This window comes from Breoghania sp. L-A4 (genome assembly GCF_003432385.1).
GTDB lineage: Bacteria > Pseudomonadota > Alphaproteobacteria > Rhizobiales > Stappiaceae > Breoghania.
In genome coordinates this window covers 4,638,913-4,695,890 of sequence record NZ_CP031841.1, presented here as the reverse complement: position 1 = coordinate 4,695,890, position 56,978 = coordinate 4,638,913, and the positions used below count along the sequence as shown (strand labels likewise).

The 56,978-nt window shown below is 65.3% G+C and carries 51 protein-coding genes and 3 pseudogenes (1 of these 54 running past the window's edge); 15 read left to right on the top strand and 39 right to left on the bottom strand.

Features of this window, described 5'->3' with window-relative positions:
- The first annotated feature begins 8 nt into the window (after positions 1-8).
- Positions 9-332 (top strand): cytochrome c, encoded by a 324-nt coding sequence (locus tag D1F64_RS21450; protein WP_248304542.1) that lies wholly within the window; start codon positions 9-11, stop codon positions 330-332.
- A 27-nt stretch (positions 333-359) separates the two neighbouring features.
- Here D1F64_RS21450 and D1F64_RS21445 read toward each other — a convergent pair whose 3' ends face one another.
- Positions 360-1,166 (bottom strand): DUF72 domain-containing protein, encoded by an 807-nt coding sequence (locus D1F64_RS21445; protein ID WP_117414081.1) that lies wholly within the window; start codon positions 1,164-1,166, stop codon positions 360-362.
- Complete coding sequence (locus D1F64_RS21440; protein WP_117414080.1) at positions 1,163-1,675, bottom strand: helix-turn-helix domain-containing protein; 513 nt, start codon at positions 1,673-1,675, stop codon at positions 1,163-1,165. Before D1F64_RS21440 ends, D1F64_RS21445 begins: the two co-directional genes overlap by 4 nt.
- A gap of 90 nt (positions 1,676-1,765) precedes the next feature.
- Between D1F64_RS21440 and D1F64_RS21435 the strand changes: the two genes are divergently transcribed.
- Positions 1,766-2,425 (top strand): glutathione S-transferase family protein, encoded by a 660-nt coding sequence (locus D1F64_RS21435; RefSeq protein ID WP_117414079.1) that lies wholly within the window; start codon positions 1,766-1,768, stop codon positions 2,423-2,425.
- Positions 2,426-2,456: 31 nt separating this feature from the next.
- On the opposite strand, the gene D1F64_RS21430 is transcribed toward D1F64_RS21435, so the two are convergent.
- Positions 2,457-3,125, bottom strand: coding sequence for a hemolysin III family protein (locus tag D1F64_RS21430; protein ID WP_117414774.1), 669 nt, complete (start codon positions 3,123-3,125; stop codon positions 2,457-2,459).
- A 226-nt stretch (positions 3,126-3,351) separates the two neighbouring features.
- Here D1F64_RS21430 and D1F64_RS21425 point away from each other — a divergent pair, with 226 nt between their 5' ends.
- A complete protein-coding gene (locus D1F64_RS21425) occupies positions 3,352-6,309 on the top strand; it encodes a tetratricopeptide repeat protein (protein WP_162901699.1) in 2,958 nt (985 codons plus the stop codon).
- A complete protein-coding gene (locus D1F64_RS21420; RefSeq protein ID WP_205470572.1) occupies positions 6,293-6,709 on the top strand; it encodes a hypothetical protein in 417 nt (138 codons plus the stop codon). The genes D1F64_RS21425 and D1F64_RS21420 overlap by 17 nt, the downstream gene beginning before the upstream one ends.
- Positions 6,710-6,755: 46 nt before the next feature.
- On the opposite strand, the gene htpG is transcribed toward D1F64_RS21420, so the two are convergent.
- Positions 6,756-8,717 (bottom strand): molecular chaperone HtpG, encoded by a 1,962-nt coding sequence (gene htpG, locus D1F64_RS21415; RefSeq protein WP_117414772.1) that lies wholly within the window; start codon positions 8,715-8,717, stop codon positions 6,756-6,758.
- Positions 8,718-9,296: 579 nt separating this feature from the next.
- Between htpG and D1F64_RS21410 the strand changes: the two genes are divergently transcribed.
- Complete coding sequence (locus tag D1F64_RS21410; protein ID WP_117414077.1) at positions 9,297-9,734, top strand: DUF2794 domain-containing protein; 438 nt, start codon at positions 9,297-9,299, stop codon at positions 9,732-9,734.
- A gap of 21 nt (positions 9,735-9,755) precedes the next feature.
- On the opposite strand, the gene D1F64_RS21405 is transcribed toward D1F64_RS21410, so the two are convergent.
- From D1F64_RS21405 to D1F64_RS21390, 4 genes are all read right to left on the bottom strand, one after another.
- Entirely contained in the window at positions 9,756-10,283 is a 528-nt protein-coding gene (locus D1F64_RS21405; RefSeq protein ID WP_117414076.1) for a GNAT family N-acetyltransferase, read from the bottom strand.
- 156 nt (positions 10,284-10,439) lie between these two features.
- Positions 10,440-11,219 (bottom strand): Bax inhibitor-1/YccA family protein, encoded by a 780-nt coding sequence (locus tag D1F64_RS21400; protein ID WP_117414075.1) that lies wholly within the window; start codon positions 11,217-11,219, stop codon positions 10,440-10,442.
- 149 nt (positions 11,220-11,368) lie between these two features.
- Entirely contained in the window at positions 11,369-13,969 is a 2,601-nt protein-coding gene (locus D1F64_RS21395; protein ID WP_117414074.1) for an ABC transporter permease, read from the bottom strand.
- Positions 13,966-14,715 carry an ABC transporter ATP-binding protein gene (locus D1F64_RS21390; RefSeq protein WP_248304541.1) on the bottom strand — a complete coding sequence of 250 codons (750 nt, stop codon included), beginning with the start codon at positions 14,713-14,715 and terminating at the stop codon, positions 13,966-13,968. The genes D1F64_RS21395 and D1F64_RS21390 overlap by 4 nt, the downstream gene beginning before the upstream one ends.
- A gap of 229 nt (positions 14,716-14,944) precedes the next feature.
- Here D1F64_RS21390 and D1F64_RS21385 point away from each other — a divergent pair, with 229 nt between their 5' ends.
- The 3 genes from D1F64_RS21385 (at position 14,945) to thpR (ending at position 17,460) form a co-directional block, all read left to right on the top strand.
- Positions 14,945-15,547 carry an arylesterase gene (locus tag D1F64_RS21385; protein WP_346432275.1) on the top strand — a complete coding sequence of 201 codons (603 nt, stop codon included), beginning with the start codon at positions 14,945-14,947 and terminating at the stop codon, positions 15,545-15,547.
- A 121-nt stretch (positions 15,548-15,668) separates the two neighbouring features.
- Positions 15,669-16,727 (top strand): aldo/keto reductase, encoded by a 1,059-nt coding sequence (locus tag D1F64_RS21380; protein ID WP_205470571.1) that lies wholly within the window; start codon positions 15,669-15,671, stop codon positions 16,725-16,727.
- 196 nt (positions 16,728-16,923) lie between these two features.
- Positions 16,924-17,460, top strand: coding sequence for an RNA 2',3'-cyclic phosphodiesterase (gene thpR, locus D1F64_RS21375; protein ID WP_117414071.1), 537 nt, complete (start codon positions 16,924-16,926; stop codon positions 17,458-17,460).
- A 195-nt stretch (positions 17,461-17,655) separates the two neighbouring features.
- Here thpR and recQ read toward each other — a convergent pair whose 3' ends face one another.
- Positions 17,656-19,491, bottom strand: a complete 1,836-nt coding sequence (gene recQ, locus D1F64_RS21370; protein WP_305764469.1) for a DNA helicase RecQ — start codon at positions 19,489-19,491, stop codon at positions 17,656-17,658.
- A gap of 525 nt (positions 19,492-20,016) precedes the next feature.
- Here recQ and D1F64_RS21365 point away from each other — a divergent pair.
- Complete coding sequence (locus tag D1F64_RS21365; RefSeq protein ID WP_117414070.1) at positions 20,017-20,988, top strand: IS110 family transposase; 972 nt, start codon at positions 20,017-20,019, stop codon at positions 20,986-20,988.
- 90 nt (positions 20,989-21,078) lie between these two features.
- On the opposite strand, the gene D1F64_RS21360 is transcribed toward D1F64_RS21365, so the two are convergent.
- Entirely contained in the window at positions 21,079-21,408 is a 330-nt protein-coding gene (locus D1F64_RS21360; protein ID WP_117414069.1) for an endonuclease domain-containing protein, read from the bottom strand.
- Between the two features lie 687 nt (positions 21,409-22,095).
- Here D1F64_RS21360 and D1F64_RS21355 point away from each other — a divergent pair.
- Positions 22,096-22,515: a hypothetical protein gene (locus D1F64_RS21355; RefSeq protein ID WP_117414068.1), complete on the top strand. Its 420-nt coding sequence runs from the start codon at positions 22,096-22,098 to the stop codon at positions 22,513-22,515.
- Positions 22,516-23,294: 779 nt separating this feature from the next.
- Here D1F64_RS21355 and uvrB read toward each other — a convergent pair.
- The 20 genes and pseudogenes from uvrB to D1F64_RS21265 form a co-directional block, all read right to left on the bottom strand.
- A complete protein-coding gene (gene uvrB, locus D1F64_RS21350; RefSeq protein ID WP_117414067.1) occupies positions 23,295-26,027 on the bottom strand; it encodes an excinuclease ABC subunit UvrB in 2,733 nt (910 codons plus the stop codon).
- A 108-nt stretch (positions 26,028-26,135) separates the two neighbouring features.
- Positions 26,136-27,653: a diguanylate cyclase gene (locus tag D1F64_RS21345; protein ID WP_117414066.1), complete on the bottom strand. Its 1,518-nt coding sequence runs from the start codon at positions 27,651-27,653 to the stop codon at positions 26,136-26,138.
- A gap of 209 nt (positions 27,654-27,862) precedes the next feature.
- The gene (locus tag D1F64_RS21340) at positions 27,863-28,120 is read right to left on the bottom strand and encodes a DUF1344 domain-containing protein (protein WP_162901698.1); all 258 of its coding nucleotides are present in this window, start codon (positions 28,118-28,120) and stop codon (positions 27,863-27,865) included.
- Between the two features lie 191 nt (positions 28,121-28,311).
- Positions 28,312-29,235, bottom strand: coding sequence for a DMT family transporter (locus tag D1F64_RS21335; RefSeq protein WP_117414064.1), 924 nt, complete (start codon positions 29,233-29,235; stop codon positions 28,312-28,314).
- Positions 29,236-29,392: 157 nt separating this feature from the next.
- Positions 29,393-29,677, bottom strand: a complete 285-nt coding sequence (locus D1F64_RS21330; protein WP_117414063.1) for a SelT/SelW/SelH family protein — start codon at positions 29,675-29,677, stop codon at positions 29,393-29,395.
- Positions 29,678-29,727: 50 nt separating this feature from the next.
- Positions 29,728-30,609: a transglutaminase-like domain-containing protein gene (locus tag D1F64_RS21325; protein ID WP_117414062.1), complete on the bottom strand. Its 882-nt coding sequence runs from the start codon at positions 30,607-30,609 to the stop codon at positions 29,728-29,730.
- Between the two features lie 11 nt (positions 30,610-30,620).
- The gene (locus D1F64_RS21320; RefSeq protein WP_117414061.1) at positions 30,621-31,706 is read right to left on the bottom strand and encodes a permease; all 1,086 of its coding nucleotides are present in this window, start codon (positions 31,704-31,706) and stop codon (positions 30,621-30,623) included.
- A complete protein-coding gene (locus D1F64_RS21315) occupies positions 31,703-32,053 on the bottom strand; it encodes a metalloregulator ArsR/SmtB family transcription factor (RefSeq protein WP_117414060.1) in 351 nt (116 codons plus the stop codon). Before D1F64_RS21315 ends, D1F64_RS21320 begins: the two co-directional genes overlap by 4 nt.
- A gap of 168 nt (positions 32,054-32,221) precedes the next feature.
- On the bottom strand, positions 32,222-32,521 hold the full coding sequence (locus tag D1F64_RS21310; protein ID WP_117414059.1) for a HigA family addiction module antitoxin: 300 nt from the start codon (positions 32,519-32,521) through the stop codon (positions 32,222-32,224).
- A gap of 9 nt (positions 32,522-32,530) precedes the next feature.
- The gene (locus D1F64_RS21305; protein WP_117414058.1) at positions 32,531-32,812 is read right to left on the bottom strand and encodes a type II toxin-antitoxin system RelE/ParE family toxin; all 282 of its coding nucleotides are present in this window, start codon (positions 32,810-32,812) and stop codon (positions 32,531-32,533) included.
- A gap of 93 nt (positions 32,813-32,905) precedes the next feature.
- On the bottom strand, positions 32,906-33,295 hold the full coding sequence (locus D1F64_RS21300) for a DoxX family protein (protein WP_117414057.1): 390 nt from the start codon (positions 33,293-33,295) through the stop codon (positions 32,906-32,908).
- Positions 33,296-33,419: 124 nt separating this feature from the next.
- Entirely contained in the window at positions 33,420-34,253 is an 834-nt protein-coding gene (locus D1F64_RS21295; RefSeq protein ID WP_117414056.1) for a DUF930 domain-containing protein, read from the bottom strand.
- Complete coding sequence (locus D1F64_RS21290) at positions 34,247-34,708, bottom strand: hypothetical protein (RefSeq protein ID WP_117414055.1); 462 nt, start codon at positions 34,706-34,708, stop codon at positions 34,247-34,249. The genes D1F64_RS21295 and D1F64_RS21290 overlap by 7 nt, the downstream gene beginning before the upstream one ends.
- Before the next feature lie 139 nt (positions 34,709-34,847).
- Positions 34,848-35,033: pseudogene (locus tag D1F64_RS21285) on the bottom strand (sigma factor-like helix-turn-helix DNA-binding protein); the annotation flags it as partial.
- Positions 35,034-35,044: 11 nt separating this feature from the next.
- Positions 35,045-35,209, bottom strand: coding sequence for a hypothetical protein (locus tag D1F64_RS23650; protein WP_162901697.1), 165 nt, complete (start codon positions 35,207-35,209; stop codon positions 35,045-35,047).
- Positions 35,209-37,047, bottom strand: a complete 1,839-nt coding sequence (locus tag D1F64_RS24950) for a DnaA N-terminal domain-containing protein (RefSeq protein WP_248304540.1) — start codon at positions 37,045-37,047, stop codon at positions 35,209-35,211. The genes D1F64_RS23650 and D1F64_RS24950 overlap by 1 nt, the downstream gene beginning before the upstream one ends.
- A gap of 139 nt (positions 37,048-37,186) precedes the next feature.
- Positions 37,187-39,244 (bottom strand): RNA polymerase sigma factor RpoD, encoded by a 2,058-nt coding sequence (rpoD, locus tag D1F64_RS21275; protein WP_117414054.1) that lies wholly within the window; start codon positions 39,242-39,244, stop codon positions 37,187-37,189.
- A gap of 581 nt (positions 39,245-39,825) precedes the next feature.
- A complete protein-coding gene (dnaG, locus tag D1F64_RS21270; RefSeq protein WP_346432274.1) occupies positions 39,826-41,589 on the bottom strand; it encodes a DNA primase in 1,764 nt (587 codons plus the stop codon).
- Between the two features lie 77 nt (positions 41,590-41,666).
- A pseudogene (locus tag D1F64_RS25570) lies at positions 41,667-41,852 on the bottom strand (CHC2 zinc finger domain-containing protein); the annotation flags it as partial.
- A 168-nt stretch (positions 41,853-42,020) separates the two neighbouring features.
- Complete coding sequence (locus tag D1F64_RS21265; RefSeq protein WP_117414053.1) at positions 42,021-42,485, bottom strand: GatB/YqeY domain-containing protein; 465 nt, start codon at positions 42,483-42,485, stop codon at positions 42,021-42,023.
- A gap of 250 nt (positions 42,486-42,735) precedes the next feature.
- Here D1F64_RS21265 and carA point away from each other — a divergent pair.
- Positions 42,736-43,937, top strand: a pseudogene (gene carA, locus D1F64_RS21260) (glutamine-hydrolyzing carbamoyl-phosphate synthase small subunit).
- Between the two features lie 118 nt (positions 43,938-44,055).
- Here the strand turns inward: carA and D1F64_RS21255 are convergent.
- The 3 genes from D1F64_RS21255 to D1F64_RS21250 all read right to left on the bottom strand — a co-directional run bounded on the left by D1F64_RS21255 (position 44,056) and on the right by D1F64_RS21250 (position 46,060).
- Entirely contained in the window at positions 44,056-44,481 is a 426-nt protein-coding gene (locus tag D1F64_RS21255) for a MerR family transcriptional regulator (RefSeq protein WP_205470569.1), read from the bottom strand.
- Between the two features lie 84 nt (positions 44,482-44,565).
- Positions 44,566-44,790 carry a hypothetical protein gene (locus D1F64_RS23645; protein ID WP_162901696.1) on the bottom strand — a complete coding sequence of 75 codons (225 nt, stop codon included), beginning with the start codon at positions 44,788-44,790 and terminating at the stop codon, positions 44,566-44,568.
- Positions 44,791-44,851: 61 nt separating this feature from the next.
- Positions 44,852-46,060 carry an AraC family transcriptional regulator gene (locus tag D1F64_RS21250; protein WP_162901695.1) on the bottom strand — a complete coding sequence of 403 codons (1,209 nt, stop codon included), beginning with the start codon at positions 46,058-46,060 and terminating at the stop codon, positions 44,852-44,854.
- A 1,046-nt stretch (positions 46,061-47,106) separates the two neighbouring features.
- On the opposite strand from D1F64_RS21250, the gene carB reads away from it, so the two are divergent.
- Both carB and greA read left to right on the top strand, forming a co-directional pair.
- Positions 47,107-50,379 (top strand): carbamoyl-phosphate synthase large subunit, encoded by a 3,273-nt coding sequence (gene carB / locus D1F64_RS21245; RefSeq protein WP_117414768.1) that lies wholly within the window; start codon positions 47,107-47,109, stop codon positions 50,377-50,379.
- A 199-nt stretch (positions 50,380-50,578) separates the two neighbouring features.
- Entirely contained in the window at positions 50,579-51,052 is a 474-nt protein-coding gene (greA, locus tag D1F64_RS21240) for a transcription elongation factor GreA (RefSeq protein WP_117414050.1), read from the top strand.
- A gap of 492 nt (positions 51,053-51,544) precedes the next feature.
- Here the strand turns inward: greA and D1F64_RS21235 are convergent, their stop codons facing one another.
- Positions 51,545-52,834 carry a flavin-dependent oxidoreductase gene (locus tag D1F64_RS21235; protein ID WP_117414049.1) on the bottom strand — a complete coding sequence of 430 codons (1,290 nt, stop codon included), beginning with the start codon at positions 52,832-52,834 and terminating at the stop codon, positions 51,545-51,547.
- A gap of 141 nt (positions 52,835-52,975) precedes the next feature.
- On the opposite strand from D1F64_RS21235, the gene D1F64_RS21230 reads away from it, so the two are divergent.
- Complete coding sequence (locus D1F64_RS21230; protein WP_117414048.1) at positions 52,976-53,305, top strand: DUF6665 family protein; 330 nt, start codon at positions 52,976-52,978, stop codon at positions 53,303-53,305.
- Between the two features lie 2 nt (positions 53,306-53,307).
- Here D1F64_RS21230 and D1F64_RS21225 read toward each other — a convergent pair whose 3' ends face one another.
- The 4 genes from D1F64_RS21225 to D1F64_RS21210 form a co-directional block, all read right to left on the bottom strand.
- Positions 53,308-54,216, bottom strand: coding sequence for a DMT family transporter (locus D1F64_RS21225; protein WP_117414047.1), 909 nt, complete (start codon positions 54,214-54,216; stop codon positions 53,308-53,310).
- 128 nt (positions 54,217-54,344) lie between these two features.
- Positions 54,345-54,755 carry a DUF3775 domain-containing protein gene (locus D1F64_RS21220; RefSeq protein WP_117414046.1) on the bottom strand — a complete coding sequence of 137 codons (411 nt, stop codon included), beginning with the start codon at positions 54,753-54,755 and terminating at the stop codon, positions 54,345-54,347.
- Positions 54,756-54,860: 105 nt separating this feature from the next.
- The gene (locus tag D1F64_RS21215) at positions 54,861-55,190 is read right to left on the bottom strand and encodes a hypothetical protein (RefSeq protein WP_117414045.1); all 330 of its coding nucleotides are present in this window, start codon (positions 55,188-55,190) and stop codon (positions 54,861-54,863) included.
- Positions 55,191-55,356: 166 nt separating this feature from the next.
- Entirely contained in the window at positions 55,357-55,968 is a 612-nt protein-coding gene (locus D1F64_RS21210) for a glutathione S-transferase family protein (RefSeq protein ID WP_117414044.1), read from the bottom strand.
- A 270-nt stretch (positions 55,969-56,238) separates the two neighbouring features.
- On the opposite strand from D1F64_RS21210, the gene D1F64_RS21205 reads away from it, so the two are divergent.
- A complete protein-coding gene (locus D1F64_RS21205; RefSeq protein ID WP_117414043.1) occupies positions 56,239-56,439 on the top strand; it encodes a DUF2892 domain-containing protein in 201 nt (66 codons plus the stop codon).
- A gap of 73 nt (positions 56,440-56,512) precedes the next feature.
- Here D1F64_RS21205 and D1F64_RS21200 read toward each other — a convergent pair whose 3' ends face one another.
- Positions 56,513-56,978, bottom strand: partial view of a Gfo/Idh/MocA family oxidoreductase gene (locus D1F64_RS21200; RefSeq protein ID WP_117414042.1) — the 3' end only. Its footprint extends 839 nt past the window's final position; the window shows 466 of its 1,305 coding nt (coding positions 840-1,305); its start codon lies beyond the right edge, outside the window; the stop codon is at positions 56,513-56,515.

The window sequence follows — 56,978 nt, the reverse complement described above, 5'->3', positions numbered from 1 at the left end:
CGAGTCAGGTGGCCGTCACGCTGCCGGATCTGACGCCGATGGCCGCGAAAGGAAAAAAGGAATTCGACGCGGTCTGCGCGGCCTGCCACGGCGTCAACGCGACCGGTACGGACAAGGGGCCGCCGTTCCTCCACGACATCTACAATCCCGGCCATCATTCCGACGAGGCATTCTTCGTTGCCGCCCAACTGGGGGTGCGTCAACACCACTGGCCCTACGGCAGCATGCCGCCGCAGCCGAATGTCTCCGTGGAACAGATCGCGGCGATTGTGAAATACGTCCGTGAACTGCAAGCGGCAAACGGCATCACCGCGCGCCCGCACACAATGTAGGCGGCGGTTGGCAAGCGGTGCCGGTCCTCAGCCGAGGCGCTCGATCAGGGCCATGGCGGCGGCCGGATTGGCCACCTTGTGGCCGCTGATGACGTAGGCGAAGACGTCGCGCCGTTCCGCTTTCGTCGGCGAGGCGCCGCAGGTCTTCAGATCCTCAGGGATGCCGCCCGCGGCCCAGGTGCGCGCGCGGGCCGCCCAGGCGTCGAGCTCCTTCGCCGGATAGCCCAGATCCTCGCCTTCGCGCGTGCCCATGAGGCGGGCGTAGACGAAGGGCGCGGTGATATCGGCGATCTGCGGGAAGGCGGTATCCCCCGCCACCACCACCGCCGCGCCGTGATCACGGGCGAGGGCCACGAAGTCCGGCGTGCAAAAGCTCTCGTGGCGCACCTCGAGTGCGTGGCGCAAGGTCCGCCCCTCGTGGCTCTTGGGCAGCAGCCTCAGGAACCGTTCGAAATCGTCCGCGTCGAATTTCTTGGTCGCCATGAACTGCCAGTTGACCGGCCCGAGCTTGTGCCTGAGTTCCATCACGCCGCTTGCGAAGAACCGCTCGATGCTCTCGCCGGCCTCGGCCAGCACACGCCGGTTGGTGGCGAACCGCGGCGCTTTCAGCGCAAAGACAAAATCGTCCGGCGTCTCGTCGCGCCACTTGGCGAAGGTTTCCGGCTTCTGCGAGCCGTAGTAGGTGCCGTTGATCTCGATCGAGGTCAGCGCGCGGCTGGCGTATTCCAGCTCGCGTTTCTGGGTCACATCGCCGGGATAGAATGGTCCGCGCCACGGCGCGTAGGTCCAGCCGCCGATGCCGACGCGGATGGTGCCCGTGTTGTCTGTGGTCATGGTCGTGGGTCCTTCGATTCATCGGGTCGTCCGGCAACCGCCTCAAATGCGGCCCGGAGTTCGGCGAAGACCGAGCGCGCCGGCATCGGGTGGCCGAGATGCTGGGCGCGCAGCTCCTCCATGAAGGCCTCCCACATCTCCGGCCCACCACGTTCCAGCAGTTCTGCGCGGATGGACAGCTCCTTTGAGACCGGTGTGTGGCGGCGGCCCCATGCGCCCATCTGCGCGAGCAGCGGCACGAGCTGGATCGCCGGTTCGGTCAGACTGTAGATTCCCTTCTGCTTGTGGGTCGGATCGTCGCGGCGAGAGACGAGACCCGCCATGCTCAGGCGTTTGAGCCGGTCCGCCAGCACGTTCGAGGCGATGCCTTCTTCGGAGTGCGTCAGCAGCTCGCGATAGTGGCGCCGGTTGCCGAACATGAGGTCGCGGATCACGATGAGGCTCCAGCGGTCGCCCAGAATTTCCAGGGTCAGGTTGATCGGGCAACCCGATTTCGGCTCTCGGTGCATCGGTGGCTCTCCAAATCCGCTTGCAATATAGGATCGGTTTTGATATCCCTCAACTGCTTGTGAAATGCAATCGGTTCGGAGGAGCCGCCGATGAAACCAATGCTCTACGCGCACCCGTTCTCGTCCTATTGCCAGAAAGTGCTGGTCGCGCTGTACGAGAACGACACGCCGTTCACCTATCGTGCCTTCGGACCCGACGATCCCGATGCCTTTGAGGAACTCACGGCGCTCTGGCCGTTGAAAAAATTTCCCGTGCTGGTCGACGGCGGCCGCACCGTGCTTGAGTCCAGCATTATCATCGAGCATCTCGGATTGCATTATCCCGGTCCGGTGCGGCTGATTCCCGAGGACGCGGATGCGGCCCTGACCGTTCGGATGATGGACCGCGTCTTCGACAACTACATCATGACGCCGATGCAGCGGATCGTGTTCGACCGTATCCGCGACGAAGCCGATCGCGACCCCGTCGGCGTGGTCGAGGCGAGGGCGATGCTGGATGCGGCCTACGCGTGGCTGGACGGGGTGATGGCCACCCGGACCTGGGCGGCGGGCGAGGATTTTTCCATGGCCGACTGCGCGGCGGCGCCGTCGCTGTTCTATGCCGACTGGGTGCATGAGATCGATCCGCGTTTCGACAATGTGCGAGCATACCGGGCGCGTCTTCTGGTGCGGCCGTCGATGGCGCGCGCCGTCGACGAGGCGCGGCCCTATCGCGGGCTGTTCCCGCTGGGCGCGCCCGAGCGCGACTGATCCGGCGTCTCGGCGCGGTCGTATCGCCGCATCACACCGTCAGCACGCTGAGGCTGTCGATCACCGCGCCGTAATGCAGCGCGGTCCCGGCCAGCACGAAGCCGTGCCAGATCGCCTTGTTGAAGCGCAAGCCTTCCCAGGCGTAGAAGACGACGCCGGCGGAATAGGTGATGCCGCCGGCGGCGATCAGCCACAGGGTCGTCGAGGGGATGGCGTCCTGGATGGCGGGAAACACCAGCACGCCGCACCAGCCCAGCGCCAGATAGGCGCCCACGGCGAGCCGGTCGAAGCGGCCGGGAAACGCGAGTTTCAGCACGATGCCGATGGCGGCCACCGCCCAGACGCCGATGAACAGGGCCGTCGACGTGGCGTTCGCCGGCATCTGCGCGATGAAGGGCGTGTAGGTTCCCGCGATCAGCAGGAAGATGGCCGAGTGGTCGAGCCGCCGCAGCAGCCATTTCACCTGCGAATTCGGCCAGATGTTGTAGAGCGAGGAGGCGGCCAGCGAGGCGATCAGCCCGGCGAGGTAGATGACGACGGCCGCATAGAGCGCCGCGTCGGCGACGCCGAAGGCATAGACCAGCAGCGCGCCCGTGCCGGCCAGCGCCAGCGCCAGACCGATGACGTGCACCACCGCGTCGGCGATCTTCTCGACACGGTCCTCGTTCCAGGAAACGATATGCGACCAGGCATGCGTCACGCGGGCGACCTCCAAAATCGCGCCGCGAACGACGCATCCAAGGCTCCCACAGACTACGCGAGAATGGCAACAGTTTGGTAAACGGCGCGCGAGGAGCCAACTATTGTGCGCGTCTCCGCCTGGCCGAGGCCTCGGGGCATCCGCTTGGCCGGCCGGCTTTGTTTCGGGAGGGTGTTCGGCTAGGCTGAGGGGGCTTATTTGATTTTCGCTTTTTCAGGTCTCTTCGATGACAGATCGTTCCGTTGATGCTCGCGATATTACCCAAAGCGTGGTTGTCACCGGCAGCGGCAATGCGGTGCGGCTCATATTTGGCGACAGCGGAATTGTCCTGCCGCTGCAGCGCATGCAGATCCGCCCGCCGGCAGCGCGCCGGATTCAGCAGGCACACCACCGCCGGCGCGAACTCGACATCCTCAATCCGGCCCTCAGCACGATTCCCCTGATCGGCCGCACTGACATCCTCGACGGGCTTCGGGTGTGGCTCGACTGCGACGCGGATATTTCCGTTCATGCTGTGACCGGGCGCGCCGGCTCCGGCAAGACCCGCCTTGCCATCGCGCTGTGCGAGGCTGTCGATGGCGAGACGGATGTCGGCGATTGGGCGGCCGGCTTTCTGTCGCCCTCGGACGTGGGCCCGGTGGTGGAGGCCAGCGCGACACGCGCGCTTTCCTGGGATCGCAACACGCTCCTGGTGCTCGACTACGCGGCGCAGGTGCATGGCGATCTTGCCCGGTGGCTCGACCGGCTGGCCACGCAGGAGCTTGAAACCAAACTTCGAATCCTGCTGCTGGAACGAGACGCCCCACCGGGTTTCGGCTGGTGGCATGAACTGACGGCTCCACCGCTCAACTCGGCCGCCGCCCGATTGACTCTCTTTTACGACGCTGACTTGCGCCCCCATGCCTTGCCGGGTCTGGAGGATCTCGAGGGGCGCCGGGCGGTCATGACAGCGGCATTCGGGGCCGCTCGAGCCTTGCATGATGAGGCTGTGAACGAAGGCAGTGTGCCGGAGGTCGGTGCGGATAGGCATTTCGATGGCCGGCTTGCCGAGGCGCAATTCGCCAATCCGCTGGCGCTGGTCATGGCCGGGGTGATCGCGCGCGAGAAGGGACCGTCGGAGGCGCTTGCTTTGCGGCGGCTTGAAATGGCGCGGCATCTGGCCAGACGCGAGTTGGCGCGCCTGAAAAGGCTTGCCGGTGAAGGCCAGGCTGCGGCGATTGTCCATCTCACGGCGTTCAACGGGCTCGCAGGCGGGCTTGAACTCAAGGGGCTGAACGCAGCCCTGGCGGATGAACTGGCGGCGGCCGGGCTTTCAGGCGATGCGGGGTCCCTAGGGCCGTTGATGCAGCAGGAGCTGCCGCCGCTTCAGTCCGGCGAGGGAGGCGGGTCTGTGGGACGGCTTGGATCCATCCAGCCGGATCTGATCGGCGAAGGGGTGATCGTCGAAGCCCTGAGCGGCGCGCCGGCAATCGAAGCAGGCGCGGCGGACGTCGTCGCCCGCGCCTACGCCGTCGGCGCATACCGGGCGGCCGAGGTGTTGATGCGCCTGCTGCAGGACTATGCCTATGCGCTGGAGGACCAGAGCGCGACGGACGAGGAAAAGGCAACCGCCAGGCGTCTGATGGACATGCTGGCCCACGTGGCGGGCCAGACCGGCAATCCGGAAGCGTTGGAGCCACTGGCCTTCGCCTTGCCGGAGCGGACCACGATCCTGCGCGAGGCGGCCCTGGACCTGACGTCGAACCTTGCGCAGGCTTTCCGGCAGGCGTTCCGGAACAGTCACAATCCTGGAGATGCCGCCAGAGCCGCAATGTGGCTCAACAACCTTGCCTTTCGCCTCTCGGATCTCGGGCGTCGGGAGGATGCGCTTGGTGCGGCGCAGGAGGCGGCCGGTCTCTACCGCGAACTTGCCGCGGCGCGCCCGGACGCGTTCACGCCTGCTCTGGCGGGGGCGCTCAACAACCTCGCCGGTGTCCTCTCGGCTCTCGGGCGTCGGGAGGATGCGCTGGATGCGGCGGAGGAGGCGGCCGGTCTTTACCGTGACCTTGCCGCGGCGCGCCCGGACGCGTTCACGCCTGATCTGGCGATGTCGCTCAACAACCTTGCCAGTTTCCTCTCGGCTCTCGGGCGTCGGGAGGATGCGCTTGGTGCGGCGGAGGAGGCGGCCGGTCTTTACCGTGACCTTGCCGCGGCGCGCCCGGACGCGTTCACGCCTAATCTGGCGGCATCGCTCAACACCCTTGCCAATCAGCTCTCGGCTCTCGGGCGTCGGGAGGCGGCGCTGGATGCGGCGGAGGAGGCGGTGGGTCTCCGCCGTGTTCTTGCCGCGGCGCGCCCGGACGCGTTCACGCCTAATCTGGCGGCATCGCTCAACAACGTTGCCAGTTTCCTATCGGCTCTCGGGCGTCGGGAGGCCGCGCTTGATGCGGCGGAGGAGGCGGTCGGTCTTCGCCGTGATCTTGCCGCGGCGCGCCCGGACGCGTTCACGCCCAATCTGGCGGCATCGCTCAACAACCTTGCCAATCAGCTTTCGGATCTCGGGCGTCGGGAGGATGCGCTTGGTGCGGCGGAGGAGGCGGCCGGTCTTTACCGTGATCTTGCGGCGGCGCGCCCGGACGCGTTCACGCCTGATCTGGCGATGTCGCTCAACAACCTCGCCAGTTTCCTCTTGGCTCTCGGGCGTCGGGAGGCCGCGCTGGCCGCGGCGGAGGAGGCGGTCGGTCTTCGCCGTGATCTTGCCGCGGCACGCCCGGACGCATTCACGCCTGCTCTGGCGGCATCGCTCAGCAACCTCGCCGGTTTCCTCTCGGATCTGGGCCGTCGCGAGGCCGCGCTTGATGCGGCGCAGGAGGCGGCCGGTCTTTTCCGCGAGCTTGCGGCGGCGCGCCCGGACGCGTTCACGCCGGATTTGTCTGTCAATCTCTGTATGCTTTCAGACGTACGCCGGGCTTCATCGGATATCGTGGGCGCACGTGAGGCGATTGCGGAGGCAATCGGGCTTCTCATGCCGCTGTTCCTTGATGCGCCACAGGCGTTTATCCAGTGGATGGCGATGCACCTTCAACGATATCTGGAATTGTCACAGGAGCTCGACATCGAGCCTGATATGGAGCTGATCGGGCCGGCGGTTGCCGTGTTTCAGGAATTGCAGCAGCGGGAGAACGGTGATGACGACGAGCGGTGACGACAGGTCCGTGAGAGCCCGCGACATCATTGGATCGCAGGTTGTGACCGGTGAGAACAGCTCCGCGATCATGAAGGGCGTCAAGGTTGTGTTGCCGGCGCCGGAGACGGTCGACGTGGCGGGCGAACTTGCCGCGCTGCGGGCCTTGCTTGCGGAAATGCGGGTTCCGGACGCGGGCAAGCTGGATCGCGCCCTGCAGGATGCGGAAGAGGAAGCCGCCAAGCCGCAACCCGACAAGGACGAAGTCGGCGGCGCGCTGGAGCGGGTGATCAAATACGCCAAGGCGGCGGATGATTTCAGCGGGCACGCCGAAAAGCTTCAGCAGAGGATCGCGCCGCTGGTGTCGTGGCTCGGCGCCAATTGGCACAGGATCGCCATCGCCGTGGGGATTGCCGTCTGAAAAGCCGGCGCGCGGGGTGATCCCGCGCGCCGAATTCGTCGCCGCTTCAGCCCAGGTTCTTGCTCATCAGGCGGCCCAGGCGCATGGCGAAGCCGGAGGGGTCGGCGGGGATTTCGCCGTCGAGCACGCGGGCCTGGTCGAACAGCAGCCAGGCGCTGTCCTCGAGTTCCGCCTTCGCCGTGGCGTCGCCGGCCCTGGCGGCGATGGACTTGATCAGCGGGTTGCGCGGATTGAGTTCCAGCACCGGCGCGAAGCCGCCCATCGCGCCCTCGCGCTGGGACATCAGCTTCTCGAACTGCCGGTCCGGGCCGCCTTCGGGCGCCACCAGGCACACGGGGCTTTCGGACAGCCGCGAGGAGGCGCGCACGTCGGAAACCCTGTTGCCCAGAACCTCCTTGATGAAGGTCGCCAGTTTCGCGATGTCACCCTTGTCGCCGGCGTCATCCTCGGGCTTGTCCGAGTCCTCGGGCAGCGGGATGGCGTCAAGATCGGCGGCGCCTTGCGTGACCGAACGGAACGGCTTGCCCTCGTAGCCCAGAGCCGTCTGTACCCAGAAGGCGTCGACGGGATCGGCCAGCAGCAGCACCTCGATGCCGCGCGCCCGGTAGCCCTCGAGCTGCGGCGAGCGCTTCAGCGCCTCGAGATTCTCGCCGGTCGCGTAGAAGATCTGGGTCTGGTTTTCCTTCAGATCCGCCACGTAGTCGGCCAGCGAGCGCCAGTCGTCCGACGCCGTGGTGCGGAAGCGGGCCAGCGCGAAAATCTTGTCGCGCTTCTCAAAGTCCTCGTAGAGGCCTTCCTTGATGACCGGGCCGAAGGTCTCCCAGATCTTGATGTATTTTTCCGGCTCATTGTCGGCCAGCTTCTGCAGCTCGGACAGCACCCGGTTGACCACGCCCTTGCGGATGGAATCGAGCACAGGATTTTTTTGCAGCATCTCGCGCGAGATGTTGAGCGGCAGATCCTCGCTGTCGACCACGCCGCGCATGAAGCGCAGCCAGGCGGGCATGATGTCCACGTCATCGGCGATGAAGACGCGGCGCACATAGAGCTTCACCCGACCCTTGCGCGAGGGATCGAACAGGTCGAAGGGCTTCATGGAGGGCAGGAACAGCAGCACGGAATATTCGTGCCGGCCTTCCGCGCGGTAGTGCAGCGTCAGCGCGGGCTCGTCGAACTGCGCCGAGACGTGGCCGTAGAACTCGCGGTACTCGTCCTCGGTGATGTCGGACTTCGGTTTCGTCCACAGCGCCGTGCCGTCGGCGAGTTGGCGTTCCTCGGTCTTGCCCTCCTCGACGGGCTTTTCCGCGCCGTCTTCGTCCCGCTCGGGTCTGGCTGGCGCCACCAGCACGATGGGCACCGGCACGTGGGAGGAATATTCGCGCACGATGCGCTCGATGGCCGACGGCGTCGCGTAGTCGAGTGATTCGTCGTTGAGATGCAGCGTGACACGGGTGCCGCGCGCGGGAGCGTCGGCGAGATCCGCCGGTTCGACGGAGAATTCGCCCTGGCCGTCGGAACGCCAGCGCCAGGCTTCATCGGAACCGGCGGCGCGGCTCGTGACCTCGACCTCCCGGGCCACCATGAAGGCGGAATAGAAGCCGACGCCGAACTGGCCGATCAGCGCCGATCCATCCTTGGCGTCCTTCAGTCCGTCGAGGAAGGCGCGGGTGCCGGATCGCGCGATGGTGCCCAGATTCTCGATCATCTCGTCGCGGCTCATGCCGATGCCGTTGTCGGCGATCGTCAGGGTTTTCGCGTCCGGGTCGGTCTCAAGGCGGATGCGGAAATCGGGATCCTCCGCCGTCAGGCTCGCGTCGGTGACCGCCAGATGGCGCAGCCGCTCGCAGGCGTCGGCGGAGTTGGAGATCAGCTCGCGAAGGAAGATGTCCTTGTTGGAATAGACCGCGTGCACCATGAGGTGCAGCAGGCGGGAGACCTCGGCCTGAAAGGCATGGGTTTCGCCCGAGCCGCCGGTGGCGTCGGTCTCAAGAGTTCCGTTGCTCGTCATCGTGGCCAGCGCCCTTGGGTTATCCGTGAAAGACGGGTGATACATATCGTCTTTAAGGGGGCATGGATCAAGGCTGGATCGGGGATTTTGACGGTTCAACAATCCGTCCGGCGCGGGCGCGGGGCGCGGCGGCGGATCTCGCGGCCGGGGGCGGACAAAGAAAAGGCCAGCGAAAGCTGGCCAGAATTCTATGGGGGATTTGAACCAATTGCGCCTCAGGTGGCCCGGCTCTGTTCCAAGTCCCCGGGGGCTGGGGGCTGAAAATCCGAGATCCTGGTTGAACCGGGCCGTCTGAGGCAACAATTGAAATATGGTGATGCAAAATGGCCGCGCAAGGGCCGCAATAAGGCAAAACTAAGGAAATATCGCCGCGCATACTTGACGTGGTAAAGATTTCGCGCGCCGAGCCATTGTGCCGTTGCACGCGCCTTCGGCGCGGGTTTGCGCGGTTCCCGGGGTTGCCAAGGGCTGCTTGCGGCGCAACACTGGCCCTACGCCGGTTAACGACCGGGCGCCGCTTTTCCGGCGCGCCGGGTGCGACCGGCCGAAGCTTGGCGCGATCGGCACGGAGGAGGCGCAATGAGCGAAATCGACGATAGTCCGGTGGCGCGCGGCGGGCCGGCGTCCCTCGCCGCGGCAACCGCCAGCCAGCATACGAGTTCCGCCGCACGGCCCGCCACACTTCCCTCCGCCCCTGTCCCCGCACCGCCCGCTGCCCCGCGCATCGCTTTCAACCGGCAGGAGCTTGCGCAGATTCTCAGGGTCTACGGGCGCAATGTCGCCGCCGGCGAGTGGCGCGACTACGCGATCGATTTCCACAAGGACAAGGCGATCTTCTCGGTGTTCCGCCACACCAGCGAGGTGCCGCTGTACCGCATCGAGAAGGATCCGAAGAACGCGCGCAAGCAGGGCGCCTATTCGGTGCTGGCGGCGGGCGGCATGATTCTCAAGCGCGGCCGCGATCTGGAAACCGTGCTGCGGGTTCTGGACAGGAAGCGTCACCTGCGGGTGGTCTGACCGCGCGCCGCCATGCTGTGATCAGCGTTCGGGCGGGGTCTTCGCACCGTCTCCCAGCGCGCGCTGCAGCATGACGATATCGAGCCAGCGGTCGAATTTGCGGCCGACGTTCTTCACCGTGCCGATGACCTCGAAACCCGCCGCCTCATGCAGCCGGATGGAGGCGGCATGGGTGCTGTCGCCGACGACGCCGATCATCTGGCGGAAGCCGCGCACTGTTGCCTCGTCGACCAGCGCCGCGAGTAGCGCCTTGCCGATTCCCATGCCCTGACGCTCGGGCGCTATGTAGATCGAGCTTTCCACCGCCCAGCGATAGGCCGGCCGGGGGCGGTGCGGGCCGGCGTAGGCGTAGCCCAGCACGACGCCGTCATCCTCAAAGACCAGATAGGGGTGGTGGCTCGCCATCAGCGCGTCGAACCGGCGGCGCATTTCGGTCTCATTCGGCGGCGTCAGCTCGAAGCTGGCGGTGCCGTGGGTGACGGCATGCGCGTAGATTGCGGTGATCGCCGGGATGTCGGCGGGCGCGGCGGGACGGATGCTGTGGGACATGGAATCGGCTGTTGTTCGCAGGACGCCGCAGTGTGGCCGGTGCCGAAAAACGTGTCGAGCGCATTCGTTGGGCATCGGGCGGTGCGCCATCGTTATGTGCACAAAAAAACGGGCGCGAAAATCGCGCCCGTTTGCATGCGTTCGATCCGATCAAGCCTATTCGCGGTTGCCGAACAGCGACAGCAGCATGATGAACAGGTTGATGAAGTCGAGGTAGAGGCGCAGCGCGCCCATGATGGACTTGCGGCCGGCGACCAGCTCGCTGTCGCCCTCGTGGTACATTTCCTTGATCTGCTGGGTGTCGTAGGCCGTGAGGCCGGCGAACACCAGCACGCCGATCACCGAGATGGCGAACTGCATGGCGGACGACGCCAGGAAGATGTTGACGACCGAGGCGATGATGATGCCGATCAGGCCCATGAACAGGAACGAACCCCAGCCCGACAGATCCTTCTTGGTGGTGTAGCCGAAGAGGCTGAGACCGCCGAAGGAGGCTGCGGTGATGAAGAACACCCGGGCGATGGAGCCGTGGGTGTAGACGAGGAAGATCGACGACAGAGAAATGCCGACCAGAGCCGCGTAAAGCCAGAAGGTGCCCTGGGCCGCGCCGACGCTCATCTTGTTGATGCGCGCGGAGAGGAAGAACACCATGGCGAGCGGCGCCAGGATCACCACCCATTTCAGCGGGCTTGCGAACAGCGCGTAGCCGAAGCTGGTCAGCATCATGCCGTTGGGCAACTGCGCTACGCCAGCGGCCGGATCACTGGTGACGGACAGGATGAAGGCGCCCAGCGCGGCAAGGCCGGTGATGCCCAGGCCAAGTGCCATATAATTGTAGACGCTGAGCATATAGCTCCGCAGACCTTCGTCATAGACGCCGGCCTCGGCACGTGTGGCTGCGTAACGTGCAGTCTGATTACGGTCGAAGGTCGACATGAAGACCTCTCTTTCGATCCCAGAGGAAACTGTTGATGCGTCCTTTCCCGGACGCTGGGGCAAATATGGGTGGATTGCCTCTCGGGAACAAGGCCCGATCGCGCAAATTCGTGCCGTATCGTGACGAAAGGATGATACGGCGCGGGTGGTTAGAGATTCCTCAGCACGGTTGCGGGTTTCTCACCCAGCACCCGCCAGGTGCCGATCAGCCCCAGGCTGACGGACAGCACCAGGGCGATGACGGCGGCGGCGACGGCAGCCGCCGGCTGGATGGTGAAACTCGCGTCCATCAGCCGCGCCACCACGAACCAGGCCGCGATCGATCCGGCGATGACGCCGAACAGCGCCGTGACCAGGCCAAGCGCGGCGTATTCGATGGCATAGGCCGCGATCAGCCGCGCCCGCGTCGCCCCCAGCGTCTTGAGGATGATGGCGTCGTGGATGCGGCTCTTGTGTCCGGCGGCTAGCGCGCCGGCGAGCACCATGATGCTGGAGATCAGGGTGATCGAGGAGGCGGCGCGGATGGCCCACGCGAGCTGTGCGACCAGCGCGTTGACCTGGTCGATGGCGTCCTTGACGCGCACGCCGGTGACCGTCGGGAAGGCGGCGGTGACGGCCTTCAGAAGGTCGATCTCGCGCGCGGTGGTAACCGGCTCCTCCCAGGTCACGGTGGCGAGATGCGAATGCGGCGCGCCGGCAAACGTGTTGGGCGAGAACACCATGACGAAGTTGATCGCCAGGCTTTCCCACTCGACGATGCGCGTGTTGGCGATCCTGGCGGTGATTTCGCGGCCCAGCACGTTGACGGTCACCGTGTCGCCGATGGCGAGACCCAGCTCACCGGCGAGTTCGGCCTCAAACGACACCAGCGGCTCGCCGGAATAATCCTTGCCCCACCATTCTCCCGCCACCAGCCGCGAGTTTTCCGGCACGGTTTCGGCATAGGTGATGCCGCGGTCGCCGCGCAGCACCCAGGCGGCGGACGGCGGCGCCTCGATGTCCTCGGTCGACACGCCCTTCAGCTTCACCAGCCGGCCGCGCAGCATGGGCGCGCCCTGGCGGATGGCTTCGGGCGCCTCGCGGGCCAGCAAGGCGTCGAAGGCCGGCTTCTCCGTGTTCTGGATGTCGACAAAGAAGAAGCTGGGGGCCTTTTGCGCGATGGTCGTGCCGAGTTGCTGGCGCAGGTTGCCATCGATCAGCGTCAGCGCCACCAGAAGCGTCAGTCCGAGACCCAGCGACAGCACGACCGAGGGCGTCAGCGCGCCGGGACGATGGATGTTGGCGATGGCCAGCCGCCATTCGGTGGCGTGCACATGCGGGATCTTGCGCGCGGCGGCCATGATGCCGCGGCCAACCAGCACCAGAAGTACGAAGGCCGTGGAGGAGGCGCCCACGTAGATCAGGGCGATGTATCGATCGTAGGCAAGCGCAACGGCAAGGATGGCCAGCGCCAGAACGGTCGCCGCGGTTGCGGCGATATAGCGCTTGCGTGGCCACGCCTTGCCTTCGCCCGGCTGATCGCGAAACAGCGCGCTGGGCGGCACGTCATGGGCGCGGCCCAAAGGCCAGAGCGCGAAGGCCAGCGCGGTCAGCAGCCCGTAGATGAGACCGAGCCCGAGTTCGGCCGGATAGATTCCGTTGATTACCTGAACAGGCAGCACCTGCTCCAGAGCGATGCCGGCGGCGAACGGCAGAATGGCGCCGAGCACGAGGCCGATGAGGATACCTGCGCCCGCCAACATGGTGATCTGCGCCAGATAGACGATGAAGACGAAGGAGCCCGGCGCGCCGAGACACTTGAAGGTGGCAATCACCGGCCGCTTGGTGTCGAGGAAGGCGCGCACGGCGTTGGCGACGCCGACGCCACCCACGACCAGGGCCGTCAGGCCGACGAGCGTGAGAAATTGCGTGAAGCGGCGAATGCTGCGCTGCAGCCCGGGTGCGGCGTTGGCGCGCGAGCGGATGCGCCAGCCGGCGGTGGGGAATTTTTCGCGCGCCTCCGCTATCACGCCTTCGAGTCGTGTGTCGGAGACCATGTCGGTGGCGTCCAATGAGGCGGTCTCATTGGCGCGGTTCAGCTTCAACCGGTAATGCCAGCGGACCAGCGAGCCCGGCTGGAGCAGGCCGGAGGCGCGCAAGGCGTCAAGCGACACCATCAGGCGCGGCCCGAAATCGACGCCGCCGGCAAGCTTGTCGGCCTCATTCGCGATGGTGTCGCGTACGGTCAGCGTGATGCGGCCGATGTCGATCGTGTCGCCGATCCCGAGATCGAGCCGGACGAGCAGCGCCTCGTCGACAACCGCGTCGTAGCCGGTGGCGTTCTTGCCCGTGAGCGCGTGGACGTCACCGCCGGAGGTGAGTTCCAGCGCGCCGAAGAGCGGATAGGCGTCATCGATCGCCTTGACTTCGACCAGCGCCTGGTCGTCGGTCTCCGGCGCCCGCGCCATGGCGCGCATCGTCGCGATGGAGGAGACAGCGCCCTCGGCGTCGAGAAACGCGCGTTCGTCGGAGTCGAGTTCCCGGTGGACGACGGAAAAGGCGATGTCGCCGCCCAGAATCGTGCGGCCTTCGCCGGCAATGCCTTCCGTCAGCGCGCGTGACACGGAGGCGACGCCGGCGATCGCCGCCACGCCGAGCGCGATACAGGCGATGAAGACGTAAAAGCCCTTCACGCCGCCGCGCAATTCGCGCAGCGCGAAGCGCAGGGCGAGCATCACGCCGGGACGGTTGGCCGACTGCGCGCCGCTCATGCGCCGGCCGCCGAGGCGTGATGCTCAGACGCGGTCTCAAGCGGGCTTGTGTCGATGACGCCCGAGCGCATGCGGATGGTGCGCTGACAGCGGTCGGCCAGCGAGCGGTCATGCGTGACCAGCACCAGGGTCATGCCGCGGGTCTCCTGAGCCTTGAACATGAGATCGACGATCTGGCGGCCGGTCTTCTCGTCGAGATTTCCCGTCGGCTCGTCCGCAATGAGGATCGTCGGCGAGGGCACAAGCGCGCGGGCGATCGCGACGCGCTGCTGTTCACCGCCCGACATTTGCGCGGGATAATGCGACAGGCGCTCTCCCAGGCCCACGGCCTCGAGTTCGGCGCGCGCCTTGGCGAAAGCGTCGCGGTCGCCCGTGAGCTCGAGCGGCACGGCGACGTTTTCCAGCGCCGTCATGTTGGGGATGAGATGAAACGACTGGAAGACGATACCCACGTGGCGGCCGCGGAACCGGGCCAGCGCATCCTCGCTCAGCCCCGTCAGCTCCTGCTCGGCGACGCCGACCTGACCCGCGTCGCAGCGTTCGAGACCGGCCATGACCATCAACAGCGTCGACTTGCCCGAGCCCGACGGGCCGACGATGCCCAGCGAACTGCCGGAGGCTATGTCGAGATCGACGCCCCTGAGAATGTGCACGCGGGCGGCGCCCGTGCCCAGGCTCAGATGCACGTCGCGCAGGCGGACGGCCCGGCTCGGATCGCGTTCGGTGATCGGCGTCGTCTGGTCCACGTCGCTGTTTCCTTGGGCTTGCGGACCGGTGATGATCCAGTGTGGGCGCCGCGGCGCCAATCTTCAGGCTCGAATACGCCTTTTGCGCCGCGTCCGGGCGCCAAGTGATTGAAACGAGGCCGTATCAGCCTGATATGGGAACGACGCGCGCGCGGTCCAGTGTCGCGCGGCGGGTTTTTTGTGTAAGGGTGCCATGCGGCCGATTATTCGACTTGTTGCTTTCTTATTCGTGATCACTCTGGCCGCCCTTCCCGGTGCGGCCAGGGCCGATGCCCTCCGCATTCTGGCGCTGGGCGACAGCCTCACCGCCGGATACGGGCTTGGTCCGGGCGAGGGGTTCCCGGCGCGGCTGGAAGCGGCGCTGAGGGACCGGGGATACGACGTCACGGTGATCGACGCCGGCGTGTCCGGCGACACGGCGAGTGCGGCTCAGGCGCGGCTGGAGTGGTCGCTGGGCGAGGGCGCGGACGCGGCGATCGTCGAGCTTGGCGGCAACGATGCACTTCGCGGGCTGCCGCCGGAGAGCACCAAAAAGGCGCTCGGGCAGATCATCGAAGCGCTGCAAGCGCGGGACATTCCGGTGCTGCTGGCGGGCATGCGGGCGCCGCCGAATCTCGGGCCGCGTTACGGCGAGACGTTCGACGCGATCTTCCCCACCCTTGCAAAAAAGTACGACATCCTTTTTTATCCATTCTTCCTGGACGGGGTCGCGGCGGAGCCGGATCTCAATCAGGCCGACGGCATCCATCCCACCGCCGAAGGCATCGAGATTATCGTTCAAAGGATTATTCCCAGCGTCGAGGCGCTGCTCGACCGGGCGAAAAGCCGCTGAGGCGGCCCGGCTCGTGGTCCTCCCCGCCGGGCCTGCCGTCCGACGGCCCCCTCCCGGCGCCGCGCGGACCCTGCCGGCACCTTCTGTGAATTCGAACGCAAGACAAAACGGACGGACAGCCATGACACCAGAAATGCGCAAACTCGGGCGCACCGGCCTGGAGGTCTCGAGCCTTTGCCTGGGCACGATGACCTGGGGCGAACAGAACTCCGAGGCCGAAGCCCATGCGCAAATCGACATGGCGCGCGAACGCGGCATCAATTTCATCGACACCGCCGAGCTTTACGCGATTCCGCCCAGGCCCGAGACGCAAGGGCGCACCGAGGAAATCGTCGGCAGCTGGTTCAAGCGCACCGGCCGCCGTGACGAGGTGATTCTGGCGACGAAGATTGTCGGCCGCTCGAACTTCACCTGGTTCCGCGACGGCGAGCGTGAGGCCACGCTGACACCGGAACAGATCGAGGAGGCCGTCAACAAGAGCCTGAGGCGGCTGCAGACGGACTATATCGATCTCTACCAGGTGCATTGGCCGGACCGGACCGTGTCGCAATTCGGCTCCAACGCGACCATCTGGAAGAGCGTCGAGCCGGCGGCCGACGAGGTTCCCATCGAGGAGACGCTCGGCAAGCTCGGCGAACTGGTGCAGGCGGGCAAGATCCGGCATGTCGGGCTGTCGAACGAAAGCGCCTGGGGCGCGATGCGCTACCTGCAGGCGGCCGACGAGATGGATCTGCCGCGCGTCGCCTCGATCCAGAACGCCTATTCGCTGATCAACAGGACTTTCGAGATCAATCTGGCCGAAGTCGCCATGCGCGAGGAGGTGGGCCTGCTGGCGTATTCGGTGCTCGGCCAAGGGTATCTCACCGGCAAGTACCGCGACGGCGCGCTGCCCGAGGGGTCGCGCAAGAAGCTGTTCGACCGGCTGCAGCGCTATGAGACGCCGGGCTCGGCCCGCGCCGTCAACGCCTATCTGGACCTGGCGGCCGCGCACGGCCTCGATTCCGCGCAGATGGCGCTGGCCTTCGCGCATTCGCGGCCCTTCGTCACCTCGGTGATTCTCGGCGCGACGTCGCTCCAACAGCTGTCGCATGATATCGACTGCACGGGTGTCGAGGTCAGCGAGGAGCTGGAAAAGGCGATCAATGCGATCCACCAGAACCACGGTAATCCCTGTCCTTAATGACAAGGGTTCAAGGCATTGAACCGTCTTGGATTTTCCGCGCGCCGGCGCAGGATTCGCGGAGCGGCGCGCGGTAACCGGTTGTGACAACTGGGTGAAACTGGTGGACGAGCCGCAATTTTTTCCGATCGCGGGTTGTCGGATGCGATTCCCCGGGCACACATTGGGGTATCGAAACTGTCGCGGAGGGCTTGTCATGCCGCGCTTGTTCACCGGTCTGGAAATGCCAGCCGAGACGGCTATGATGCTGTCGTCGCTGCGCGGCGGTCTGCGCAACGCGCGCTGGATCGATCCGGAAAACTATCACATCACATTGCGCTTCATCGGCGACATCGACGACCGAACGGCCGATGAGGTCGCCTTCGCGCTGGGCCGCATCAACCGCACGCCGTTCGAAATCCGGCTGGGCGGGCTGGCGGCTTTCGGCAACAAGAAGCCGCATTCGATCTATGCCGCCGTGGCGCCCAATCCGCAGCTCGCCGAACTGCAGGCCGAGCAGGAGCGGATCATCCAGCGGCTGGGCTTGCCGGCGGAGCGGCGCAAGTTCATCCCGCATGTGACGATCTGCCGGTGCAAGGGCAGCGCCACCGCCGACGTGGCGCGCTGGCTGGCGATGCGCGGCGGCTTCTCGGCCCAGCCGTTCATCGCCGGGCGCTTCGTGCTGTATTCGTCGAAGGCGTCGACCGGCGGCGGTCCCTATCTCATCGAGGAAGCCTACCCTCTGGCGGCATGACGCCGGTCTCCGGCTTGTAAATGGACAAGGCCGGGCAGGCGGCCCATCCTTCGAGACGCCTGCTGACGCAGGCTCCTCAGGATGAGGGTTCCCGTGTGGATATCTTCATAAAATCAGCAATTTATACGACCTCATCCTGGGGAAGCCCGAAGGGCTCTCCCGAAGGATGGGCGGCAAGCCCAAGGTGCCACGACGTCACGCGCCCTCGGCGATGGCCTCGATGAATTTTTCGCCGTATTCGCCGAGCTTCTTGGGGCCGACGCCGTTGATGCCGGACAGTTCGTCGAGGGATGCGGGGCGCGCGCGCGCCATTTCGATCAGTGTCGCGTCGGGGAACACCACATAGGCGGGCACATTGCGTTCGCGCGCCAGATCCAGGCGCAGGGATTTCAGCGCGCCCAGCAATTCGCCATCGCGTTCTGACAGGCTGTCGGGGACGGCGCGGCTGCGGGCGCTTTTTTCCGCCTTCGTCGGCATGCTGACATGGCGGTACTGGAACGGATGGCCGCGGGTCATCACGCCCTGGGCGCGTTTGGTGAGCTCCAGGCAGCCGTATTTCTGCAGGTTGACGGACAGGAAACCGCCCGCCAGCGCCTGCCGGATGAACGACTGCCAGAACGACTTGGGCTGCGCCTTGCCCGCGCCGTAGGTGCTCAGGGTATCGTGCCGGCGCTCGGTGATCTTCTGGTTTTCCGAGCCGCGGATCACGTCGATCACATGGGCGGCGCCGAACGCCTGGCCGGTCTCCTGGATGGCGGCGAACAGCAGCCGCGCCAGCTCCGTGCCGTCGAGCATCTTTGGCGGATCGATGCAATTGTCGCAATTGCCACAAGGCTCGCAGGAATCGTCGAAATAGGTCAGCAGCGCATCGCGGCGGCATGACGCCACCTCGCAATAGGCCAGCAGCGCGTCCAGCCGCTTGTGCTCGCGCAGCTTGTGCATGTCGTCCTCGCCGTCGTTCTCGATGAACTGGCGGCGCATGCGGATGTCGTCGAGCCCGTAGAGCATCAGGGTCTCGGCCGGCATGCCGTCGCGCCCGGCGCGGCCGATCTCCTGATAATAGGCTTCCATGGAGCCGGGCAGGTTGAGGTGGCAGACATAACGGATGTCCGGCTTGTCGATGCCCATGCCGAAGGCGATGGTCGCGGTCATCACCACCGCGTCCTCGCTCATAAAGCGGTCCTGGTTGGCCTTGCGCTCCTCGGATGGCTGGCCGGCGTGATAGGCGATGGCCTTCATGCCCTCGGCCTTGAGAAACGCCGCCACTTCCTCGGTCAGCCGCCGCGACAGGCAATAGACGATCCCGGAATGGCCGCGCTTGTCCTCGAGAAAGGCCAGTAGCTGCTTCTTCCAGTCGGCCTTGGGGGCGACAGCGAGCGTCAGGTTGGGGCGGTCGAAGCCATGCACGATGGTGCGGCCCTCGCCCCTGAACAGTTTTTGCGCGATGTCGATGCGGGTGGCGTTGTCGGCGGTGGCGGTAAACGCCGCGATCGTGGCGCCGGGGAACAGCTCGCCCAGCCTCGAGAGCTGCTCGTATTCGGGCCGGAAGCTCGGTCCCCACTTGGAGATGCAGTGCGCCTCGTCGACGACGAAGAGCCCGGGTTCGAGCCTGCCGATCGCGGAAAGCATGCGCGGCGTCATCAGCCGTTCCGGCGACATGTACAGCAGCTTGGCGCGGCCGGAGGTGACCTTGCGCCATTCCTCGATGTTCTTGTCGCGCGAGTGACCCGAATGGATGCCGGCGGCCTCGACCCCGTTGGCGCGCAGGCCCGCCACCTGGTCGTCGATCAGCGCCAGCAGCGGCGAGACGACGATGGTCGGGCGCTCGCCGAGGACGGCGGGGATCTGGTAGCACAGCGACTTGCCCGCGCCCGTCGGCATGACCGCGAGCGTGCTGGTCCGCTCCACCAGCAGATCGATGATCTCTTCCTGGCCGGCGCGGAAGGCGGCATAGCCGAAAATGTCGCGCAGCACCCCGATCGGGGTGGCGGCGGCGTCGAGATCGGGCAGTGGGCGTGATTCGGTCAGCACGCCTTCTGTTCTAGAGGAACGCGCGGCGCGCAGGAATCGCCTGAGCGGATAAAATGCGCTCGACAACAGAAAACTGCGGGTTCGCCAGTCCGCGCGGTATGCGGGTACGCAGCCGGGCCAACGGGAAGCGCGCCGCGGGCGCGGTGCTGATCGCCGGGCGACCCGTGACCTGCGTCCCTTGCCGGCAGATTTCAAGCACAAAACCCGCCACACCCTGTCGGCCCGGCGTTATCGGGAGGCGGCAAGGCGCGGGCGCCCGCCGCATCCGCCCCCTCTCCCATGGGGAGAGGGCCGGGGGTGAGGGGTGTCGCGCTCACAGGGATACGGAGAGCCCTGAAAACACAGATGCTTGCATGTTGTTTCCAGCGCAAATCGGCGATGATTTGTGCTGGCCGCGTGCGGATGGCCATCCGCACGCGGCCGGATCGACGGGGCCGCGATCCCCTTGGTCGAGACCCGCGGGTGAGCCTGGTCCGCCGATCCCTTTGCGCCTGTTCTGAACAGATGATTGGGAGCCAGACCCGCATGCAAGGCCAGATCCAGCCGCAAACACCCGGCGCACAGCCAGTCTACGTCGGCATCGACGTCTGTAAAGACCATCTCGACATCCACCTGCATCCCCTCGGGCACGGCCTGAGGCTCGCCAACGACCGCGACGGCGTGAGCCGGCTGAAGCGGCTGCTGGCCCGACACGACGTCGCGCGCGTCGTGCTGGAGCCGACGGCCAGCTACCATCGGCTCGTCCACCGCTCGCTGGCCCAGGCCGGCTGGCCGGTGGCGGTCGTCAACCCGCTGCGCGCGCGGCTGTTCGCCGAAGTCCTCGGCAGCCGCGCCAAGACCGACCGCGTCGACGCGAAAATGCTGGCGATCCTCGGCGCGACGCTGGCCCCCCAGGCCACGCCGCCGGCGCCTGAAGCGCTCGAGGAACTGCGGGAGCTGGTGCATGCGCGCGCCGCCGCGACCCAGGAGCGCACCGCGCTCGCCAACCGGCTGACGGCCAGCCGCGTCGCCGTCCTCAAGGCCGAGCTCAGGCGGCTGCTGGCCGGCCTCGACAGGCACATCGCGCGGCTGGCCCGCGAGATCGGGCGCCGCATCACCGACGATCCGGGGCTGGCGCGGCGCCAGGCCATCCTCACCTCGATCCCCGGCATCGGCGCCACCGTCGCCGCCGTGCTGATCGCCGACATGTCCGAGCTCGGCCAGCTCGACCGCCACGCCTGCGCCAGCCTGGCCGGCGTCGCCCCCCTCGCCAACGACAGCGGCGACATCCGGGGACCGCGCCACATCAGGGGCGGCCGCGCCATGCCCCGCCGCGCGCTCTATTGGGCAGCGCTGTCCGCCGCCAGGTACAATCCCGACCTCGCCGCCTTCTACAAACGCCTGCGCGACAACGCCAAAAAACCCAAGGTCGCCCTCACCGCCGTCATGCGAAAGCTCATCATCCTCGCCAACACCCTGCTCAAGGAGGACCGACTGTGGACCCCAAAACACGCTTGACCTGAAACACAGATGCTCACCCGGCGCATTCGCGCCGACCTCTCCCCATGGGAGAGGTGATTGAAGACCAGCTCTTGCCCCAACGCGGGTTCACCGTTTTTCGAGGTGCGCCAGAATGTCCTCGAGCACGCCGTCGATGTTATCAAAAATTTCCGGATTCCAGTAACGCGCGACCCGATAGCCGCATGCTTCGAGCACAGCCGTGCGCTCCGCATCCTCGGCGAGGCGCTCGGCATGCTGCCCGCCATCCAGCTCCACGATCAGCCGCGCGTCCTCGCACAGAAAGTCCGCAACAAAGCGATCCACGGGCACCTGACGCCGAAACTTCCAGCCTCCGAGCTGGCGGTTGCGCAGCCGATGCCATAGCCGCGCTTCCGCCTCGGTCTGGCTGCGCCGCAATCGGCGCGCGAAGGGCAGCATATCGGGCACAACAGTTCCCCCAACGAATGCACCCAAGGCTACCCGCAGTCCGCGCCGCTCGCCAAGACGTGCCGTATCCGCCCCCTCTCCCATGGGGAGAGGGTTGGGGTGAGGGTTTTTTCGCTCACGGGGATACGGAGGGTTCTGAACCCCTCACCCGCGCCTGCGGCGCGACCTCTCCCCATGGGAGAGGTGATTGACCGCGAGCATCCCTCCACAGTCACCCCGGACTTGATCTGGGGTCCATACCGATCTGGTTCGGCGCGGGAGGCGGTTGTGACGCGTGCGGCTCCATGCAGAACCATGATGGCATCCCCGCACCGAAACATCACGGAATAGGTCCCAGATCTGCGCGGCGTCATTTCATGCCGCAGCGCGTCCGGGATGACACCGAAGGCTTTGAGAAATCCGCCAAAATCAACAGCGCCGCCCCTCACCGGAGCGTGCCGCCCGACCTCTCCCGACTGGAGACCTGAAACGGGCCGCCCGTCGCTACCGGCGAGGTCACGGCGGGCGACACCCGAACGGGTTAATGCGACTGACGCGCCTGCGGCCAGGGGCGGTCGCGCGGCGCTGGTTTTCGCTTGATACTCCTTCCCGTTCTGGCCAAAGTCACAGAACGGGACGCTACGGAAGGAAGGCAATCGGCACTTTCCCACGGACCGGGCGATCACGAGAGGGGGGACGATGACCGCATCACGAACGTCCATTCGCGGCGCGACAATCGCGTTGCTCCTGGTCGCCAGCAGCGCCGGCATAGCGCGAGCCGAGACGATCCGTCTCGACGTGCCGGCGGGCTACAGCGGCCGGCTGTGGAGCTTCTACGCCTATAATCAGGACACCTGCGCCGACGTCGCGATCCGAGGACACTCCGTGCTGCGCCAGCCGAAGCACGGCACAGTGAGCCTGCGGATCGAACCCAAGCGCGAAACTCGCAAGGGCAAGAAGTGCTTCGGCAAGTCGTTCAAGGCGCTCTACGTCTACTTCAGGGCGAAGGGACGCTACAAGGGCGGCGACGCTTTCGAAGTCCGCGCACGCCACACCTTCAACGCCAGCGAACGGAACATGGTCAGCCAGAGGGTCCGGTTCGTCCTCGATCTGAAGTAGCAGCAGGAGAACCCGAATCCCGCCGCACGCTGAGAGAAGCTCCCTCTCCCAGGAGGAAGGGCTGGGTGAGGAGTTTCGATGTCCTGGAAGTACGGAAGGCGCTGCTCCGCTCACCGGGACGCTCCGCGCCGACCTCTCCCCATGGGAGAGGTGAAGACAATTCGCGTCCGGCCCGACATGCTGGACTTGATCCGGGGCCCATATCGATCTGGTTCGGCGCGGGCGATGGTGGCGAAGGGCCGAGGCCAAGCGGATCTGCGGATCCCCGACGGCGCTCCCGCGCGGAGAGATCGCGGGTCCCGCGTCTGCGGAGCAGCACTCACGTGCCGCGCCGCGCACGGGATGACGCGGAAGGTTTGGCGACTCCAACAACAGCTCCCGAGATGCGCCGCATCCGCCCCCTCTCCCTCAGGGAGAGGGCTGGGGTGAGGGGTTTTTCGCTCACGGGGATACGGAGAGCCCTGCCCCTCACCCGGGCGTGCCGCCCGACCTCTCCCCATGGGAGAGGTGATTGGGGGCCCGAACTCCGGCCGAACTCACCCCGAGGAGGCGCGCCAGTGCCGTCAGCAAGGATGGGCCGCACGCGCGGAGCCCGTCCTTCGAGACGCGAACTGCGTTCGCTCCTCAGGACGTGGCCGTCGTGGAGCGCTTCTCGCGAAGGGCGCTGGCCGCGCGAAAGGTGCGCTTCGCGCAGATGGTCGCTGGGTCCCGGCTCTCGCGATGCACCTGCGGTGCACGCGGGCCGGGATGACATTGAATACGTGGCGCGGCTTTTGGCGCTACCGCCCCGGACGCCCGCTTTTGCCGGGGCGGCCGCGCTTGGCGTTTGACCTGGAATCGTCCGAGCCGATGCCTGGGCGGCCGCGCGGAGGGGTGCCAAGCGGCACTTCCGTGCGGCCCACGGTCATCTCGTCCAGCGTGTTCTTGCGGACCTTGGAAGAGGCCAGAACGTTGGCGTTGCCGGCGAACTGCCTGTCGCCCTTGTAGCCGCCGCTGCGGCCCTCGACGGCGGACTGGCGGGCCAGCGGATCGTCCGAAATCGCCAGTTCGGTTTCCTGCAGCCGCTTGACCTCGTCGCGCAGCCGCGCCGCCTCCTCGAATTCCAGATTGGCGGCGGCGTCGCGCATGCGCTTTTCCAGATCCTCGATATGCGCCTTGAGGTTGTGGCCGACGAGCGGCGCTTCGGCGAAGCCGGCGTCCACCGTGACGTGGTCGCGCTCGTAGACCGAGCCGAGAATGTCGCCGATGTTCTTCTTGATCGATTCCGGCGTTATCCCGTGCTCGAGATTGTAGGCCACCTGCTTCTCGCGGCGGCGGTCGGTCTCGCCGATGGCGCGCTCCATCGAGCCGGTGATCCTGTCCGCGTAAAGAATGACGCGGCCGTCGACGTTGCGCGCGGCGCGGCCGATCGTCTGCACCAGCGAGGTCTCCGAGCGCAGAAAGCCTTCCTTGTCGGCGTCGAGAATGGCGACCAGCCCGCATTCGGGGATATCCAGCCCCTCGCGCAGCAGGTTGATGCCGACCAGCACGTCGAAGGCGCCCAGCCGCAGATCGCGCAGGATCTCGATGCGCTCCAGCGTGTCGATATCGGAATGCATGTAGCGCACGCGCACGCCATTCTCGTGCAGGTATTCGGTCAGGTCCTCCGCCATGCGCTTGGTCAGCACGGTGACCAGCGTGCGGTAGCCCTGCGCCGCCACGGCGCGCACCTCGCCGAGCAGGTCGTCGACCTGGGCGGTGGCGGGGCGGATGTCGATGGGCGGATCGGTGAGGCCAGTGGGGCGGATGACCTGCTCGGCGAAAACGCCGCCGGTCTGTTCCATCTCCCAGCCGCCGGGCGTGGCCGAGACGCAGACCGACTGCGGCCGCATGGCGTCCCATTCCTCGAAGCGCAGCGGCCGGTTGTCCATGCACGAGGGCAGCCGGAAGCCGTATTCCGCCAGCGTCGCCTTGCGCCGAAAGTCGCCGCGGTACATGCCGCCGATCTGCGGGATCGTCACATGGCTCTCGTCGGCGAAGACCAAGGCGTTGTCCGGCAGATACTCGAACAGGGTGGGGGGCGGCTCGCCGGGCGCGCGGCCCGTCAGATAGCGCGAGTAATTCTCGATGCCGGCGCAGGCGCCCGTCGCCTCCATCATCTCCAGATCGAACAGCGTGCGCTGCTCCAGCCGCTGCGCCTCCAGCAGGCGGCCGTGATCGTAGAGCTCGGCGAGCCGCTGCTTGAGTTCCGCCTTGATGGATTTCGTCGCCTGGTTGAGCGTCGGCTTGGGCGTCACATAGTGCGAATTGGCGTAGACCTTGACCGACTTCAGCTCGCCCGACTTCTGCCCGGTCAGCGGATCGAACTCGGTGATGGAATCGATCTCGTCGCCGAACAGCGAGACGCGCCAGGCGCGGTCCTCGTAGTGGGCGGGAAAGATCTCGATGGTGTCGCCGCGCACCCGGAAGGAGCCGCGCTGGAACGACGCGTCGTTGCGCCGGTACTGCAGCGCCACGAGGTCGGCCAGCAGCTGGCGCTGGTTGATGCGCTCGCCCACCTCGATGGCGAATGTCATCGCGGTGTAGGTTTCCACCGAGCCGATACCGTAGATGCAGGAGACCGAGGCGACGATGATCACGTCGTCGCGTTCCAGCAGCGCCCGGGTGGCGGAGTGGCGCATCCGGTCGATCTGCTCGTTCACCGTGGATTCCTTCTCGATGAAGGTGTCGGTGCGCGGCACATAGGCCTCGGGCTGGTAATAGTCGTAGTAGGAGACGAAATACTCCACCGCGTTGTCGGGGAAGAAGCTCTTGAACTCGCCGTAGAGCTGCGCCGCCAGCGTCTTGTTGGGCGCCAGGATCAGCGCCGGGCGCTGGGTGCGGGCGATCACCTGGGCCATGGTGTAGGTCTTGCCCGAGCCGGTGACGCCGAGCAGCACCTGCGTCTGCTCCTGATCGTTGACGCCGGCCACCAGTTCCTCGATGGCGGTGGGCTGGTCGCCCGCGGGTTCGAAGTCCGTTACCAGACGGAACGGCACGCCGCCTTCGGATTTCGCCGGCCGAAGCGGACGGTGCGGCACCCAGGCCTCGCCGTTCTTGTGCAGCGGATTGCCGCTCTCGATCAGCGCCGACAGCGCCGCGACTGTGGCCGTCGCCGAGGTGTCGCCGGACAGCTCCGGAAGCGCGTTCTTGGAACGCTTCTTCTTCCTGGTCTCGGCCACCTGCTTGTCGAGCAGCGCCTCGGCGTCCTCCAGCGAAATATCCAGCCCCGCGATGGGGTTCATGCCGCCGGCCGCCTTCTCGCGCGGGGTGCTGGCCGTCTCGACCTTTTTCGCGCGCGGCTTTTTTGCGGGTTTTTTGGCCGCAGGTGTCTTCGCGGCGGGCGTCTCCGCATCCCGCGCGATCTCCTGCGCCCAATCGGAAATCGAGCCGGAGAGCGGCGCGCCGCTCAGTGGCGCCTGGGGAGACTCACCGAAGCCTTCCACTGTGTCAGGGGTATCGGATTTCTCGGAGGATTTTCTGTCGCTGGCCATTCCGGCAATATGGGGGAAAGGCGGCGGGAGGAAAGAGCGCGTTCCCGATTTGTGCCGAGATTCGTATCCGCCCGCCGCATTCTCCTGACAGGAGGGTGTCACCAGCCCTCACGCGGTCTTGCGGATGCTCGGCGGGGTGTCGGCGTCGTAGAGGTCCTCGATGAAGACGGCGACGTTGCGGCCGCTTTCCTTGGCGTTGTACAGCGACTGATCGGCCATGCGCAGGACCAGCGAGGCGTTGTCGGCGTTGCGCGGGGCGATGGCCCAGCCGATGCTGGCGCCGATCCGGGCGATGCCCGCGCCGACCGGGATCGGCCGCGCCACGTCTTCGACGATCGCGTCGCACAACCAACGCATCCGGCTTTCCTCGACGTTGCCGGTGATCAGCGCGAGAAACTCGTCGCCGCCGACGCGCGCCACCAGCCCGCTCTCGCCGACCAGGGTCAGCAACCGGGCCGCCACCTCGCGGATCACCAGATCGCCCGCGTCGTGGCCATAGGTGTCGTTGACCGCCTTGAAGCGGTCGAGGTCGATCGCCAGCACGGCGCACGGATGCTTGCGGCACGTGGCCATGGCGGCGTCGAGCGCATCGCCGAAACACAGGCGGTTGACCAGCCCGGTCAGCGAATCGTGCAGAGCCAGATGGCGGTTGCGCGCCTCGCTTTCCTCCAGCGCCCTGGACTTGGCCGCCAGCCTGCGCGCGGCGATGGTGCCGAGCACGATGAGCGCCAGCATCAGTCCGGCGGCGATCGGCTCCACGGCCGCGCGGATGGCGGTGCCGGGCGCGGAACTGGCCCACTCGAAATAGCCGATCGGCTGCGCGGCGCCGACGTCCACGGGCACATTGGCGGCGCCCGAGATCTCGTCCGGCGCGTAGTGGAAACCCTTGAGCAGGAACGTGGCGCCAATGCCGGCGACCAGCTTTTCCTCGAGAAACCGCACCGAGACAAGGACGCCCGGAGGTCCCTCCGGATGCCGGGCGGCATCGGTCTCGGGAATGATCGCCGTGGCGCTGACCAGCGCGGGACGATCGCCGATCTCCCGCACGTCGCTGGCGAAGATCGGCGCCAGTTCGCCCTTTTCGACGTATTTGATCCGGTAGCCGCCGGCGGTGGGCCGGCGCTCCGCGAAATAGCCGGCGCGGGCGGTCTCGACCAGATCGCGCGCGATGCCGAGCACCTCGGCGCCGGCGGCCGGAGCCACGATTTCGTCCTCCACGGCCACCATCATCACATCGTCCGCGGGACCGATGATCATCGTCCAGTCGTGGTCGTAGTCACCCCACATCTGTCCCGCCAACGCCTGGGCAAAGGCCGGATCGATCGCGCCGCCGTGCACCTGGCGGATCGTCTCATCGTTGACGGCGGGAAATCTCTGGTCACGGGCAAGCAGGGTCGCCTGGTTGAGAAGCGCCTCGTGAACCAGCGCCTTCTCATGGCGCAGCGCGATCACGTCGGCGCGTTCCGTCATCGTCGTCAGGAGATAGGCCGTGGCGACGATTCCCGCCGCCAGCAGCGTGAAGATCGCCACATAGACGAGATGACGCAGCCCGAAGCGCGCCTTGCGTTGCGCGAAGGCGGTCGGCGCGAAGACGTCCGGCTTGGACAGTCGTGAATCGCGATACATGCGTGAGAGGCTCCACCGGAAGTTTGGCGGAGAGTATCGCCCATACGGGTGAAGCAATTCTAAGCGCTTGCCCGTATTGCCGAAAACGGCCCGCCTTGGTTAACCGGCGGTAAACGGGCATCCGCCGGCTTGCCTCGGGCCAATGCGAAGAAAAGCGGGCGCGCCGGTCACCGGCCGCCCGCCTGTTTCCAGTGCCTCGACCGGGAGGCCTATTCGGAGATTTCCATCGAGGTGACGACCATCTGGTCATCGATGGTTTCGACGCTCAGCATCACCTCGTCACCGACGTCGAGATTGTCGACGCTGACGGCCTCGTCGAGCACGAAGATATCGCCGCTCTCGAGCACGAGCTCGCGGGTTTCCAGATCGAAGGCCTCGACCTTGCCGGAAACCGCTTCCGCGGCGATTGCCGAGCCGGATATCAGGGACAGGACAAGGGCGGAAAGAACAACAAAACGCGTGCGCATGATACGCTCCCGAAACGCCGGCGCTTTCTCTCGAGCGTCCAACCGTGGAAGGCTCCCAGCCGGCGGATGGAACATGAATCGGGACGGCTGCGCGCGCAATTGATCCAAATAAATATTTTCCCATCCCAAATCCCGCCACAGTGTTGATCCTGCAGCACTAATTCAGGCGAATTGGTGTCGCGACGCACCGCTCACGCGCGCGCGAGGCGCAGCCCGGGCGCCAGTTGCACCAGGACGATGGCGGTCAGGATCAGAGCGCAGCCGGCCATGGCGGCGGCGTCGAGCCGCTCTCCCAAAAGCCACGCGCCAAAGAGCGCGGCGAACAGCGCTTCCGAGGACAGCAGCACCGCCGCATCCGAGCTGCGCGTCCAGCGCTGCGCCACGGCCTGGATGCCGAAGGCCACGCCGCCATCGATGACGCCGGTATAGAAGAGCTCGAACCAAACGGTCTCAAGCGCGTCCACTGACAGCGCCGGCCCGCCCGCCACGGCGCCCGCGCCCAGCCCGAGCACGGCCACCACGACGAACTGGACGACACAGAGCGCCATCGGCCGGCCGGTCTCCGCGCCCGTCCGGCCGAGCAACAGCACATGCAGCGCCCAGAACAGCGCGCAGGCGATCACCGCGCCGTCGCCCCAGTTGAGCGCGTCGAGCCGGCCGCCGCCAAGCAGCCAGACGCCGGCGAGCGTCATCAGCGACGCGGGCCAGACTGCGGCATGCGGCCGCTCGCCAAACACCAGAAGCGCCAGCACCGGCACGATCACCACATAGAGCCCGGTGAGAAAACCGGCGTTGGTGACGCTGGTCGTCACAAGACCGATCTGCTGGGCGATGTTGGCGCCGAAGAACACCACGCCGATGCCGACGAAGAGCATGGCCTGGGCACCCGAGATGCCCGCCACCCGGCCGGACCGCGCATCGGGCTGCCTGGCCGCTTTGTCACGGCGCGCCTCGAAAAGCGCGAAGGGCGCGAACACCGTTGCGGCGATCAAGAAGCGCAGGCCTGTGAAGGTGAAGGGATCAAGCGTGTCCATGGCCGTGGACTGGGCCACGAACCCCGAGCCCCAGATCACGGCGGCGAGCAGCAGCAGGGCATTGGCGGTCGAGCGTGTCATGCGGCACGGGCACCGTTGAAAGGAACTGCCAAAGGGATGAAGTGTCGGTCCGCGTTTCAATACAGAAGCGGGCGGGCGGGCGCCATCGTGGCGATTGCGCACGTGCCGCCACGATCAACGGCTCAGTGACCGGGGAATGCGGAACGGCGCGCGATGATCAGTCCGGGCGATCCGCGTGGCCCAGGTCACGCCCGGGGGCGATGAGGTCGCGCAGCCGTTGCTTGAGCACCTTGGCCGCCGGGAAACCGCCGTCGGCGGTCCGCTCCCAGATCCGCGTGCCATCGCAGGTGATCTCGAAATGTCCGCCCGTGCCCGGCACCAGCGCCACCTCGCCGATCTCCTCGGAAAAGCTCGACAGAAGCTCCTGCGCCAGCCAGGCGGCGCGCAGCAGCCAGTTGCACTGACGGCAATAGGTGATGGTGATTCGCGGTTTTCCCGACATGACCGCAGTATGCGCGCGCGCGGGCCCCGGCAAAAGCGGTACACCGGCCCTTAAGGATCAATGCCGCCTTCGGTCATCGAAATGACGACCGCCGTCTTCCCGACGGCCGCGGCCGCGTCAATCCACACCGGCTCCGCCAGCAATTTCAGCTCACGCAGGCCCAATTCGGGGAAATCCAGTCCCATGGAATGGGCCAGCGCCACCCGGGAACCGGGTTTCGGGTTAAGCCCGCAGCAAATGTCCTGTGCGCCCATCTTCAGATGATGCGCAATGTCCCATTCCAGAACCACGCCGTTGTGCCGGCTCATCACCCAGCAGTGCATGTCGTCACAGCAGCCGTTCTTCTCGCGCGGGAAGAAGTACCCCGTGACGTAACCCGCATCGAAGCCGGCCGCGCGCAGGCAGGCGATCAGATAGGTGTTGATGTCGACGCATGAACCCTCGGTCAGCCCGCAGGCGAGATGCGGAATGGCGTCGCGCCCCTCGTAGAACCGCGTCTCGGGATGGCCATAGATGAATTTTCGCGCGACATCCGCGACGATGGTCGCGATGGCCGCATGACCGTCCGCCGCGGCATCGGCGATCCGCAAGGCGTCGGTCACCAGCGCGTCCGCCGGACGCGTGTGGCGGCTGCCGATGGGCACGAACAGCGCCTCGGGATAGCCGGAGCCGCCAGCAGCATATTCGTAGCGCAGCGTCATTGGCAGCGCAGGGTCGGATGGCGTGACCAGGGCCGCCATCTGCCCGGTATGGCGTTCACCGGTCAGACTCCATGCGCCGCCCTCCACCGAGAACCGCAGGGGCGTCTGGTGCGGCGTGGGAATGCCCACCGGAGCGAGCAGCCGGGCGCCTGTCCGCCCGGTCGGCGCGATCTCTACCGAGACCTGCACCGTGGACTCAACAGACGCAATGGCGGAGACAGGTGCGTTCATGAGAGTTCCGATCAAACAACGAGCTGGAAGATCACGCCCGAGAGCATGGCGCCCAGCAGGCCAAGGCCGATATAAGTGAAGAAGACGGGACGGCGGACCAGCGACCACACGCCGGCCATTGCGGGAATCGAGCTCACCGCGCCGCCGATCATGAATGCCATGCCCGCGCCGGCGGTCATGCCCTGCTCCATGAGGCCCGCGACCAGAGGCGGTGCCACGTAGCTGTTGAGATAGGCCGGCATGCCGACAAAGGCGGCGATGACGATCGGCAGCAGTCCTTCGCCGCCCACGGCTCCCGCGATCAGATCGGCGGGCACATAGGTGACCAGCAAGGCCTCCAGCACATAGGCCAGCGCCAGCCATTTGACGAGAAACAGGGCATTGGTGCGCAGTTCCGTGCGGAACACGGCGTTGCGCTCGGCCTGCGGCCAGAAGCGCCAAACGGGCTTGCCCTTGAACGGAGAGGGCCGGCACCCGCAACCGCCCGCGCTCACCGCCTTCACCGGATTGCCCAGGAGCCCGCCGGCCAGCATGAGTTTCACGGCGACGCCGCCGAACAACCCCATGCCGACGGCGAGCACCATCTTGCCGATGGCGAACGGCCAGCCGAGCGCGGCGGCGGTGATCAGCACCGTCGGCGGATCGATCAGCGGCGAGGACAGCCAGAACGCCATGATCGCCGACAGCGGCGCGCCGACGGCCAGAAGCCCGGCGATGAAGGGGATGACCTCGCAGGAGCAGAACGGGGCCAGCCCGCCGAACAGGGCGGCGAGCACGATCGCCTGGGTTTCGCGCCCCTCGAAGGCGCGGCCGATGGTGGCCTCCGCGCCCGCCGCCTTCAGCCAGGCGATCAGCAGCACGGCCACGGCGATGTAGGGCGCGGTTCCCGCAAACGCCGTGGCGGCAAAGGTGACGATCTGCGTGAAGCGGCCGGGATCGGCCAGCAGCACCACGAAGGGCGCCGCGACAACGAGCGTCCACGGCGTCAGAAAGATCCGCTTCCACGGGAACGTCCGCGTTTCGGGCGCGCAGCAGACAGCGCCGCTCGGCGTGCTGCAGCAGCCGGCATTGGCTGAGGTGATTTCAACGTCCGTCATTCGACTTCCTCCGCCCGCCGGGCATCGCTGCTCCGGCACGGCTCGTCTGCGCAGCATTCCTTCAGGATGTAGCCGGCCAATGCCTCCAGATGGCCGTAGGCCGCGTGGTTCATCACCGTGCGGCCCGCCTTTTCCTGGCGGATCAGCCCGGCGGAGGTGAGAAACCGCAAGTGATGCGCCAGCGTGGAGGCGGCCATGCCCGTGCGCGTCTGGATATCGCCCACCGACAGCCCGGCGCGGCCCGCTTTCACCAGCGTCAGCAGCACGACAAGCCGCGCCTCCGAGCCGATCGCCGCAAAGCCCTGCGCCGCTTCCTCGATATCAAGGTTGATCTGCTTCTTTTCCATATCACTAGTTTTATGGTTATTTTGACGAGAGTCAAGTCGCAGTGCGAGATCCTCCTGGCAGTGATTCTAGAGCAGATCCGTTTCTTACAGAATCGGATCTTTGCTCTAAGTCTTTGTTTTGGCGCAAATTCGGACGGATAACCGGTATCCACTTATCCTGGATTTGCTCTAGGCGACGCGAAGCGGCGCGATCCCCTCAAGATCCGCGCCAAGCTTCAACCGCGCGACCTCGAGGTCGTACTGCGTCTGCAGGTTGAGCCAGAAGTCAGGCGTCTGACCAAAGAAGCGGCCGAGACGCAGCGCCGTGTCCGCGGTGATGCCGCGCCTTTCCCGCACCAGCGCTTCAATACGGTCGCGCGGAACGTGCAGGGCCTTCGCAAGGCCGTAGGCCGTCAAGCCGAATTCCGGAAGATACTCCTCACGCAGGATTTCGCCTGGGTGGATCGGTGCAAATCGATCGTCGCTCATGATCCTCTCCTAATGATAGTCGACGATTTCGACGTCGCAGGCGTGACCGTCGCGCCACTGGAAGCAAATCCGCCATTGCACGTTGATGCGGATCGAATGTTGCCCGGCGCGGCTGCCCTTGAGGCTTTCCAGATGGTTGCTCGGCGGCACGCGCAAATCGTCGAGAACAGTCGCCGCGTTGATCTGTGCGAGTTTTATCTGCGCCCGCCGCTGAATATTTTCCGGCAAACGACGGGAGCGCCGCCGCTCGAAAACCCGCCGGGTTTCCTTGTCCGCGAAACTCTTGATCATGGCGAAATCGTACTGATTGACAGTACTAGAATCAAGCCGGGGCGATGCCCCGGCCTGATTCAATGTCTCTGGCGTCGCCCAATACCGGCAGGACTAGGCCTTGCCGAGAATCCGATCGACGCTGAGGGGGCCCGGGCCGGCAGCGGCGATGTACAGGAAGGCGAAGCAGTACATGATGGCAAGCTCGCCGCCATTGAGGATCGGATAGAAATTCTGCGGCGCGTGCGCCATGAAATAGGCCACCGCCATGGTGCCGCTGGCGAGAAACGCCGCCGGGCGGGAAAAGAGTCCCACGACAATCAGCGCGCCGCAGACCAGCTCAACCACGCCCGCGGCGCCCGGCATGGTCGTCGGCGAAATCCCCGACATCTGCGTCGCCGGAATGCTCAGATATTTCGTCGTGCCGTGCTGCAGGAACACCAGTCCGGACACGATCCGCAGTGCGCTGAGAAGATAAGGGGAAAACGGCTGCAGGAATGTCATCGACGTACCTCATTTCGAATCGGTTCAAATATCCATGCCGCGACAATAGCGCACACCCGCGACGCAGTGAACACGGTGCTCGGGCCGCGGCGAACGGCGCGGCCCCGGGGCAGCGATGTGCGGCCTAAAAACTCGGAAAGCCCCGTTGCCGCCATTCGGTGCGCGGTATCGCGGCGCCGATCCGGTGGCTGAACTTCACAACCCGGGTGGCGCCGGCGTCAGTCTCGCAGCGAAACGCCAGCTCGTACCACAAGCCACGGCTGCGGAACGCGGCGTTGCGCGGTTCCAGCACGGTGCCCGGCTGCACGCGGAACGACGGCAGAAGCTCAGGCGGGCGCGGCGGATCGGCGGCGTTCAACTGGGCGCGCAACTCCGTCATGCACAACACATCCACCCGCTCCGAGGGCGGCATGCCGGCCATGGCCGTGCGTGCGCGCTCACCGTCGAGCATGGCGGTGGAAAACAGCTCCTTCGCCTCGGTCATCGGGCCGGAAGGCGCTGCGGCGGATGCGGCCTCCGATGGCCCGGCGGCAGGCTTTGGAAGGGGCGCAGCCAGACGCGGCAGCGCGCTCGCCGCATCCCCCAGCGGCTCGGCTCCGTTTTCCGAAGCCAGCACCGGCAGCGACATGGCGACTTCAGACGGCGGAAGATCCGGCTCGGGAAACTCCGTCCCTGCGGCTTCCAGCTCCGGAAGCTCTGTATCGGAGGCCTCCGGCTCAGGGGCCTCCAGCGGATCCGCAGGCTCCGCCTCGGCAGTCTCCGGGGCTGCGGCTGCCTCAGGAGCCTCCGGCTCCACCTGCTCTGGCTCGGCTTGCTCCAGCTCGGCTAGCTCAGGCTCTGGTTGCTCAGCCTCGGTCTCATCCGGCTCCGTCTGCTCGCCCGCCTCCGCCGCATCGCCGTCGGGGGCGACCTCCGATCCGCTGTCGGTCTCGCCGAATTCCACCACAGGCTTCAGCACGGGGATGTCCTGCGCGTCGCCCTCCGCCGTCTCTTCGGGTGTGGGCTCCGGCGGGACTTGCTCGCCGGGGCGGGGTCTTCGGGCGCCGGTTTCTCAAGAGCTTCGGGCGCGGCTTCTTCCGGCGCAGGTTCCTCGGCCTCCGGCGGGGCGGTCTCCGGTGGGGTGGCTTCAGGCGGCGCGGTCTCCGGCGCGGCTTGATCTTCGGACGGGAGTTCCTCGTCCGGTTGTGGCTGTTCTTCCGGCTGGGCCTCTTCCGGCGGCTGAGGCTCCTCTTCCTGCTCCACGACCTCCGCCTCTTCCGGCGGCGGCACCAGAATCACCGCAACCGCTTCTTCCGGTTCGGGCAGGGGCTTCGTGACCCCGCCGATCAGCACGGCCGCCACAAGGCCATGCAGCAGCAGCGAGACCACGAGTCCGCCACTCCAGAACCGCCGCGTGTCCCCCGTTTCATCCATGCGTCCCCGCTTAGCGGCGATTCGCGCCAAAAGCGAGGCCGCAAAAGGACGCTCGCGCAAATGCAGCCTTCGGTGCGTCTCCAACAAAAAACCCGGCACGATGGCCGGGTTTTCAAAGTCTTGAGCGTGCAGGGCGCTCTTAGCTGTCCAGGAAGCTCCGCAGCTTGCGCGAGCGGCTCGGGTGCTTCAGCTTGCGCAGGGCCTTGGCCTCGATCTGGCGGATGCGTTCGCGGGTGACCGAGAACTGCTGACCGACCTCTTCGAGCGTGTGATCGGTGTTCATGCCGATGCCGAAGCGCATGCGCAGCACGCGTTCCTCGCGCGGCGGGCCCCACATTACTCGCCCACCACGGAATGGTCATCCTCAAGCACCTTTAACGCCCACTCAACGTAAGCCCGCATCTCTGGGGAATGATTGAAGAAAACAAGAAGCTGCGACCCATACTGCTGCAGCACGGGTACTGCGGCGCGAATAAACTCAGCGTTGGCGTCACCGACCATCACAGAGCCCCTGCCAAGATGCCGAGCACCGTTCCGAGGTTGGGGTTCTCGCCCACGCTGAATTTGATCATCGCACGGACCCCGTTGCGGACGATCAAATAGGCGGAATAGCCTACCCGAGAAGTTGACCAGCCAAGCTCCGCCGCGCTGTCGCGTACGGGTCGGTGCAATGCACGCGTTCGCTCGTCCACGAGCTCCCGATTCTCCGTAAGCTCTCTGAGAATCTCATTTCCTGGCAGCGCAATCTCGCCGAGTCTGGCCGGATCTAGTGCATATTCGTCGGCACGATTAACGAGGTCTCGCCCTTCCTCAAACCCCATGATGAACGCGCCATGCTGCCTGCTCACGCTCAACAATAAGGCTTCAAGCTGCGGCTCAAGAGGATCCGCAAACGTACGTCCAACGTTCTGATCCCTGTATGATTGGGCGAAACTAGAAAGGGCGCCGCCAACGGCCCAAAGACCCGTTACATCGGAGCTCTCAACTGGTTCATCAAGAAGTAAAGCGTACTCTTCGGCCGCTGCCGCTAGTTCAACGTATCGGTTCGACGCCTTTAGGCTCCGTGCCAGGCTGGCTGCATTCGCTTTAAGTCGTTTGTGCAATCCAGCTTGGCGAGCCGACTCATCACCTTTCGGGAAGCTGATTTTTTCTGACAGCCGACCCCGTTGGACCCCATATTGCGGCCCCGGCCCCTGATCCGGCTCCGGAGGGATAAGAGCGGCCGAAGGAATATTCTTTCGATGATCTTCCTCAAGACCTTTTCGCCGGACGATGAACTCGATTTGGTTGACTTTCCTGTTCTCCAATTTCCAAAGCTTGAGCAGGAGATCATAGTAATGTGCTTGCAGCCATTGTTTTAAGAATCTGGTGGGTACCGAAAGAAGAACCGTTTCGTCTGGCCCATCGCTTTCGAGGTCGACACGCCCAAACCAACTCTCGGATACATCCTCGCCAAGCTCTGCCCGTAGTTGCCTCTTCACACGGCTCCATTGATCCCCTGTTGGCAATCCTGCAATGTCTTGGAATTCTGGAGCCTGCCACCCGGCAATATCCGCGACTTCGTCCATGATCTGCTCGACCGACCGCGCGTCGGTCACGGTCCAGAATTCATCCGGCTTCAGTGCAATTTCGATGTGCGCACGTTCGCCGAACAAGCTACGCGGCGGGTTGTCCATGCTGTTGGGCAGGATCGCGCGGTACCAAGCCACAATTAGTCCAAAGGATGTTGAAGTACCGAGTTCGCTAGCTGCGAAGAGATCGAGCGGTCGGCGCGCCCAATCCGGGAAATTGGCTCTGTAATACGGTTCGTCGCGAACGTCGCTGAGCCACAATGGCTCCGCAACCAGCGTCCCATCGCTTTCATTCAACCAGTTGCAATCGTCCGAAACGGCCACCCACGATTGTGTTTCGGCGACGCCGAAGTTGTGGGCAGCGGCAGCGGCGGCGGCATAGGCGGCGGCGTAGGCATCACCGTAGGCGGCGTAGGCGGCAGCAGCGACGGCGGCCGCGGCCGCGTCGGCGGCAGCGTAGGCGTCGTAGCCGGCAGTGTCGGTAGCCGCGTCGGCGGCGTCAGTGGCGGCGGCAGCGGCAGCGGCAGTGGCTGTGGTCATCTCTTGGGTTGCATACCTGACCGCCGCCCAAGAAACGAAGCTCGCCCGGAACGCTTGCAGGATTAAGCTGTGCTTTTGTTCAGTCGGAAAGCGGCTACCCGGAATCGCATCGATGGACAGGACCAGAGTAAAGACGCGAAGCGCCGCGCGCACGGCGATGACACGCGCCCAATCGGCCGACTTGCCCTTCAGCCATCGCCTTAGATCGTCCTCGGAACTGATCTCCACAGTGTCGTCCGCTCCACCCGATCTCCCCACGGTACCCGACCCTCTCCGCAATTCACCGGAATATCAAGTGAATGGAGCCTCAAACAAAAAGCCCGGCGTTTCCACCGGGCTTTCGAAATCCTGAGCTTGCCGAGCACGCCTAGCTGTCCAGAAAACTCCGCAGCTTGCGGCTTCGGCTGGGGTGCTTCAGCTTGCGCAGGGCCTTGGCCTCGATCTGGCGGATGCGTTCGCGGGTGACCGAGAACTGCTGGCCGACCTCTTCCAGCGTGTGGTCGGTGTTCATGCCGATGCCGAAGCGCATGCGCAGCACGCGTTCCTCGCGCGGGGTGAGCGAGGCGAGCACGCGGGTCGTGGTCTCGCGCAGGTTCGACTGGATCGCCGCGTCGATGGGCAGGACCGCGTTCTTGTCCTCGATGAAGTCGCCGAGATGCGAATCCTCCTCGTCGCCGATCGGCGTCTCGAGGCTGATCGGCTCCTTGGCGATCTTCAGGACCTTGCGGACCTTCTCCAGCGGCATCTGCAGCTTTTCGGCCAGCTCTTCCGGGGTGGGCTCGCGGCCGATCTCGTGCAGCATCTGGCGCGAGGTGCGCACGATCTTGTTGATCGTCTCGATCATGTGCACCGGAATGCGGATGGTGCGCGCCTGATCGGCGATCGAGCGGGTGATCGCCTGACGGATCCACCAGGTGGCGTAGGTCGAGAACTTGTAGCCGCGGCGGTACTCGAACTTGTCGACCGCCTTCATCAGGCCGATGTTGCCTTCCTGGATGAGATCGAGGAACTGCAGGCCGCGGTTGGTGTATTTCTTGGCGATCGAGATCACGAGGCGCAGGTTGGCCTCGACCATCTCCTTCTTGGCGATCCGGGCTTCCTTTTCGCCCTTCTGCACCTTGGAAACGATCTTGCGGAACTCGATGATCTCGAGGCCCGTCTCGGTGGCCAGCGTCTGGATCTCCTGGCGCAGCTCGCGGATCATGTCCTTCTCGCGGGCGACGAAATCCTTCCAGCCGCGCGACGACAGATTGGCGACGCGGCGGATCCAGTTGGGGTCCAGCTCGGCGCCCTGATACTGCTTGAGGAAGTCCAGCCGGTTGACGTTGTAGCTGTCAGCCAGACGCAGCAGGCGGCCCTCGTAGCCCATCAGGCGCTTGTTGATGTCGTAGAGCTGCTCGACCAGCGCATCGATGCGGTTCTGGTTGAGCGACAGGCTCTTGACGTCGTCGATGATGGTCTCGCGCAGCTTCTTGTAGCGGCGCTCCTGGGACGGCGACAGGGTCTTGTTCTGCAGCCGGTTTTCCACCAGCTGGTCCTGCAGGCGGCGCAGCTTCTTGTAGGCGTCGGCGATCTCGTCGAAGGTCTCCAGGACCTTCGGCTTGAGTTCGGCCTCCATCGCGGCGAGCGACAGGTTGGCCTCGAATTCGTCATCCTCGTCGTCGTCGCTGGAGCTCTCGGTGCTCTCGCCCTCGGTGCTGGCGCCGTCGGTCTTGGCCTCGGTGGTCTTGGCGGTTCCGGCCTCAGCCGGGGAGGCGGCGGAGGAGCCCTCTTCACCGTCTTCGGAGTCGTCGTCGGAGGCGGCTTCACCATTGGCGCCGACGGCGGGCACGCCCTTGCCCTCGGGATCGGCATAGGTGGCCTCGAGATCGATGATCTCGCGCAGCAGGATGTTGCCTTCGTTGAGTTCGTCGCGCCAGATGATGATGGCCTGGAAGGTCAGCGGGCTTTCGCAAAGCCCGGCGATCATCGCCTCGCGGCCGGCCTCGATGCGCTTTGCGATGGCGATTTCGCCCTCGCGCGACAAAAGCTCGACGGAGCCCATCTCGCGCAGATACATGCGCACGGGATCGTCGGTGCGGTCCGTCGGCTCTTTCGCGGTGGTCTTGGCGACCGCGGTGGTCGACGCCTCGACGAGATCGCCGCCATCGGCGGCTTCCGCGTTCTCGGTATCCGCCTCGTCCTCGGACTCGATCACATTGATGCCCATGTCGGAGAGCATCGACATGGTGTCCTCGATCTGCTCGGAGGTCACCTCCTCGGAGGGCAGTACGGCATTGAGTTCTTCATAGGTGACATAGCCGCGCTTCTTGGCGACCTTGATCATTTTCTTGACCGCGGAATCCGACAGGTCAAGCAACGGACCGTCGCTGGACTCGCTCGAGGCTTCCTGCGTCTCGTCCGCTTGCGTCGCCTTTGCAACCATTCTTTGAACTCCAGAACCGTAGGGTCTGTCACGGCATCCGCTTGGAACCGTCTCGCCGGACGCGGCCAGGCGCGCCTGTCGCCCGAATCCAGCACCCCTGATAACTCTTGGTGTCTTAAGCCCCAATTAACCGTAGTTGCCCGATTGCACGCGGCGCGGAAGCTGCAAGCCCGGTCGCGGCGCCCTGTGGCGTCATCGAAGGCTCGAATTTCCCGTCACGATTGCGCATCCGCGTATGCGCAAGACGGAAGACATTGTCTCTTCCGCCCCGCGCGTTCACCGGTTTCGCGCACATCCACTTCACAACAAAGTTGCGCGGCGTACGATCTCAAGCTGCGACTCAACGGCTCTTCCGGGCCCCTCGCTGCGCGCGGGTCCCTTTGGAACACTTAAGGATTTTGGACAGGAATGATTTTTCGCCCGGCCTTTTGGCGGCGCTGCAAGCTGTCCAGATAAGTGTATGTAACTTGGCGGCAGCGATTCGCAAGGGTGATTCGTTATGGTCAAGGCGAAAAAGGCCATTTGCCGCCATACCCACCGCCAATTTTCGCACCAATCGACGCCGCTGCCGCGCGCGGCCGCTAGCCAGCCTTCAGAAATCCCGCCGACGCGCGCGTGCCGTTGCCGCTGGCGGTGAAGGCCGCCCGGATCTGCTTGGCCTCTTCCGCGAGATCGTGGTCGCGCCGGCCCTGTTCCTCGTTGCGGCGCATCAGTTCCTGCTTCAGCGCCTGGATGCGCTGCCAGGCGCGCTCGTCAAGATCGTCGGCCGCCGCGGCGAGCTCTTCGTCGAGCTCGCGCTCCAGCGCGCGCAGTTCAAGCTCGTCGAGGAAATGCTCGAAACAGCGCTCGATGAATTCGGCCGGCGGCTCGCAGTTGAGCACCTGCAGCCGCTCGTTCAGCCGCGTCCAGTTCGGCTGCAAGGGTTTCTTTGCGTCCCCCGCCTCGCCCTCGCGCATGACTTCCTTGAAGATCTCGTAAAAGCGCGGGTCCAGCGTGTCGAAGAACGATGTCACGCTCTGCCGGTCGAGATCGGTCGCGACCCGGCACAATTCCATCTTGAAGCGATCGTGCAGCTCGTCGTTGAAGCTGAGCTGCGACAGCCGCTCCACGTGGCGCTCGAACAGCTCCAGATACTGAATGCACAACCCGCAGACCACGCGCTCGGTATTGAACTGCGGGCCCTGCGGTCTCTCGATGCGCTGGCCCTGTGCCAGATCGCCGTGTGGGACCTCGCCGCGACCGGACCATCCGTCCTTTCGGCCGTCCTTCCGGCCATCCTTGCGGCGGCCCGGATCGCGTCCCTCGGAGCGCGCCGCGCGCGCCGCTTCCCAGAACAGGTTCGACAGCTTGAGCCGGATTTCCAGCTGATAGCGGCGCTTGACCCGGTCGTCGCGGATCGTGGCGACCATGTCGTCGAGCGACTTTTCCAAAGCCGCCTTGCGCTCGGGCGTGTTGATCTCGCGGCCGGTGATCTCGCGGCTCCACAGGACGTCGGACAAGGGCGTGGCCGCGCGGACCGCCTCCAGAAAGCGCTCACGGCCGCCCGCCTGGATCAGATCGTCCGGATCCTGGCCATCGGGCAGGAACACGAACTGGAAGGAATAGCCGCTCTTCAGCGAGGGCAGGATCCGGTCGACGGCGCGGTGCGCCGCGTTGACGCCGGCCGCATCGCCGTCGAAACAGACGACCGGCTCGGCCGCCAGCTTCCACATCCGGGCGATCTGGTCCTCGGTGAACGCCGTGCCCAGCGCCGCGACCACGTGCCGGACGCCGGCCTGATAGACGGCGATCGCGTCCATGTAGCCTTCCACCACGATCGCCTCCTTGGCCTCATAGGCCGGCTGGCGGGCACGGTGAACGTTGAACAGCATCGAGCCCTTGTGAAACAGCGGCGTCTCGGGCGAATTGAGGTATTTGGGCTGGCCCTCGGGATCCAGCGTGCGGCCGCCGAACGCCACCACCTGGCCGCGCTCGTTCTCGATCGGAATGATGATGCGGTTGCGGAACCGGTCGTAGGAGGCGCGTCCGCCTTCCGGTTTGATGACCAGGCCCGCCTCGACCATCTGCGCCTCATCCACGCCCTTGTCCGAGAGGTGGTTCTTCAGCGCGTCGCGGCCGTTGGGGGCGAAGCCGAAGCGGAACTCGCGCAAGGTGTCGGCGGTGAGCTTGCGGCCTTCGAGATAGCTCCGCGCGTCGCGCGCCGCCGGGCCGCGCAATTCGCCTTCGAAGAATTTCGCCGCCATCTCGCAGATTTCGGCGAGGCCCGCGCGCTTGTGCTCGCGCGCGGCTGCCTGCGGATCCGCCTTGGGCAGCGTGACACCGGCATCGCCCGCCAGCCGCTCCACGGCCTCGGGGAACGACAGCCCTCGGTTTCCATGAGAAAGCGGAAATGGTCGCCGGACGCGCCGCAGCCGAAGCACTTGTAGTGATTGCGCCGGTCATCGACGTGAAAGCTGGGGCTCTTTTCCTGATGAAACGGGCAGCAGGCCCAGAAGTCGCCCTTGCCGGGCTGCGTCTTGCGCCGGTCCCAGGTCACACGCCGGCCGACCACGTCCGACAGCGAGAGCCGGGCGCGAATGTCGTCAAGCAGGGAAGGCGGAAAACGCATGCGGTCGCTCTTGGTGGATCGGGGTCAGCATAGCGCGAATCGTGGTGCTTGAGCGGAACGAATTTCGCTCAGCCTCCCGGACACGGACGCTGGCTGTGGACCGGTTTTCTGATAACCGGTGGACACGCTGGGGACAACCCGGGGACGGCGTTGTGAAGAAAGGGCGCCTCAGGCGTTGCCGGCGTCGCGCAGCAGGTCCTTGACCATGCAGCTGGCGCGGGCGAAATCCATCTTGTTGGGATAGCGCTCCTTGAGCGCCGTCATGGTGCGGCCCATGTCGCGCAGGCCGTGCGCGCCCAGCGAGTCGACCACGGCCTGACAGGCCTGCTGCATCTCTTCATCGTCGAACTGCTTGGGCAGAAACTCGCGGATAATCGCGATTTCATCGCGCTCCTGCTGCGCCAGATCGAGCTTTCCTGCCGCCTCGTACTCGACGGTCGATTCCTTCCGCTGGCGGATCATCCGGCGCAGGATGTCGAGCACCTCTTCCGGCGTGACGCCATCGCGGCCCTGTTCACGCGCAGCGCCCGCCCGGTCGCTGATCGCGGTGCAGATCAGACGAAGGGTCGCGGCGCGGCGTTTGTCCTGCGCCTCGACGGCCTTCTTCAATGCGGCATTGATGTGCTCGCGCATGACTTCCCTCACGGAGTTTCGGGACATCGCGGCCGCCGCGGAACACTCCCACTGCACGCCGTCTCACGCCGAATTCCTAAGATACTGATTTTTATAGTGAAATTTCGCGTTGTCGAGTGTTGACCAGCGCTTTTTGTTGCCCTAGTGTGCGCGCCTGAGCGCGCCTCAATGAGGTGTTGTCGGCTGCCCTGCCGGCCGGACCCAGGCGGGCGCGCGCATGATGTCATCAACCGGATCGAGAATGCAACCCATGACGAACGCAGACGCCTGGTCCGCGACGCCGACGACGGCCGCCCTCATTCTGGCAGACGGCACCGTAATCGAGGGATTCGGGCTCGGCGCCGTGGGTACGGCGCAAGGCGAAGTGTGCTTCAACACCGCGATCACGGGCTATCAGGAGATCCTCACGGACCCGTCCTACGCCGGCCAGATCATCACCTTCACCTTCCCCCATATCGGCAACATCGGCGCCAATGACGAGGACATCGAGACCGTCAACATGGCGGCGGCCTCCGGCATTCGCGGCGTCGTGCTGCGCGCCGACATCACCGATCCGTCGAACTACCGCGCGATGCGCGGCTTCAATGACTGGCTGAAGGCGCGCGGCATCGTCGGCATCTGCGGCGTGGACACCCGCGCGCTGACCGTCCACATCCGCGAAGGCGGCATGCAGAACGCGGTGATTGTGCATGCGGCCGACGGCACGTTCGATTTCGACGCGCTGAAGGCGCAGGCCAAGGCCGTGCCGGATCTCGAGGGCATGGACCTGGCGAAGTCGGTGACCACCGCGCAGCGCTTCACCTGGGACGAAACGCCGTGGACGTGGGAACACGGCTACGGCCGCCAGGAAGACCCGCGCTATCATGTGGTGTGCATCGACTACGGCATCAAGCGCAACATCATGCGGCTGCTGGCCGACCAGGGCTGCCGGGTCACCGTGTTGCCGGCAACGGCCACCGGCGAGGACGTGCTGGCGCTGGCGCCCGATGGGGTGTTCCTGTCCAACGGCCCCGGCGATCCGGCGGCCACGGGTGAATACGCCGTGCCGGCGATCCGCAAGGTGATCGAAGCCGACGTGCCGCTGTTCGGCATCTGCCTGGGCCACCAGCTTCTCGGCCTGGCGCTTGGCGGCACCACGACCAAGATGCATCAGGGCCATCACGGCGCCAATCATCCGGTGCTCGACCGCACCACGGAAAAGGTCGAGATCACCTCGATGAATCACGGTTTCGCGGTGGACGCGAAAAGTCTCCCCGACACGGTCGAGGAGACCCACGTGTCGCTGTTTGACGGATCGAACTGCGGACTGCGGGTCACCGGCAAGCCGGTGTTCTCGGTGCAGTATCACCCGAAGCCTCGCCCGGCCCGCGCGACAGTCATTATCTGTTCAACCGCTTTGTCAACCTGATCCGCGCCCGCAAGGGCGACGCGCAGGTCGCCGAACGCGCCTGATCGCGGAAGCCCGCTCAGGACGCCGCGCGCTCGGGCAATGGCGAGGACATGTAAACAAAAACGCCGGCGGTCGACGGACCGTCGGCGTTTTTTGTTTGCGATCGGCTCGAGGTGAGCGTCAGGCAGCTTCCGATTTCATCAGTTCTTCCAACTGGCCGAGAACCTGCTCGGTTTCCGCCAGCTGCAAACGAACCTGCTCATACTGGTCGCGCAGCATCTCTTCCTGCTGCGAGCAGATCTCGCGCAGCTTGCGAAGCTGTTCCGCGCGCTGGGTCTTGCCAACCGCGAGCTTCAGGACCTGGCGGATTTCCACGAGCGTCAGGCCGATGCGCTTGGCTTGCAGAATAACCCGCATGCGGCCGATTTCCTGCTCGCGGTAGAACCGGCGCGATCCGCGACGGACCGGGGACAGCAACCCCTTTTCCTCGTAGAAGCGGAGCGTCCTCAGGGTGACCTGGAACCGGTCCGCCATTTCCGAGATCGAGAGCAGAGTCTCATCGTCGACCGACGTCTGAATCGGCTGAGCGATGTCGGGAACAGCCACGGGTGTTTTCACGTTCGTATTCATAGTACCTGCTTGTGAGTGGATTATCGTTGTGAATTGAGCCCTCCACATCAAGGCTCGCTGCTACCAGGGCATTCGGGGAATGCGCGGGACTGAGGCGATCGGGCGCCTGAGCGCCATGCCGGCTCGCTTGCGCTGCCGGCCAATCGCCGTTCTGGACTGCCCGCTTGGCGTTTCAATTCCTTTGTTCTTCTTCTTGTCGTTGGCGCATACGGCGGGATTCATCCATCGCGTAGCGGAAGTATGCCACCAAAGCGCATTTGCGAATTCGCCGTCGATGCCGAACATTTATCCCGATACACCGCCGGGCGGGATTTTCCGCATGACGCATACGGAAGCTCCACTCGGTTCAGCCGGCATCCGTGTCCCGGATACCGAGCGCGTACCACACAATCATGACCGTTGAGGCATGACAAAAGGCCGCGATACAAACTTGGTAACACGGCCGTATCCTGTGGCGTCTGGCGCTCGCCGCAGACCGGTCGCCACACGCTGACGGAATCCGACTATCCGCGCCTGGGCACCCCTGCAGGCCCTGACGGTATTCACGTGGCGTGCAGCCGAACCAGCGTTTGGCCGCACGCGTGAAGTTGCCGATGGTCGAGAACCCGAGCCTGTAGGAAATCTCCGAGATGCGGAAATCCGTTTCCTCGATATAGCGCTTGGCCGTCTCTTTACGAGTCTGCTCAAGCAGATTGTGGAAGGTGGTGTCGTAGCCGGCAAGCCGGCGCTGCAAGCCGCGGCTGCTGTAACCCAGATGCCGCGCGATCGGTTCGAGCGCGAGTGTCTCGTGGCTCATCCGGCGCAGGATTTCCTCCTTCACCCTCAGCACCATGTCACTTTTGCCGCGGCGTTCGCCGACCAGACGCTCGTTGAGGGCGCTGAGCGCCGCAAAAAGATTCGCGTCCGCATTGGGATTGCGTGCGTCCATCAGGTGCGTGGCGACAGAAAACGCATTGCGCTCCGCCTCAAACGTCACGTCCGGGCCGAGCAGCTTGTGATGCAGCGCCACCGAGCCCGGCTTGCGCCGCTTGAGCTCGACCGCCAGCGGCGCGGCGTCCGGCGGCAGCATCGTCCGGATGCGGCCGATAAACAGCGCGGCGCCTCGATCCACCAGTTGCTCAGGCCACAGGACAACCGGCGAATAGCTCCACGAAACGGTCGTGATGCCGTCTTTCTCGAAAATTTCGCACGCCGCCGCGTCAACATGGGCGATCTGGAAGCGCAACAGCACGTCGATCGCGGCGCGCAGCGTCGGCGCATAGGTAAGACACAGCAGGACGGGCCCAAGCGCCAGGTCGCTGACGCTGTCGATCCAGCGCAAAACGGCGAGTTCGTCGCCGCATGCGTCCGCCGCCAACTCGAGGAAATGGGAAAACCGGGCGGCGCCAACGTAGCTCTCAAAGCACGACGGATCGACATGGTCGACCCCGGCGCGGCGCGCCAGCGCGGCGTAGTCGATATCCTTCGCCGCCAGATAATCCGCCCAACCGTGCAACGCGCGCGCATGAAGCAGATAGTCGCCGCCGCGCGTCTCCAAAGCCGCGTTGCCGCGCATTTCGCCAGAGTGCTCCGGACGCGTTCCAGGCACCGCTGGCGGCAGAGCCAAACCGCGGCCGGCATCGGATGCAACCGTGCCCTGTCCGCGCGTCTCGGCTGCGCCGGGGAATTGCACGACATTCCCGGAGGCGCTGTCTTGTTTCGAACCACTCATCGTTGCCAACGAACCACTCATCGATATAGGTCAAGTCATCATGCAGCGTGATTTGGATGCAAGCGGATACAACTTGCCGGAAGCAAGTTTGCATTCTCATGCACCCGGGATTCCCAGAACGAAAGCGCCACGCCCGGTCAGCGCATCGCGCCGGAAACTGTAACGCCCTATCGCTGCACTTGGAGACGCTTCCCTGCTGCGGGAGGCTCGTCGCACATTTCTTTCATAACGCAAAGGCATTCATGAGAACAGCATTAATTGACAATACAAATAATTTTTAGAAAGATAATCCGGAGCCGAAAATTTTAATAATTAGAGATACAAATGAAAAATTATGGCACCTTTTCGAAAATTACAGTTCATCCATCTGTATCCCTAAGTGAATTGTCGGTATATGTTAAAAGTGTTCATAAAATTATATCGGAATTATATTGCGAAATACGCCAAGATTCCGGGATAACTGGCTTTTGAGCATTCAGCCGGGAGCCGCTCCACCTTATTAAAATATCGCATGTCCTGTTCAGACTAAAATCTGGAAACATGAATACGTTTCACCAGTTTCAAATCATGCTGTCCAGCAAATCCGGATCATGCACAGCCGGATCCAGAAGGCGTCCGGGTGCGGGACCATGCGTCGCGGGCATCATCGCGGCGTCTGCGACCGACCGCGGCCGGTGGGGTTGCGCGCGTTTTCGGCCACTCCTTGAGGACGCCGTCCGGGCAAAAACAGGACCGATCTCGATATTATCCGGCAAATGGGGGTCAACCGGTCTTCCCGCGCCGCGATTTTTTCCCTATAACCCGCGCCCAGCAACACCGCCTCTCTACACCACGATCGTGACCCGAACCGGGGCGCTCCCGCGTCCATGGCGGGCACGCTGCGAGCCACGATGCCAAAACGTACCGATATTTCCTCGATCCTCATCATCGGCGCAGGCCCGATCGTCATCGGCCAGGCCTGCGAGTTCGACTATTCGGGCACCCAGGCCTGCAAGGCGCTGAAGGCCGACGGCTACCGCATTGTCCTGGTCAATTCCAATCCGGCAACGATCATGACCGACCCGGATCTGGCCGACGCCACCTACATCGAGCCGATCACCCCGGAAATCGTCGCGAAGATCATCGAGAAGGAGCGTCGCGAGCGCCCGGACGAAAAGCTGGTGCTGCTGCCGACCATGGGCGGCCAGACGGCGCTCAACTGCGCGCTCAGCTTGCGCAAGATGGGCGTGCTCGACAAGTGGGACGTGGAGATGATCGGCGCGACCGCCGACGCCATCGACAAGGCCGAGGACCGCGAACGCTTTCGCGAGGCGATGAACAGGATTGGCCTTGAAACCCCGACATCGCATCTCGCCCATTGCATGGCCGACGGGTTCGCCGCGCTGGACAAGATCGGCCTGCCGGCCATCCTGCGTCCCTCCTTCACCATGGGCGGCACCGGCGGCGGCATCGCCTACAACCGCGAGGAGTTCCTCGAGATTCTCGAGCGCGGTCTCGACGCCTCGCCGACCACCGAGGTGCTGATCGAGGAATCGGTGCTCGGCTGGAAGGAATACGAGATGGAGGTGGTGCGCGACCGTGACGACAATTGCATCATCATCTGCTCGATCGAGAACATCGACCCGATGGGCGTGCACACGGGCGATTCGATCACCGTCGCGCCGGCTCTGACCCTGTCGGACAAGGAATACCAGATCATGCGCGACGCCTCGCTGGCTGTGCTGCGCGAGATCGGCGTGGAGACCGGCGGCTCGAACGTGCAGTTCGCCGTCAACCCGGAAGACGGCCGGTTGATCGTCATCGAGATGAACCCGCGCGTTTCGCGCTCCTCCGCGCTGGCGTCCAAGGCCACCGGCTTTCCGATCGCCAAGGTGGCGGCGCGGCTCGCGGTCGGCTACACGCTGGACGAGCTGGAAAACGACATCACCGGCGGCGCAACGCCGGCGGCCTTCGAGCCGACCATCGATTATGTGGTCACGAAGATCCCGCGCTTCGCGTTCGAGAAATTCCCCGGCGCCGAGCCGGTGCTGACCACGGCGATGAAGTCGGTGGGCGAGGTCATGGCCATCGGCCGCACTTTCCCCGAAAGCCTCCAGAAGGCCTTGCGCGGCCTGGAGACGGGTCTGTCCGGCCTCGACGAAATCGAGATCCCCGGTTTGGGCATGGGCGACGACAAGAACGCCATTCGCGCGGCGCTCGGCACGCCGACGCCAGACCGCCTGCTGAAGGTGGCCCAGGCGATGCGGCTGGGCGTCGGCAACGACCAGATCCACGCCTCGTGCAAGATCGATCCCTGGTTCCTGGACCAGATCCGCAGCATCGTCGAGCTGGAGGCCAAGATCGCCAAGCACGGCCTTCCGGACAACGCCCGCGCCTTCCGCATGCTCAAGGCGATGGGCTTTTCCGACGCCAGGCTGGCGAAGCTCGCGGACAAGAGCGAAAAGGACGTCAAGGCGGTGCGCACCGCGCTGAACGTGCATCCGGTCTACAAGCGCATCGATACCTGCGCGGCGGAGTTCGCCTCGCCGACCGCCTACATGTATTCGACCTACGAACCGCCGTTCGCCGGCGCGCCCGCGGACGAGTCCCGGCCGTCGGACGCAAAGAAGGTGATCATCCTGGGCGGCGGGCCGAACCGCATCGGTCAGGGCATCGAGTTCGACTACTGCTGCTGCCACGCGGCCTTCGCGCTGGCGGACGCGGGCTACGAGTCCATCATGATCAACTGCAATCCCGAGACCGTGTCGACCGACTACGACACCTCGGACCGATTGTATTTCGAATCGCTGACCGCCGAGGACGTGCTCGAGATCATCCGCGTCGAGCAGACCAGGGGCACCGTGCACGGCGTGATCGTGCAGTTCGGCGGCCAGACGCCGCTCAAGCTCGCCCACGCGCTCAGCGAGGCCGGCATTCCGATCCTGGGCACCTCGCTCGACGCCATCGACCTGGCGGAGGACCGCGACCGCTTCCAGCAGCTGTTGCACGATCTCGATCTCAAGCAGCCCAACAACGGCATCGCGCGCTCGGCCGACGAGGCTCGCGCCATCATCAGGAAGATCGGCTATCCGGCGGTGATCCGTCCGTCCTACGTGCTGGGCGGCCGCGGCATGGAGATCGTCCGCGACGACGCCCATTTCGATCGCTACATCAACGAGGCGGTTGTCGTCTCCGGCGACAGTCCGGTGCTCATCGACAGCTATCTGTCCGACGCCATCGAGGTCGATGTCGACGCGCTGTGCGACGGCAAGGACGTGTTCGTCTGCGGCATCATGGAGCACATCGAGGAAGCCGGCATCCATTCCGGCGATTCGGCCTGCGCGCTGCCGGCCCATTCCCTGTCGCCCGCCATGCTCGAGGAGCTGGAGCGTCAGACACGCGCCATGGCCCTGGGACTCAATGTCGGCGGCCTGATGAACGTGCAATACGCCATCAAGGACGACGTGATCTACGTGCTTGAGGTCAACCCGCGCGCCTCGCGCACCGTGCCCTTCGTCGCCAAGACCATCGGCATCCCGGTGGCCAAGATCGCAGCCCGCATCATGGCGGGCGAGAGCCTGGCGTCATTCAATCTGAAAAAGCCCGACATCGCGCATGTGGCGGTCAAGGAAGCCGTCTTCCCGTTTGCCCGCTTCCAGGGCGTGGACACGATCCTCGGCCCGGAAATGCGCTCGACCGGCGAGGTCATGGGGCTCGATCGCGCCTATCCGGTGGCCTTCGCCAAGTCGCAACTGGGCGCGGGCGCCCTGGTGCCCACCAGCGGCACGGCCTTTGTCTCCGTGCGCGACGCCGACAAGCCGCGCGTGGTGGACACGGTCCGGCTGCTGCTGGACTGCGGGTTCACGATTATCGCCACCGGCGGCACGCAGCGCTTCCTTGAAGAAAACGGTCTTGCGTGCTCGAAAATCAACAAGGTTCTTGAAGGACGACCGCACATCGTCGATGCTATCAAGAACGGAGAGGTTCAATTGGTCTTCAATACGACCGAAGGTGCTTCGACTCTTTCCGATAGCCGGTCGCTTCGGCGCGCGGCGCTGCTTCACAAGGTGCCTTATTACACGACGCTCGCAGGCGCGATCGCCGCGACGAAGGGCATCGAGGCATATAAAACCGGTCATCTTGAAGTCCGGCCGCTGCAGGACTACTTCCCAGCGGTTGCCTAATTCGACTGCCCGAGCGCCCGGGGGGGATCCCCGGGGTTCACACCGGAGCGCCGGCGTCTCTCGTGAGACGTCGAAGGGACGCTCCCACGATCTTAGACAGATCGGCCTATGAGCGGACCTCCGCTCGCAGGTCGGTCTATTCATATTGTCTGACGCGTCCCGAGGGGCGTCGTGCAGAGGCCAAAGAGGTCCCAGGGTTATGGAAAAAGTACCGATGACGATCGGCGGGCACGCCCAGCTCGAGCTTGAGCTGAAGCATCGGACCTCGGTGGAGCGCCCGCGCATCATTCAGGCGATTTCGGAAGCGCGCGCCCACGGCGATCTCTCAGAGAACGCGGAGTATCACGCCGCCAAGGAACAGCAGAGCCTCAACGAGGGCCGCATCAACGAGCTCGAGGACAAGCTCGGCCGCGCCGAGGTGATCGACGTCTCCAAGATGTCCGGCGCCACGATCAAGTTCGGCGCCACGGTGACCCTCATCGACGAGGACACCGAGGAAGAGAAACGGTACCAGATCGTCGGCGACGTGGAGGCGGACGTGAAGTCCGGCCGCGTGTCGATCTCCTCGCCGATATCCCGCGCCCTCATCGGCAAGGAAGTCGGCGACACCATCGAGGTCGCGGCGCCCGGCGGCGCGCATTCCTACGAGATCACCGGCGTCGAATACATCTGAGGGCCGCAGCTCCGCCATTCATGGACGAGCGTGTCGCCGGATCAGAATTTCGACCATGGCGATGAGCGTCACGGCGTGGGAGACCTCGCCGTGACGCTCATTGTCGCGCAGCAGGCGACGCCTCCGGATCATCCGGCAGACGGTGCGCTCGGCCGCGGCGGGGAAACATCCGCCGTGCGCCCGGCCTTCGCGGCGCCCTGAATGACCCCGAGCGGGGATTGCTTAGAGCGTTTCCTTGATAAATGGACCCATTCTGCGGCGATGAATTTTGTCGAGGATCAAGAGGATTGGCGAAGGGCATATCGCGGATCTGGCCGGGACGGGCCTCGCCGATAATCGGGAAAATTCATCCCGCCCAAAGGGTTGGTCGAAACCGGCCGTCCGCCGCGTCAACGGCCTCCGCCGTAGCATGGGCTACGCCGTTCGCCCGTTTCCTCGCGGATCGAACCGGTTTGGACCAACAGAATTGATCCCATTTAACAAGGAAACGCTCTAGCCTCCGCCCACCCGTGCCCCGTCCGCAATCGTCCGCCCGGCCGCGTTGAGCGTGTCAATGGCGAAGCCGGCTGCGGCCTTGTAGCGGGCCATGAACTCGGTGCGTTCGTCCGGCGGGATTACGTCGTCGATGTTCTCGAACACGCCTTCGCAGCGGTCGTTGACCAGATTGAGCAGGCCGAAGGGTCCCGCGCCGCGGTTGCGCAGGATGAGCTCGGAGATGGGGCCGCAAAGCTTGTCGTTGAAGGCGGCGAGCGCCGCCGGCGTCACGCCGCGCTCCAGCATCATGGCGCCGAGAACCCGTGCGTCGATGATCGCCTGGCTCGCACCGTTCGAACCGGTGGGGTACATGGCGTGCGCCGCATCGCCCATCAGCGCGACGGGGCCGTCGATCCATGTGTCGACCGGATCGCGATCGATCATCGGGTTCTCGTAGGCCACATCGGCGCCGCGCAGCAGTTCCGGAACGTCCATCCAGTCGTAGGTCCAGTCGGCAAAGTAATGCGCGAAGTCGTCCAGCGGCGCCTCGCCGAACCAACGGGTGGAATCGCGCGCCGACGGATCGTCGTAGGTGACCTCGGCGATCCAGTTGATCAGCGCCAGGCCGGTGTCGGGATCGGGCGGGGAAATCGGGTAGATGACCATGCGCTGGCGGTGTGTGCCCAGGCCGATGAAAGACGAGCCGGTGCGCACGGGCTTGGCGCGCGTGGTGCCGCGCCACATGACCGCGCCGCCCCAGTGGATCGGCGGCTGGTCCGGGTGCATCTGCGCGCGGATGGCGGAATGAATGCCGTCCGCGCCGAACAGCAGCGTGCCGGTCTCCTCGCTCGTTGCGCCGTCGGCATGGGTGATCAGCGCGGTGACCGTGCCGTCCGGGTTCTTGCGGTAGCCGGTGACGCGCGCGCCGAGGCGGATGGCGTCCGGGCCGGCGCGTTCGGCGAGCGTGCGGGCGAGCAGCATGTGCAGCGCGCCCCGGTGCACGGCGTATTGCGGCCAGTTGTAGCCGGCGAGAAGGCCGCGCGGTTCGGAATAGATTTCCTGGCCGTGCTGGCCCACCAGCGCCCATTCCCTGGCGGGCACGCCCACCTGGTCGAGCTGATCGGCGCCGATGCCGAGATCGAACAGCTCGCGCACCGCGTTGGGCTGGATGTTGATGCCGACGCCGAGCGGCTTGAGCTCGCGCACGCTTTCGAAAACGGTGCAGCGCACGCCGATCTGATGCAGCGTCAGCGCCAGGGCCATGCCGCCGATGCCGCCGCCCGCGATCAATACATGAGGCTCGTTCACGCAGTCCTCCCGAGATTGTTTTGCCGACCGGTATAAGGGCGGGCCGCGCAATTGCAAACAGGGATGCGGCGAGCCCTTTCCAGGACGTGTCCCTCTTGACCTTGCCGACAGCACTTCCTTCATTAGGACCAAGGAGTGCCCATGTCCCTTCGTCCGCCGCGAAAATTTACCAAGGAGCTCGACCCGCTCAGCGCCGCGCTCGAGGCCGAAGTATTGGCCGAGAAGGCGGGCACGCTGGCGCGGCTGGGCACCAGGCTCGAGCACCGGCTCGCGCGGCTGAGGGAGTTCGAAGAATGCGGCGGAGCGGACGCCGACCGGCGCGCGGCGCTTCTGGCGGAAGCGGGCGAGGCGCTGTGGCATGTGGTGATCCAGCGCGAGTTGTGCGGGCTGCGCAATTCGGCGCAATTTTATCGCGACTATTGCGTGCCCCGGGCGGTCATTCTGCGCATGGGGCCGAACCTGCGCCGTTAGGCTCAGGCCCGGCGCAGGCGCGCCCAACCCATGATCGGCACTAGTTGCACGGCGAGGATGGCGGCGAAGATCAGGCCGCAGCCGACGAGCCCCAGCGGCCCCAGCCGTTCGCCCAGCAGCCAGGCGCCGAAGAGCGCGCCGAACAGGGCTTCGGACGACAGCAGGATCGCGGCGTCGGCCGTGCGGGTCCAGCGTTGCGCCACGGCCTGCAGCGTGAAGGCGAGACCGCCGGAAATCACGCTGGTGTAGAACAGCTCGAAGGCCGCGCCCTCGATGGCCGCCCAGCTCAACTCCTCGAACACCAGCCCCAGGCCGACGCCCAGAACACCGACCACCATGAATTGCACCAGCGACAGCATCAGCGGCCGGCCACTGTCGGCGCCGATGCGGCCGATCATGCCGACGTGGATTGCCCAGAAGACCGCGCAGGCGACCATGGCGGCGTCGCCCCAGTTGAGATTGCCGCCGGTGAGCGCGCCGCCGCCCAGCAGCCAGATACCGCCAAGCGCCGTGCCGGCGGCGGGCCAGGCGATGACATGCGGCTTTTCGCGAAATGCCACCAGCCCCAGAAGCGGCACCAGCACCACGTAGAGCGCCGTCAGAAAACCGGCGTTGATCACCGTGGTGGCGACCAGGCCGATCTGCTGGATCGCAATGGCGAAGAAGAAGGCGAGACCGAGGAACACGAAGGACCGGTAGTGGCGGCGGGAGACCGGCGGCTGGGACGCGCTTTTTGCCTTGCGCGCCTCATGCCAGGCAAACGGCGCGACGCACAGGCTGGCTATCAGAAACCGGATGCCGCTGAAATACAGCGGGCCGATGTCGTCCATCGCGGTCGCCTGGGCGACGAAGGCGGAGCCCCAGATCGCGGCGGCGGTCAGCAGCAGGGTATTGGCGGTGAACCTGGTCATGCCGCTCGCGTAACCGAGCGCACCGGGCGATGCAAGCGCGATGATGGCGGGCCGGCCGTGCGCCCGAATGGAGAAGGCGGCACGCGAGCAAGACGATCGATGCGTTCATTCCCGGGTGCTGCCGGCCGTTAAAGCTCCAGCGTGTCGAGCCCCGCCTCCAGATAGTCGGCCAGCATCGGCATGCCGAGAAGATAGGTGGAGGTGGGACCGGCGGCGCGGCTGCGCGCGTCGTCTGTTGCGGAGGCGAAATCGGCCGGCTCATAGTCGCCGCGGCCAATCCACGCGATGGCGACGAGTTCCGCCGCCTCATCGACGTTCAGATCGTCGATCAGTTCCGTCAATTCCTCGGCCGAGAAATCGTCGTTTTCCTCTTCGACCAGGCCTTCGTGGTGATGGCCTTCGCTCAGCGTATCGGGATCGAACTCGACATCGCCCTCGTGGCCGTCCTCGAACGTGTCCTCAAGGGCGGCGTTGGCGACGCGCGCCTTCTGCACGAGCATGCGGATGGTCTCGGGATTGATGGTCAGTTCGATGGCCATGTGCGCGCTCCGCGGCGGTCAGGAACCCGCACATAGAATACCTTTTCTCAAAATCCGTCGAGAGGCGCCGCGCCGCGAAGGGAACGGCGCGGCAGCGCGGCCGGATCAGCCCCAGTCTTCCCAGCGCGGCCGGGCGGAGCGCCGGAACTGGCGGGCGAAGCGCCGCCACATGGCAGCGACCAGGGCGAACATCACAACAAGCGTGGCAAAGGCAATTCCGATGCCGATCGCGGGGGACTGCGCCTGGGTCGCCGCCGTGGCGACCGCGGGAAACAACACCAGGCATGCCGCGCCTGTGAGCAGGGTGACCAGCCGCATTGGCGCCCGCAACGCGCCGGTGCCCCGGGGCGTGTCGCCCCGGACTGTCTCCATGGCCGGCCGTGTGTGCATGCCGGTTGTTCCCTTGATGGCGGACCGTTCGTGATCGTGTGCCATGCCGTCTTCCTCCGCGCATTATCGCGTTTCGATCAGCCGTCACTGTGCCGTGCGAATGAGACGCGGAAATGCTCTGAATATGACAAATGCGGAGGCTTTTCGGGGCGGAAACGTGGCAATGGCTTACCGGTTCGTTAACGGTCTTGGCAGGCCGTCCTTGCCGGCGTCAGGGCTGCCAGTCCATGGGGACGTGTCCGGGCTGGTTCGCCACGCGCTCGAGCCACGCGCGGACCGCCGGATAGCGGCCGAGATCGAAGCCGCCCTCGTCCGCCACATGGGTGTAACCGTAGAGCGCGATGTCGGCCGCCGTGTAGCGGTTCGCCGCGAGAAAGTCGTTGCCCGCCAGATGCTCGTCCATCAGGGCCAGGGCGGCGTTGCCCTTCTCGTGCCACAGCGGGAACTGATCGGCCTTTTCCGCGCGGCCGCCGGGCTTCAGCGACCACCAGTAGCGCGCCACCGCGATGGCCGGCTCATGGACATATTGTTCCCAGAACAACCACTCGTAGACCTTCGCCCGCTCATAGGCGTCACCGGGCAGCAAATCGGTGCCCTCGGTTAGATACAGCAGTATGGCGTTGGATTCGGCGAGCGTCCGACCGTCGGCCAGCCGCAGGGCGGGAATGCGGGCCTTGGGACTGATGGCCAGGAATTCCGGCGTGTGGGTGGCGCCCGAAAAAATATCCACGGTTTCGACGCGAAACGCGATGCCGAGCTGGGCCATGGCCAGACGCGGCTTGTAGCAGTTTCCGGAGTCCCGCATCGAGTAAAGCGTGTGCATTCGAAATGTCCTGTATGTGCGAGGCCGTGGGGTCAGAAAAACGACCGGCGGGCGGAAAGCCGTGTGGAATGGGTCCGCCGTTGAATCCTAGGGCCGGTCCGCGCCGGCAACCAGCCAAATGTTTTGATACGACCGATCACTGCGGGCGATGGGTTTGCGCTGCCGCCTGCCGGGGGGCTTGCGTTTTGCGATCTATATTATTATATTCTAAAATACTAATTTATAGGAACGCCACCTGCCTGTCCGGGTACGTCCTTCAAGGAGAAATCCATGTCCATCGATCGTTTCGTTCTGGCCTTCGCGGGCACCGTCATTCTCGCCTCGCTGCTGCTGGCGCTGTATGTCGACATGCGCTTCCTGTGGCTGACCGCCTTTGTGGGCGCGAACCTGCTGCAGTCGGCCTTCACCGGCTTCTGCCCGCTGGCGATGATCCTCAAGCGGATCGGCCTGAAGCCGGGCGCCGCCTTCTGATCGTCCCTCCCTGACGATGCCTCGACGGCCGGCGGCGCCATGCGTTGCCGGCCGTATTTTTTGCGCGCCCGGGTCAGCCGCGCAGCCTGTCTTCCATTTGCCTCCTCAGATCGGCGGCGACACCCTCGATCGGGGAGACGTCGTCCCAGCCGATCACCGTGCCCGCGGCCACGTCCCGGACAAGCGTGACCCCATGCGCCAGGCCGATGGGCAGTGCGTTCAGGGTGACGCTCCGGCGCGCGGGCAGCAGCTTTCCCCAGACCGTGAACCCGCCTTCGCCGTCGAGCCTGTCGCCGGGCTTGAGGTTCTGTTTGGCCACGGCCACCACATCGCCGCGAAAATCCGTTGGCTGGCCCGTCGCCTCGTTGCGCAGGGCGGCGGAGAGAATCGAGATGTTCAGCTCCAGGCCGATCATGTGAAACGGCTTGTACATGGAGGCGTAGCGGCCGCTGTCGTCCGTTTTCAGCCCGTATTGGGCGAAGCAGGCGGCGGCATAGTCGTTCGGCGCCTCCAGCACCACATAGACGCCCCAGCGCAGG

Bases quoted from the DNA above. Each gene is read 5' to 3' on its own strand.
- D1F64_RS21445 (WP_117414081.1), bottom strand. From the start codon at position 1,166: ATGACCACAGACAACACGGGCACCATCCGCGTCGGCATCGGCGGCTGG.
- D1F64_RS21440 (WP_117414080.1), bottom strand. From the start codon at position 1,675: ATGCACCGAGAGCCGAAATCGGGTTGCCCGATCAACCTGACCCTGGAA.
- D1F64_RS21435 (WP_117414079.1), top strand. From the start codon at position 1,766: ATGAAACCAATGCTCTACGCGCACCCGTTCTCGTCCTATTGCCAGAAA.
- D1F64_RS21425 (WP_162901699.1), top strand. From the start codon at position 3,352: ATGACAGATCGTTCCGTTGATGCTCGCGATATTACCCAAAGCGTGGTT.
- D1F64_RS21420 (WP_205470572.1), top strand. From the start codon at position 6,293: ATGACGACGAGCGGTGACGACAGGTCCGTGAGAGCCCGCGACATCATT.
- htpG (WP_117414772.1), bottom strand. From the start codon at position 8,717: ATGACGAGCAACGGAACTCTTGAGACCGACGCCACCGGCGGCTCGGGC.
- D1F64_RS21410 (WP_117414077.1), top strand. From the start codon at position 9,297: ATGAGCGAAATCGACGATAGTCCGGTGGCGCGCGGCGGGCCGGCGTCC.
- D1F64_RS21405 (WP_117414076.1), bottom strand. From the start codon at position 10,283: ATGTCCCACAGCATCCGTCCCGCCGCGCCCGCCGACATCCCGGCGATC.
- D1F64_RS21400 (WP_117414075.1), bottom strand. From the start codon at position 11,219: ATGTCGACCTTCGACCGTAATCAGACTGCACGTTACGCAGCCACACGT.
- D1F64_RS21395 (WP_117414074.1), bottom strand. From the start codon at position 13,969: ATGAGCGGCGCGCAGTCGGCCAACCGTCCCGGCGTGATGCTCGCCCTG.
- D1F64_RS21380 (WP_205470571.1), top strand. From the start codon at position 15,669: ATGACACCAGAAATGCGCAAACTCGGGCGCACCGGCCTGGAGGTCTCG.
- thpR (WP_117414071.1), top strand. From the start codon at position 16,924: ATGCCGCGCTTGTTCACCGGTCTGGAAATGCCAGCCGAGACGGCTATG.
- D1F64_RS21365 (WP_117414070.1), top strand. From the start codon at position 20,017: ATGCAAGGCCAGATCCAGCCGCAAACACCCGGCGCACAGCCAGTCTAC.
- D1F64_RS21360 (WP_117414069.1), bottom strand. From the start codon at position 21,408: ATGCTGCCCTTCGCGCGCCGATTGCGGCGCAGCCAGACCGAGGCGGAA.
- D1F64_RS21355 (WP_117414068.1), top strand. From the start codon at position 22,096: ATGACCGCATCACGAACGTCCATTCGCGGCGCGACAATCGCGTTGCTC.
- uvrB (WP_117414067.1), bottom strand. From the start codon at position 26,027: ATGGCCAGCGACAGAAAATCCTCCGAGAAATCCGATACCCCTGACACA.
- D1F64_RS21345 (WP_117414066.1), bottom strand. From the start codon at position 27,653: ATGTATCGCGATTCACGACTGTCCAAGCCGGACGTCTTCGCGCCGACC.
- D1F64_RS21340 (WP_162901698.1), bottom strand. From the start codon at position 28,120: ATGCGCACGCGTTTTGTTGTTCTTTCCGCCCTTGTCCTGTCCCTGATA.
- D1F64_RS21335 (WP_117414064.1), bottom strand. From the start codon at position 29,235: ATGACACGCTCGACCGCCAATGCCCTGCTGCTGCTCGCCGCCGTGATC.
- D1F64_RS21330 (WP_117414063.1), bottom strand. From the start codon at position 29,677: ATGTCGGGAAAACCGCGAATCACCATCACCTATTGCCGTCAGTGCAAC.
- D1F64_RS21325 (WP_117414062.1), bottom strand. From the start codon at position 30,609: ATGAACGCACCTGTCTCCGCCATTGCGTCTGTTGAGTCCACGGTGCAG.
- D1F64_RS21320 (WP_117414061.1), bottom strand. From the start codon at position 31,706: ATGACGGACGTTGAAATCACCTCAGCCAATGCCGGCTGCTGCAGCACG.
- D1F64_RS21315 (WP_117414060.1), bottom strand. From the start codon at position 32,053: ATGGAAAAGAAGCAGATCAACCTTGATATCGAGGAAGCGGCGCAGGGC.
- D1F64_RS21310 (WP_117414059.1), bottom strand. From the start codon at position 32,521: ATGAGCGACGATCGATTTGCACCGATCCACCCAGGCGAAATCCTGCGT.
- D1F64_RS21305 (WP_117414058.1), bottom strand. From the start codon at position 32,812: ATGATCAAGAGTTTCGCGGACAAGGAAACCCGGCGGGTTTTCGAGCGG.
- D1F64_RS21300 (WP_117414057.1), bottom strand. From the start codon at position 33,295: ATGACATTCCTGCAGCCGTTTTCCCCTTATCTTCTCAGCGCACTGCGG.
- D1F64_RS21290 (WP_117414055.1), bottom strand. From the start codon at position 34,708: ATGGATGAAACGGGGGACACGCGGCGGTTCTGGAGTGGCGGACTCGTG.
- D1F64_RS23650 (WP_162901697.1), bottom strand. From the start codon at position 35,209: ATGGTCGGTGACGCCAACGCTGAGTTTATTCGCGCCGCAGTACCCGTG.
- rpoD (WP_117414054.1), bottom strand. From the start codon at position 39,244: ATGGTTGCAAAGGCGACGCAAGCGGACGAGACGCAGGAAGCCTCGAGC.
- D1F64_RS21265 (WP_117414053.1), bottom strand. From the start codon at position 42,485: ATGCGCGAGCACATCAATGCCGCATTGAAGAAGGCCGTCGAGGCGCAG.
- D1F64_RS23645 (WP_162901696.1), bottom strand. From the start codon at position 44,790: ATGTTCGGCATCGACGGCGAATTCGCAAATGCGCTTTGGTGGCATACT.
- D1F64_RS21250 (WP_162901695.1), bottom strand. From the start codon at position 46,060: ATGCGCGGCAACGCGGCTTTGGAGACGCGCGGCGGCGACTATCTGCTT.
- carB (WP_117414768.1), top strand. From the start codon at position 47,107: ATGCCAAAACGTACCGATATTTCCTCGATCCTCATCATCGGCGCAGGC.
- greA (WP_117414050.1), top strand. From the start codon at position 50,579: ATGGAAAAAGTACCGATGACGATCGGCGGGCACGCCCAGCTCGAGCTT.
- D1F64_RS21230 (WP_117414048.1), top strand. From the start codon at position 52,976: ATGTCCCTTCGTCCGCCGCGAAAATTTACCAAGGAGCTCGACCCGCTC.
- D1F64_RS21225 (WP_117414047.1), bottom strand. From the start codon at position 54,216: ATGACCAGGTTCACCGCCAATACCCTGCTGCTGACCGCCGCCGCGATC.
- D1F64_RS21220 (WP_117414046.1), bottom strand. From the start codon at position 54,755: ATGGCCATCGAACTGACCATCAATCCCGAGACCATCCGCATGCTCGTG.
- D1F64_RS21215 (WP_117414045.1), bottom strand. From the start codon at position 55,190: ATGGCACACGATCACGAACGGTCCGCCATCAAGGGAACAACCGGCATG.
- D1F64_RS21210 (WP_117414044.1), bottom strand. From the start codon at position 55,968: ATGCACACGCTTTACTCGATGCGGGACTCCGGAAACTGCTACAAGCCG.
- D1F64_RS21205 (WP_117414043.1), top strand. From the start codon at position 56,239: ATGTCCATCGATCGTTTCGTTCTGGCCTTCGCGGGCACCGTCATTCTC.